The sequence below is a fragment of the Streptomyces hyaluromycini genome (genome assembly GCF_002217755.1).
Taxonomy (GTDB): Bacteria; Actinomycetota; Actinomycetes; order Streptomycetales; family Streptomycetaceae; genus Streptomyces; species Streptomyces hyaluromycini.
Map to the genome: position 1 here is coordinate 1 of NZ_BCFL01000036.1, position 57,528 is coordinate 57,528.

General features: G+C 70.4%; 47 protein-coding genes. 28 read left to right on the top strand and 19 right to left on the bottom strand.

All coding sequences use genetic code 11. The features are described 5' to 3' along the window. Positions 1-305 precede the first annotated feature (305 nt). The 3 genes from SSP29_RS46060 to SSP29_RS46070 all read right to left on the bottom strand — a co-directional run bounded on the left by SSP29_RS46060 (position 306) and on the right by SSP29_RS46070 (position 4,455). Positions 306-1,733 (bottom strand): alkaline phosphatase family protein, encoded by a 1,428-nt coding sequence (locus SSP29_RS46060; RefSeq protein ID WP_089106976.1) that lies wholly within the window; start codon positions 1,731-1,733, stop codon positions 306-308. Between the two features lie 431 nt (positions 1,734-2,164). After that, the gene (locus SSP29_RS46065; protein WP_089106977.1) at positions 2,165-3,031 is read right to left on the bottom strand and encodes a TetR/AcrR family transcriptional regulator; all 867 of its coding nucleotides are present in this window, start codon (positions 3,029-3,031) and stop codon (positions 2,165-2,167) included. A 29-nt stretch (positions 3,032-3,060) separates the two neighbouring features. Further along, complete coding sequence (locus SSP29_RS46070) at positions 3,061-4,455, bottom strand: flavin monoamine oxidase family protein (protein WP_245883552.1); 1,395 nt, start codon at positions 4,453-4,455, stop codon at positions 3,061-3,063. A 158-nt stretch (positions 4,456-4,613) separates the two neighbouring features. Between SSP29_RS46070 and SSP29_RS46075 the strand changes: the two genes are divergently transcribed. From SSP29_RS46075 to SSP29_RS46095, 5 genes are all read left to right on the top strand, one after another. Beyond that, positions 4,614-6,215, top strand: a complete 1,602-nt coding sequence (locus tag SSP29_RS46075) for an APC family permease (RefSeq protein WP_150136238.1) — start codon at positions 4,614-4,616, stop codon at positions 6,213-6,215. 218 nt (positions 6,216-6,433) lie between these two features. Beyond that, positions 6,434-8,590 (top strand): acetate--CoA ligase family protein, encoded by a 2,157-nt coding sequence (locus tag SSP29_RS46080; protein ID WP_089106979.1) that lies wholly within the window; start codon positions 6,434-6,436, stop codon positions 8,588-8,590. Beyond that, entirely contained in the window at positions 8,580-9,728 is a 1,149-nt protein-coding gene (locus SSP29_RS46085) for an acyl-CoA dehydrogenase family protein (protein ID WP_150136240.1), read from the top strand. The genes SSP29_RS46080 and SSP29_RS46085 overlap by 11 nt, the downstream gene beginning before the upstream one ends. A 45-nt stretch (positions 9,729-9,773) precedes the next feature. Beyond that, positions 9,774-10,787, top strand: coding sequence for an NAD(P)H-dependent flavin oxidoreductase (locus tag SSP29_RS46090; protein WP_089106981.1), 1,014 nt, complete (start codon positions 9,774-9,776; stop codon positions 10,785-10,787). Positions 10,788-11,065: 278 nt separating this feature from the next. Beyond that, complete coding sequence (locus tag SSP29_RS46095) at positions 11,066-12,004, top strand: L,D-transpeptidase (RefSeq protein WP_245883559.1); 939 nt, start codon at positions 11,066-11,068, stop codon at positions 12,002-12,004. Here SSP29_RS46095 and SSP29_RS46100 read toward each other — a convergent pair. Beyond that, on the bottom strand, positions 11,975-12,895 hold the full coding sequence (locus SSP29_RS46100; protein ID WP_089106983.1) for an EamA family transporter: 921 nt from the start codon (positions 12,893-12,895) through the stop codon (positions 11,975-11,977). The two genes, SSP29_RS46095 and SSP29_RS46100, sit on opposite strands and share 30 nt — an antisense overlap. 48 nt (positions 12,896-12,943) lie before the next feature. Between SSP29_RS46100 and SSP29_RS46105 the strand changes: the two genes are divergently transcribed. Together SSP29_RS46105 and SSP29_RS57785 are read left to right on the top strand one after the other, a co-directional pair. Further along, on the top strand, positions 12,944-13,468 hold the full coding sequence (locus tag SSP29_RS46105) for a MarR family winged helix-turn-helix transcriptional regulator (protein WP_089106984.1): 525 nt from the start codon (positions 12,944-12,946) through the stop codon (positions 13,466-13,468). Between the two features lie 311 nt (positions 13,469-13,779). Continuing rightward, a complete protein-coding gene (locus tag SSP29_RS57785) occupies positions 13,780-14,313 on the top strand; it encodes an AAA family ATPase (protein WP_174856066.1) in 534 nt (177 codons plus the stop codon). A gap of 190 nt (positions 14,314-14,503) precedes the next feature. Here SSP29_RS57785 and SSP29_RS46115 read toward each other — a convergent pair whose 3' ends face one another. After that, a complete protein-coding gene (locus SSP29_RS46115; protein ID WP_089106985.1) occupies positions 14,504-15,964 on the bottom strand; it encodes a catalase in 1,461 nt (486 codons plus the stop codon). Between the two features lie 392 nt (positions 15,965-16,356). On the opposite strand from SSP29_RS46115, the gene SSP29_RS46120 reads away from it, so the two are divergent. After that, entirely contained in the window at positions 16,357-16,563 is a 207-nt protein-coding gene (locus tag SSP29_RS46120; RefSeq protein WP_089106986.1) for a hypothetical protein, read from the top strand. A 147-nt stretch (positions 16,564-16,710) separates the two neighbouring features. On the opposite strand, the gene SSP29_RS46125 is transcribed toward SSP29_RS46120, so the two are convergent. After that, positions 16,711-18,327, bottom strand: a complete 1,617-nt coding sequence (locus SSP29_RS46125; RefSeq protein ID WP_089106987.1) for a sodium/solute symporter — start codon at positions 18,325-18,327, stop codon at positions 16,711-16,713. Then, on the bottom strand, positions 18,324-18,743 hold the full coding sequence (locus SSP29_RS57790; protein WP_089106988.1) for a DUF485 domain-containing protein: 420 nt from the start codon (positions 18,741-18,743) through the stop codon (positions 18,324-18,326). The genes SSP29_RS46125 and SSP29_RS57790 overlap by 4 nt, the downstream gene beginning before the upstream one ends. Before the next feature lie 672 nt (positions 18,744-19,415). Between SSP29_RS57790 and SSP29_RS46135 the strand changes: the two genes are divergently transcribed. After that, a complete protein-coding gene (locus tag SSP29_RS46135) occupies positions 19,416-20,600 on the top strand; it encodes a beta-ketoacyl-[acyl-carrier-protein] synthase family protein (RefSeq protein ID WP_089106989.1) in 1,185 nt (394 codons plus the stop codon). Between the two features lie 184 nt (positions 20,601-20,784). On the opposite strand, the gene SSP29_RS46140 is transcribed toward SSP29_RS46135, so the two are convergent. Further along, positions 20,785-22,935, bottom strand: a complete 2,151-nt coding sequence (locus tag SSP29_RS46140) for an ATP-binding SpoIIE family protein phosphatase (protein WP_089106990.1) — start codon at positions 22,933-22,935, stop codon at positions 20,785-20,787. A 564-nt stretch (positions 22,936-23,499) separates the two neighbouring features. Here SSP29_RS46140 and SSP29_RS46145 point away from each other — a divergent pair. The 3 genes from SSP29_RS46145 to SSP29_RS46155 all read left to right on the top strand — a co-directional run bounded on the left by SSP29_RS46145 (position 23,500) and on the right by SSP29_RS46155 (position 29,104). Beyond that, positions 23,500-24,003 (top strand): DUF1203 domain-containing protein, encoded by a 504-nt coding sequence (locus SSP29_RS46145; protein WP_089107082.1) that lies wholly within the window; start codon positions 23,500-23,502, stop codon positions 24,001-24,003. 107 nt (positions 24,004-24,110) lie between these two features. Then, positions 24,111-24,326 (top strand): DUF4177 domain-containing protein, encoded by a 216-nt coding sequence (locus SSP29_RS46150; protein ID WP_089106991.1) that lies wholly within the window; start codon positions 24,111-24,113, stop codon positions 24,324-24,326. Between the two features lie 503 nt (positions 24,327-24,829). After that, on the top strand, positions 24,830-29,104 hold the full coding sequence (locus SSP29_RS46155; RefSeq protein ID WP_089106992.1) for a discoidin domain-containing protein: 4,275 nt from the start codon (positions 24,830-24,832) through the stop codon (positions 29,102-29,104). A 232-nt stretch (positions 29,105-29,336) separates the two neighbouring features. On the opposite strand, the gene SSP29_RS46160 is transcribed toward SSP29_RS46155, so the two are convergent. The 3 genes from SSP29_RS46160 to SSP29_RS46170 are packed head-to-tail and all read right to left on the bottom strand — an operon-like array spanning position 29,337 to position 31,887. Beyond that, on the bottom strand, positions 29,337-30,020 hold the full coding sequence (locus SSP29_RS46160) for a 3-oxoacid CoA-transferase subunit B (protein ID WP_089106993.1): 684 nt from the start codon (positions 30,018-30,020) through the stop codon (positions 29,337-29,339). Beyond that, a complete protein-coding gene (locus SSP29_RS46165; RefSeq protein WP_089106994.1) occupies positions 30,017-30,688 on the bottom strand; it encodes a 3-oxoacid CoA-transferase subunit A in 672 nt (223 codons plus the stop codon). Before SSP29_RS46165 ends, SSP29_RS46160 begins: the two co-directional genes overlap by 4 nt. Further along, complete coding sequence (locus tag SSP29_RS46170) at positions 30,685-31,887, bottom strand: thiolase family protein (RefSeq protein WP_089106995.1); 1,203 nt, start codon at positions 31,885-31,887, stop codon at positions 30,685-30,687. Before SSP29_RS46170 ends, SSP29_RS46165 begins: the two co-directional genes overlap by 4 nt. An 83-nt stretch (positions 31,888-31,970) precedes the next feature. Here SSP29_RS46170 and SSP29_RS46175 point away from each other — a divergent pair, with 83 nt between their 5' ends. Together SSP29_RS46175 and SSP29_RS46180 are read left to right on the top strand one after the other, a co-directional pair. Further along, positions 31,971-32,888 (top strand): LysR substrate-binding domain-containing protein, encoded by a 918-nt coding sequence (locus SSP29_RS46175; protein WP_089106996.1) that lies wholly within the window; start codon positions 31,971-31,973, stop codon positions 32,886-32,888. Then, positions 32,885-33,829 (top strand): helix-turn-helix transcriptional regulator, encoded by a 945-nt coding sequence (locus tag SSP29_RS46180; RefSeq protein WP_089106997.1) that lies wholly within the window; start codon positions 32,885-32,887, stop codon positions 33,827-33,829. The genes SSP29_RS46175 and SSP29_RS46180 overlap by 4 nt, the downstream gene beginning before the upstream one ends. Positions 33,830-33,885: 56 nt before the next feature. Here SSP29_RS46180 and SSP29_RS46185 read toward each other — a convergent pair whose 3' ends face one another. From SSP29_RS46185 to SSP29_RS46195, 3 genes are read right to left on the bottom strand one after another with little or no spacing between them, the layout of a single operon-like run. Then, the gene (locus SSP29_RS46185) at positions 33,886-34,794 is read right to left on the bottom strand and encodes an intradiol ring-cleavage dioxygenase (protein WP_089106998.1); all 909 of its coding nucleotides are present in this window, start codon (positions 34,792-34,794) and stop codon (positions 33,886-33,888) included. Continuing rightward, positions 34,791-35,837 carry a maleylacetate reductase gene (locus tag SSP29_RS46190; RefSeq protein ID WP_089106999.1) on the bottom strand — a complete coding sequence of 349 codons (1,047 nt, stop codon included), beginning with the start codon at positions 35,835-35,837 and terminating at the stop codon, positions 34,791-34,793. Before SSP29_RS46190 ends, SSP29_RS46185 begins: the two co-directional genes overlap by 4 nt. 3 nt (positions 35,838-35,840) lie before the next feature. Next, a complete protein-coding gene (locus tag SSP29_RS46195) occupies positions 35,841-37,634 on the bottom strand; it encodes an FAD-dependent oxidoreductase (RefSeq protein ID WP_089107000.1) in 1,794 nt (597 codons plus the stop codon). Between the two features lie 223 nt (positions 37,635-37,857). Here SSP29_RS46195 and SSP29_RS61645 point away from each other — a divergent pair, with 223 nt between their 5' ends. From SSP29_RS61645 to SSP29_RS46210, 3 genes are all read left to right on the top strand, one after another. After that, entirely contained in the window at positions 37,858-38,151 is a 294-nt protein-coding gene (locus SSP29_RS61645; protein ID WP_438363849.1) for a sugar phosphate nucleotidyltransferase, read from the top strand. Between the two features lie 70 nt (positions 38,152-38,221). Then, positions 38,222-38,821, top strand: a complete 600-nt coding sequence (locus tag SSP29_RS46205; RefSeq protein ID WP_089107001.1) for an isochorismatase family protein — start codon at positions 38,222-38,224, stop codon at positions 38,819-38,821. 10 nt (positions 38,822-38,831) lie between these two features. Next, positions 38,832-39,743 (top strand): GlxA family transcriptional regulator, encoded by a 912-nt coding sequence (locus SSP29_RS46210; RefSeq protein ID WP_089107002.1) that lies wholly within the window; start codon positions 38,832-38,834, stop codon positions 39,741-39,743. A 696-nt stretch (positions 39,744-40,439) separates the two neighbouring features. Here SSP29_RS46210 and pdxR read toward each other — a convergent pair. Beyond that, complete coding sequence (pdxR, locus tag SSP29_RS46220; protein ID WP_089107004.1) at positions 40,440-41,879, bottom strand: MocR-like pyridoxine biosynthesis transcription factor PdxR; 1,440 nt, start codon at positions 41,877-41,879, stop codon at positions 40,440-40,442. Between the two features lie 116 nt (positions 41,880-41,995). Between pdxR and SSP29_RS46225 the strand changes: the two genes are divergently transcribed. Then, positions 41,996-42,589, top strand: a complete 594-nt coding sequence (locus SSP29_RS46225; RefSeq protein WP_089107005.1) for a TIGR03086 family metal-binding protein — start codon at positions 41,996-41,998, stop codon at positions 42,587-42,589. 397 nt (positions 42,590-42,986) lie between these two features. Here the strand turns inward: SSP29_RS46225 and SSP29_RS46230 are convergent, their stop codons facing one another. Beyond that, positions 42,987-44,600 carry a preprotein translocase subunit SecA gene (locus tag SSP29_RS46230; RefSeq protein ID WP_089107006.1) on the bottom strand — a complete coding sequence of 538 codons (1,614 nt, stop codon included), beginning with the start codon at positions 44,598-44,600 and terminating at the stop codon, positions 42,987-42,989. Between the two features lie 178 nt (positions 44,601-44,778). Here SSP29_RS46230 and SSP29_RS60655 point away from each other — a divergent pair, with 178 nt between their 5' ends. Together SSP29_RS60655 and SSP29_RS46240 are read left to right on the top strand one after the other, a co-directional pair. After that, positions 44,779-45,150, top strand: a complete 372-nt coding sequence (locus SSP29_RS60655) for a hypothetical protein (RefSeq protein WP_150136251.1) — start codon at positions 44,779-44,781, stop codon at positions 45,148-45,150. A gap of 113 nt (positions 45,151-45,263) precedes the next feature. Beyond that, positions 45,264-45,563: a putative quinol monooxygenase gene (locus tag SSP29_RS46240; RefSeq protein ID WP_089107007.1), complete on the top strand. Its 300-nt coding sequence runs from the start codon at positions 45,264-45,266 to the stop codon at positions 45,561-45,563. A 3-nt stretch (positions 45,564-45,566) separates the two neighbouring features. Here SSP29_RS46240 and SSP29_RS46245 read toward each other — a convergent pair whose 3' ends face one another. Further along, a complete protein-coding gene (locus SSP29_RS46245) occupies positions 45,567-45,959 on the bottom strand; it encodes a hypothetical protein (protein WP_089107008.1) in 393 nt (130 codons plus the stop codon). Between the two features lie 441 nt (positions 45,960-46,400). On the opposite strand from SSP29_RS46245, the gene SSP29_RS58965 reads away from it, so the two are divergent. The 7 genes from SSP29_RS58965 to SSP29_RS46270 all read left to right on the top strand — a co-directional run bounded on the left by SSP29_RS58965 (position 46,401) and on the right by SSP29_RS46270 (position 52,844). Then, positions 46,401-46,574, top strand: a complete 174-nt coding sequence (locus SSP29_RS58965; protein WP_167450173.1) for a hypothetical protein — start codon at positions 46,401-46,403, stop codon at positions 46,572-46,574. Between the two features lie 64 nt (positions 46,575-46,638). Next, positions 46,639-47,508: a hypothetical protein gene (locus tag SSP29_RS46250; RefSeq protein WP_089107009.1), complete on the top strand. Its 870-nt coding sequence runs from the start codon at positions 46,639-46,641 to the stop codon at positions 47,506-47,508. Between the two features lie 54 nt (positions 47,509-47,562). Further along, positions 47,563-47,787, top strand: a complete 225-nt coding sequence (locus SSP29_RS46255; protein ID WP_089107010.1) for a hypothetical protein — start codon at positions 47,563-47,565, stop codon at positions 47,785-47,787. Positions 47,788-47,942: 155 nt separating this feature from the next. Further along, complete coding sequence (locus SSP29_RS46260) at positions 47,943-50,888, top strand: hypothetical protein (RefSeq protein WP_089107011.1); 2,946 nt, start codon at positions 47,943-47,945, stop codon at positions 50,886-50,888. 326 nt (positions 50,889-51,214) lie between these two features. Next, positions 51,215-51,715, top strand: coding sequence for a cytochrome P450 family protein (locus SSP29_RS60660; protein WP_150136252.1), 501 nt, complete (start codon positions 51,215-51,217; stop codon positions 51,713-51,715). 138 nt (positions 51,716-51,853) lie between these two features. Next, positions 51,854-52,390, top strand: a complete 537-nt coding sequence (locus tag SSP29_RS60665; RefSeq protein ID WP_150136253.1) for a cytochrome P450 — start codon at positions 51,854-51,856, stop codon at positions 52,388-52,390. A gap of 52 nt (positions 52,391-52,442) precedes the next feature. After that, a complete protein-coding gene (locus SSP29_RS46270) occupies positions 52,443-52,844 on the top strand; it encodes an excalibur calcium-binding domain-containing protein (RefSeq protein ID WP_089107083.1) in 402 nt (133 codons plus the stop codon). Between the two features lie 57 nt (positions 52,845-52,901). Here the strand turns inward: SSP29_RS46270 and SSP29_RS46275 are convergent, their stop codons facing one another. Beyond that, positions 52,902-54,236, bottom strand: coding sequence for an NAD-dependent succinate-semialdehyde dehydrogenase (locus SSP29_RS46275; RefSeq protein WP_089107012.1), 1,335 nt, complete (start codon positions 54,234-54,236; stop codon positions 52,902-52,904). 634 nt (positions 54,237-54,870) lie between these two features. Here SSP29_RS46275 and SSP29_RS46280 point away from each other — a divergent pair. Continuing rightward, the gene (locus SSP29_RS46280; RefSeq protein WP_089107013.1) at positions 54,871-55,494 is read left to right on the top strand and encodes a TetR/AcrR family transcriptional regulator; all 624 of its coding nucleotides are present in this window, start codon (positions 54,871-54,873) and stop codon (positions 55,492-55,494) included. A 102-nt stretch (positions 55,495-55,596) separates the two neighbouring features. Here the strand turns inward: SSP29_RS46280 and SSP29_RS46285 are convergent, their stop codons facing one another. After that, positions 55,597-57,303, bottom strand: coding sequence for an MFS transporter (locus tag SSP29_RS46285; protein WP_089107014.1), 1,707 nt, complete (start codon positions 57,301-57,303; stop codon positions 55,597-55,599). Between the last annotated feature and the right edge of the window lie 225 nt (positions 57,304-57,528).

Consider the following 57,528-nt stretch of genomic DNA (forward strand, 5'->3'; position numbering starts at 1 on the left):
GGGGCTGTCCGGCGGATCATGCCGCAGACGCGGGGTCTGGCACGCCCACCTGCGGCGTTGTCGTCGGTCCCCGACGTCCCCCAGCCTTCGGCCGGGAGGTGCCCCCACCGCGTCGACTCCCTCCTTCGCCTTGCAGTTGGACGCACCAGACCCCGCTCACCTCGGCCGATCAGTCACCGCTGCTTCCCTGCGACTTGATCCGCCGGACAGCCCCTAGTGCGCCGGGTACCCGACACCCCGCCCGCCGGACTGCTCCTGCCGGCGGGCGGAGTCGGCCTGCTGGCCTTGTCGTTCCGCACAGGCGGTCAGGTGTGCGGGCGGTGGCCCTTCTCCTGACGGGGGTAGGTCTGGTCGTTCTGCGGGAGCGTGGGCTTGGGGAGGGTGGCGACCTCCTCCTTCGCCTTCTCCAGCTGCTCGGCGGTGTCGTGGGGGAGGCGGGGCGGGCGCGGCCGGGTGCTGCGGAAGCGGAAGGCGGTGGTGAGGTCGCCGAAGGTCTGCCGGCGCCAGTCGCTGACGTTGGGCTCCTCGACGCCGGTGAACCGCTCCAGGAACTGCAGCGCCGACGTGTGGTCGAAAGCCTCCGAGGCGACCCAGCCGCCCACCGTCCAGGGCGAGACGATGATGGCCGGCACCCGGAACCCGCCGCCGATCGGCAGTCCCCGGATGAACTCGTCCTTCGTGCCTGCCGGCGGGGTCGGCGGCGCCACGTGGTCGAACAGGCCGTCGTTCTCGTCGTAGTTGAGGATGAAGGCGGTCTTGCGCCACACCTTGGGGTTCGACGCGATGGCCTCGATCTTCGACGCCACGTAGTCGGCACCCGCGGCCGGCAGGTAGTCCGGGTGCTCGGACTGGTAGCTGGTGGGGCAGATCCACGACACCCTCGGGAGCCGGTCGCTGCGGGCGTCGTCCTCGAAGGTGCCGTGGGGCTGCGGGCGTACGCCCCGCTCGTACAGGTCGGAGCCGGGCTGTGCGTTCCTGAAGGTCGCGAACTGCTCCAGCATGTTGGTGCCGTAGTCGTCCTCCTCCTGGTACACCTTCCAGCTGACGCCGGCGGCCTGGAGGCGCTCGGCGTACGTGGTCCAGCGGTACGGCGTGGGCGCCACGTTGCTGATGATGGGGCCGCCCCGGGTGCCGCCGGGATCGATGGTCCCGGTCATCCACATCAGGCGGTTGGGCCAGGTGGGGCCGAAGACCGAGCAGAAGTAGTTGTCGCAGATGGTGAAGGTCTCCGCGAGGGCGAACTGGAAGGGGATGTCCTTGCGGGTGTAGTAGCCCATCACGTACGGGCCGTTGACGCCGTCGGCCCTGCGGTGGGCGGGCAGCCACTGGTCCATCCTGCCGTTGTTCCAGGCCTGGTGCTGCACGGACCAGGCGTGGCTGGTGGAGGGGATGGCCTGGGCACTCGACTTGTGCGTGTCGAGGTGGAAGGGCAGCAGATAGCCCTTGGGGTTGACGGCGTCGGGCTGGTAGAAGACGGACCGTCCGGAGTCCAGCTTCAGCGCGTGCGGGTCGGCGAAACCGCGGACACCGGACAGGGTGCCGAAGTAGTGGTCGAAGGACCGGTTCTCCTGCATCAGCATGACGACATGCTCGATGTCGTGCAGGGAGCCGTACTTCGGCGGTCCGGCGGCGACGGCCTTCTGGACGCTGGGCGGCAGCAGGGAAAGGGCCGCGGCACCGCCGATCGCGCCGACGGCGGAGCCCAGGAGTCTGCGGCGGGTCGGTCCAGCCATGGGTGCTCCTTCCTCGGGCTCCCCGACAGGAGAACCTTTGCGGGAGTGACGGCAGGCCCGGACACGCGGACGGGCCGCCGTTCACAGTGGGCCCCGGGCGGTGCGGTGCGTCAGGTGCGACCGGTGAACTCCGGGCCAACGCACGGAAGGACTTGGGCAAGCCGTTACGTGCAACACCCGCTTGTTGCACGGGTGTTGCCGAGCGTTGAGGAACGGTGTCCGTTACATGAATCTGGCGCGACCGGCATGCCACTCCTGGCGCCGGACCACTCTCCCGAACCCCATGCGAATGTGAAGCCGCGTCACGCGTCCAGCTGACGTTTCCCCCGGCTCCCTCTGCCGCCGGCCCGTCGCGTGTGGTCGGCCTCGGTGAGACCGCCGGCACGTCGGCGGCCCGGCACCGGGAGCGTCAAGGGGACGGCGAAGGCCGGTCAGGTCAGGTCGAGGTGTGGTTCGAAGGCCCGCAGCAGGAGCGAGCGCATACGGTCCGGCTGCATCTCGGTCGAGCTGGCGAGGATCTGGATCGCCAGGCCGTCGACCATCGCGGTGAACCGGTCGGCGAGTGCCTCGACGTCCGCCTCCGGTGCCAGGCCCTCGGACCGGCACTCGTGCAGCAGTTCCACCACGACCCCGTACCAGCCCGAGTAGATCCGGCGCTGTGCGGGCCGCAGCCGGGGTTCGAGCATCGCCTGGTTCCAGAACTGGATCCACACCGACCATTCGTCGATGTCGTCGGAGGCGACCGGCAGTTGCACCTCGATCAGGCGGCGCAGCTTGTCACGCGCGGAACTCGCCCGGCCGAACTCCTCGTCGAGCCGGTCGCGGAACCGCTGGGCGTAGTACTCGAGCGCGGCGTGCAACGCGGCTTCCTTGCTCGGGAAGTGGTAGTGCACCGTCGCGGTACTGGTCCCGCAGTACCGGGCGATGTCCGAGACGCGCACGTTGTGATAGCCGCGGCGGGCGATGAGCACGGTCGCGGCCTCCAGGATCTGGTCCCGCCGCTCCTGCGCCGTCACCGGCTGCGCCCGGTCCCGTCCGTTCTCGGGCGGGAGCACGGGCTCCGGACCGGTGCCCTCGACCAGATAGGCCGTGGAGACTCCGCAGGCCTTCGCGATGGCGGCGACCTCCTCGTCGCGCAGGCGCCGGGTCCCGCGCAGCGCCTTGGACAGGGCGGTGGGGTCCATTCCGATCCGGTGGGCGAGTTCGCGCTGGGAGACGGCGGCCGCCCGGATCGCCGTCCGTACCCGTCCCGGCAGATCGGCGGCCGCCGCAGCCGGCCGGTCCTCGATGCTGGTCATAACCCGGCCAGTATGTCAGGCAAGGCGGTTCACCCCGGTTGCCGGACAGCCGCCAGTGCGCCGATCACCTCGGCCGCGACGCGCTCACCAGAGGAGATCGCCCCGTCGATGTAGCCGTTCCACACCGAGGCGGTCTCGGTCCCCGCCCAGTGGACGAGTCCGGACGGCTCCCGCCACCCGTCCCTCCCGTACCGGGTCCAGCCCCCCGGGGTCACGAAGCACGCGTAGCCCCCGATGGTCCAGCCCGCCCGCGGCCAGATCTTCTCGACGTAGTCGACCGGCCGGTCCGCCCGGGTGCCGGCCACCGCGGACAGCGCGGCCAACACCTCGCGGCGCCGCTCGCTGTCGGTCGCGGTGGCCCAGCGGTCGAGCCGGTCGCCGTAGACGAACGCGACGAGCACACCGCGCGAGGCGTCCTCGGGAGAGTTGTCGAAGACCACGCTGACCGGGCTGTCGCCGTAGAGCGTCGCGATCCCGGAGCGGCCCGCCGCGCGCCAGAAGGGCTCCTCGTAGACGGCGTGCACCTTCGCGACCCGTCCCATCGGCGAGTGGCGCACCCAGCCGCGCCGTCCAGCGGGCAGCACCGGGTCGAACACGATCCGCTCGACCGCCGCCGGGGGCACCGCGACCACGGCCCGCCGTGCGCGGACGACGGTGTGGCCGGTGGTCACCGCCACGCCGTGCGCGGTCTGCCGGATCGACAGCACCGGATCGCCCAGCCGGATCCTTCCGTCCAGCGACTTCGCGAGCGCGTGGGCGACCGCGTCCGCCCCGTCGGAGAACCGGGCGTCCTGGGCGCAGCCGCGGGTCTCCATCAGCTGTTCGTACCCGCCGCCCGAGGCCAGGTAGAACAGCACGTGGAAGAAGGAGATCTCGCGCGGTTCGGCGCACCAGACGCCCTGCACCGCGAGCGCCAGCCGCAGCAGGGCGTCCTCGTCTTGGGTCTCCGCGCGGAAGAAGTCCTCGGCCGACAGGGCGTCGAACTCCGCGAACCGCGGGGTGGACCACGGCCGTTCGAGGTCGACGGTACGGGCGAGTCCGTCCAGCAGAGCGGTGACGCGTTCGTACTCCTCGATGCCCGGTCCGGCGTCGGGTGCGGCGCCCGCGTAGTCCACGCGGGTGCCGTCGGCGCGGATCTCGACGTGCCGCCCGGTCTCCCAGGTCGGGAACGTCCGGCAGCCGAACCGGGCCGCCAGCGCATGGAACCGTCGCTGGCTCGGCCCGATCCACTGACCTCCGAGGTCGAGGCGCACCCCCGACGGGCTCACCTGGCTGAACACGCGGCCGCCCACCCGGTCGGCGGCCTCCAGGACGACCACGTCGACCCCGGCGTCGGCGAGCCGCCACGCGGTGGTCAGCCCCGCGTATCCGGCGCCCACGACCACGACCTCGGTGTCGACGGCAGAAGCTTCTCGTGTTGTCACGCCGGTCACCGTGTCGCAATATTGACTCGCGAGTCAAGATGCCTCGCAAAATTGCGATCGAGGTCTTGACAGCAACTCCGGCCGCAGCCAGTCTGACTCGCCAATCAGTCATTGCGTTTTCTTGTCAGTACCCGTAAACCACTAGATCGGGAGTGGCAATGGCCTCGGATTCGCAACATCAACAGGACGGTCGGCCGGGCCGGGCGTCTGCACCCGCGCAGGAGCTCCACCGCGCCGCCGAGACGATCGACGTCGAGTCCTCGGACAAGGGCCTGCGCACCGGCGCGCTCGGCATGGCAACCAGCCTGATCCTCGCCGTGGCCTCCGCGGCGCCTGCCTACAGCCTCACCGCGACGCTGGCCTTCGTCGTGGGCTACGTCGGCTTCCAGGCCCCGGCCGTGGTGGTGCTGGCCTTCGTCCCGATCCTGTTCGTCTCCTTCGGCTATGCCGCGCTCAACCGGCGTGATCCGGACTGCGGCACGATCTTCACCTGGGCCACGCGGGCGCTGAATCCGAACCTCGGTTTCCTGGGCGGCTGGGCGATCATCGCCTCCTTCGTCCTCGTGATCGGCAGCCTCGCGCAGGTCGCCGGGCAGTACGTGTTCCTGCTGGCGGGCGCCGAAGGCATCGGTTCCGCACCGGCGGACTGGCGCGTGCTGCTGGCCGGGCTCGGCTGGCTCGCACTGATGACCCTCGTCTGCTACCGCGGTATCGAGATCGCGGCCGCCGTACAACGGGCCCTGCTGTTCCTGGAGTTCGGCATGCTCATGGTGCTGTCCGTCGTCGCCCTCGTCCGGGTGTACGCCGGCAACGCGCCGGCCGGGACCCGGCGGCCGAGCCTGTCCTGGCTCAACCCGTTCGAGGGCGCGTCCATGAGCGCGTTCGTCAGCGGGCTGGTACTGATGCTGTTCATCTACTGGGGATGGGAGACGGCGCTCACCGTCAACGAGGAGACCACCGACCGGCACCGCACCCCCGGACGTGCCGCGACCTACTCCACGATGCTGCTGGTCGCGCTGTACCTCGTCGCCACGTTCGCCGCGATCTCCTTCGCCGGCATCGGCGACACCGGGATCGGCCTGAACAACCCGGACAACTCGGGGGACGTCCTCTATGCCTTCGGCACCGCGGTGTTCGGGGCCGGTGGTTTCGGCTCGGTGCTGTGGCACCTGCTGATCCTCATGGTCCTCACCTCGGCGGCCGCCTCGACGGAGACGACCGTCCTCACCCTGAGCCGCACCATGCTGTCGATGGGGGACCAGGGCGCGCTGCCCCGCGCACTGGCCCGGGTGCACCCGCGCTACCGCATCCCGCACGTGGGCACGATCGCGGTCGGGGTCGTCGGCGCGGTGGTGTACGTCGCGATGAACTTCCTCGGCCACGGTCTCGTCATCGGCGACGCGGTGTCCGCCTGCGGGGTCCTGATCGCGTTCTACTACGGCCTCACCGGACTCACCTCGGCCTGGGTGCACCGCACCGAGCGGCGCCCCGGAGCGGCGGATCTCTGGATGGGCGTCGTCCTCCCCGCGATCGGCGGGGTGGTCCTGCTCGCCGCGGGAGCCTGGAGCCTGGTCCAGGCGTGGGATCCCGCCAACAGCGGTACGAGCTGGTCACTCCCGTTCTCCTCGGGCGCCCGCGTCGGCGGCACGTTCGCGATCGGCACCGGGACGATCCTGCTGGGGCTGCTCGCCCTGCTGATCTGCCGGAGCCGGTACCCCGGCTTCTTCGACCGTCGGCCGACCGCCGCGGCCCACACCTGAGTCCGGGACTGCCTTCGCTCGATTTTCGCCGAACTTCCTCTCGACACCGTGAGGTTGGTTGCTCATGCTCCTGCCAGGCGCGAGGCGGCCCGCCTGTCGGGTCGTCGATCCCGCCACCGGTGAACCGGTCCGCTCCCTGTCCGTCCGGCGGCACAGCTCACCCCTCCGGCCGGCCCGGGACCTCCGCACCCACGCCCCCCGAATCCGGGAGACCACCCGTGTCCTTTCCCCAGGCCTTCGTCGACCCCTCGTCCGTCGCCGTCGTCGGTGCCACCGAGGACCGCGCCAAATGGGGCTACTGGCTCGCCACCGGTGCCCTCGCGGGAGCCGGCCGACGGGAGGTGCGGCTGGTCAACCGCCGCGCCGCACAGGTCCTCGGCCGGCCCTGCCGTGCGACGGTGGGCGACCTGCCGGAGACCCCCGACCTCGTCGTCCTGTGCGTGCCGTCCGAACACGTTCTCCCGGTCGTCCGGGACGCCCTCGCCAAGGGATGCCGCGCCTTCCTCTCGATCACCGCGGGACTCGGCTCCGACGAGGCCGAACTCGCCGCGATGCTGCGCCGGGCCGGCGCACGGATGATCGGGCCGAACAGCCTCGGGTTGTTCAACGCCGCCACGAACCTCCGGCTCGCCTGGGGGAACTTCGCGCCCGGGAGCCTGGCGATCGTCTCGCAGAGCGGTCAGCTCGGCTCCGAGATCGCCGGCCTCGGAGCACGGGCCGATCTCGGCGTGTCGCGGTTCTACTCGGTCGGCAACCAGCTCGACGTGGGAGCCGCCGACGTACTCGAATCCCTCGTCGCCGACGAGCACACCACCACGGTGGCGCTCTATCTGGAGAGCTTCGCCGACGGCACCCGGATCGTCACGGCCCTCGGAGCCCTCCGCCGGGCCGGCAAGCACGTGCTGGTGCTCGCCACCGGTGCCAGCGAGGGCAGCCGTCGGCTCGCGCGGTCCCACACCGGGTCGATGACCTCGGCGCTCGACGTCGTCGACGCGGCGTGCCGCGCCGCCGGAGCCCTCCGGGTGGCGACGCCGCGCGAACTCGTCGATGTGGCCCGGGTGCTGGACGTGACCGCTCCGCCGGGCGGCCGCCGGGTCGCGATCATCAGCGACAGCGGCGGTCAGGGAGGGATCGCCGCCGACCTCGCCGCCGCCCACGGGCTCCGCGCGCAGGTCTTCACCGACGGGCTCCAAGCCGCCCTGCGGGCCGTGCTCCCCGCCGCCGCGGCGGTGTCCAACCCGGTGGACCTCGCGGGCGCGGGAGAGGCGGATCTCCAGGTCTACGCGAAGGTCGCCGAGCTGGTGGCCGCCTCCGGCGAGGTCGACTCGGTCGTCCTGTCGGGATATCTCGGTTGCTACGGCGAGGACGCACCGAGCCTCGTGGGCGCCGAGTCCGCCGTGATCGACCGCCTCGGCCGGCTCCACCGGGCGGACGCGGCGCGCGTGCCCCTGATCGTGCACAGCATGAGCGCCGCTTCGCCCGCGGTCAGTCGGCTACGGGAGCACCGCGTCCCGGTCTTCGACACCATCGACGCGGCCCTGGGCGCGCTGGACCGTGCGACCCGTCTGGGCGGCCGGCCCCGCCGCGCCCCGGCGACCGAGCGGAGCGGACCGGGCGCCCCGGCGGTCGAGCCGATCGGAGCGGCCGTCCCGGAGCCCGGATACTGGGCGGCTCGCGCGTTCCTGACGGCACTCGGCATCGCGATGCCCGAGGCGAGACGGGTCACCGACGCGACCGGGTTCGCGGCGGCCTGCGCGTCCCTGCGGCCGCCCCTGGTCCTCAAGGCCGGCTGGATCGAGCACAAGAGCGAACACCAGGCCGTCAGAACCGGACTGGGCCCGGACACCGCCGCGGCGGCGTTCCGCGAGATGCACGAGCGGCTCGGCCCGGGCGAGTACGTCGTGGAGGAGCAGGACACCCGGCCGGGCGTCGTCGAGATGCTGATCGGCGCCCGCCGGGACCGTGACTTCGGTCCGACCGTGGCCGTGGGCCATGGCGGGGTCCACGCCGAACTCTGGCGGGACGTGTCCGTCGAGCTGGCACCGGTCGACCGGCACACGGCGGCCGGGATGCTCGACCGCCTGCGCTCGCGCCGGCTGCTGGACGGCTGGCGGGGACAGCCGGCGGTCGACGTCGAGGCGCTGATCGACGCGATCGTCGCCGTGTCCGGGGCGATCGCGGCCACCACCGGCGTGGCGGACATCGAGGTGAACCCGATCCGGGTCGGGCCCGAGGGCGCCCTGGCCGTGGACGCACTCGTCCTCTCCCGTTCCGCACCAGAAGCCGCACCGGAAGCCGCACCGGAAGTCTCCGGGGTGAACGGCCACCGGGAAACCACCGAGAAGCAGGAGAAATCGCGTGAGCATGTCCACTGAACCCTGGCCGCTGACCGATGAGCAGCGAGCGATCGTCGAGCTGTGCCGGGAGTTCGCCGCGAACGAGATCCGGCCCCGTGGACGCGAGGTCGACGAGCGTGACATCGAGTCGCCGCTGGACATCTTCCGGGCCGCGGCCAAGGTCGGCATCACCGACTTCATGCTGCCCGAGGAGTACGGCGGGGGCGGCTTCACCGATGTCGTGACCCAGTGCCTGGTCCAGGAGCAGATGTGCTGGGGCGACCCGGGCATCGGCAACTTCGTCTGCTCCAACGGGTTCTTCGCCGACCCGCTGCTCGCACTGGGCACCGACCGGCAGAAGTCGGAGTGGCTGCGTCCGCTCGCCGGCCCGAACCCGCTCTACACCGCGCTGGCGACGACCGAACCGGGCGCGGGTTCCGACGCCGCGTCCATCGCCACCACCGCCGTCCGGGTCGACGGCGGCTACTCGATCAGCGGCCAGAAGGCGTGGATCTCCAACGCCGGCCTCGCCGACCAGTACGTGGTCTTCGCCAAGACCGACCCCACCCGGGGCTCCTCGGGGGTCACCGCCTTCCTGCTGCGCAAGGGTGCCGAGGGGATGACGTTCGGCGAGCCCATGCGCAAGATGGGCCAGCGCGCCATCGTCTGCCGCGAGATCTTCTGCGACTCGGTCTTCGTACCCGAGTCCGACCGTCTCGGCGACGAGGGGCAGGGCTTCCGCGGCCTGATGAGGACGTTCGACATCTCGCGCATCGTGCTGGCCGCCGCGGCGACCGGAGCGGCGCGCGCGGCCTACGAGTACGCGCTCCAGTACGCCAGGGAGCGCAACCAGTTCGGCAAGCCGATCATCGAGCACCAGGCCGTCGCGTTCCGGCTGGCCGACATGGCGACCCGCATCGAGTCCGCCTGGCTGCTCACCCTGCACGCGGCACGCCGGATGGACGCCGGAGCCGACGCCACCAAGCTCGCCGCCATGGCCAAACTGCAGGCCTCGGAGACCGCGATGGCCGTGACCTGGGGCGCCGTCCAGACCCTCGGCGGATGGGGCTACTCGCGCGAGTTCCCGGTCGAGCAGTGGATGCGCGACGCCAAGCTGGAGGAGATCGAGGAGGGCACCTCGGACATCATGCGGCTGATCATCTCGCGACGACTCTGACGCCCCCGAAGCCTGTGACGTCTCTGCCCCTGCAACAGGAGTGACATGACCTTCCACAACGAGTTCACGGAGATGTTCGGGGTCGAACACCCCATCGTGTGCGGCGGAATGCTCGCGGTGGGCACCGCGGAGCTGATCTCGGCCGTCGCGAACGCCGGCGCGCTCGGGTTCCTGAGCGCGCTGACCCAGCCCAGCCCGGAGGCGCTCGCCCGGGAGATCGCGCGCTGCCGTGAACTGACCGACAGGCCGTTCGGCGTCAACCTCACCATCCTGCCTACCATCGAACCGGTGCCGTACGACGACTACCGGGCGGTCATCATCGACTCGGGCGTGAAGGTCGTGGAGACGGCCGGCAGCAACCCCGCACCGCACCTGCCGGCGTTCAGACAGGCCGGGGTGAAGGTCGTGCACAAGGCCGTCGCCGTCCGGCACGCCCTGAAGGCCGAGGCGCTCGGCGTCGACGCCGTGAGCATCGACGGATTCGAGTGTGCCGGGCATCCCGGCCAGGACGACGTCCCCGGCCTCGTCCTGATCCCGGCCGCAGCCCGCAGGCTGCGCATCCCGGTCATCGCGTCGGGCGGGTTCGCCACCGGCGCCGGCCTCGTCGCGGCCCTCGCGCTCGGGGCGTGCGCGATCAACATGGGAACCCGGTTCGAGGCGACCGAGGAGGCGCCCGTCCACCCCAACGTGAAGGCGCGGATCGTCGCGAACGACGAGCGCGGGACCCAGATCGTGTTCCGGGAGTTCGGCAACACCGCCCGGGTGGCGCGGAACTCGGTCTCGCAGGACATCGCCCGCCTGGGCGCGCGCCCCGGGGCCGTCTTCACCGACGTCGCCGAGCTCGCCTCCGGGAGACGCGGCAGGCAGCGGGTGCTGCGCGAGGGCGATGTCGAGGGCGGAATGTGGTGGGCCGGTCAGGCACAAGGCCTCATCGACAGCGTGGAGAGCTGCGAGACGGTGGTCCGCACCATCGTGGCGGACGCCGAGGGCATCATCCGCGGCCGCCTCCACCGCCAGCTCGCACCGGCACCCGACATGACCCCGGCCGTGGCCGGCTGACCTGCCGCGGTTCCGGTTGCCACCCGGTACCCGGGCGACGGGACTCGCGCGACGCGAGACGGGCGGCGGGAGCGGCCGGCCCGCGTCGCGCTCCTCGCGGGTTCCCGTCCGGTGCCGCGTACCGCGTCTTGATCCAAGTTTTACGTCCCGTGCGGAACTGCATGGCCTGCTGCGGGTGTCTGACGGACAGTGGGGCCTGTCGAGGCCGCGGAGCGAGAGTGGGGCAGGGCGTGGGACGGCGCAAGGGCGGCATAGGCATCGCAGTCGGTACGGTCGCAATGCTGGTGGGCGTGACCGCCTGCGGCGGGGGCGGCACCGACAAGGCGAGCGGGAACGACGCAAAGGCGTCGGTGAAGCCGAGCGCGAGCGCCTCGCCGTCGCCGACGAAGCCCGCGGGTCCGCCGATGCTGCTGGACACGATCACCCCGCAGACGGGCGCCACGGTCGGCGTGGCCATGCCGATCTCGGTGATCTTCACGAACCCGGTGGCGGCCAAGGCCAAGGCCACGGTCGAGAAGCACATGAAGATCAGCACCTCGCAGCCGGTGGTCGGCGCCTGGCACTGGATGGGCGACCGGCGCGCCGACTGGCGGCCGAAGACGTACTGGCCCTCCGGCACCAAGGTGAAGATCGACGCCGACATGACGGGCGTCAGCAACGGCAACGGACGCTACGGCGTGCACGGTTACACCCACACCTTCACCATCGGCGACGACGTGCGGGCCGATGTCTCGGTGACCGGCCACACCATGAAGGTGACCCGCAACGGCCAGGCGGTGCGGACCCTGTCGATCAACGCGGGCAGCGCCCAGTACCCGACGTGGGACGGCACGATGGCCGTCATCGACAAGCAGGAGAAGGTCCACATGACCTCCTGCAGCGTCGGCATCAGCTGCGACAAGGGCAGCCCCAACTTCTACGACCTGACGCTGCCCTGGGACGTCCACCTGACCCAGTCCGGTACGTACGTCCACTACTCGACCGGTGACCCCAACCCGGGCAGCGGCAGCGCCCGCGGTTCGCACGGCTGCGTCCACCTGTCCCTGTCGGACGCCAAGTGGTTCTACGGAGTGGTCAAGCAGGGCGACCCCGTCACCATCACCGGCTCGCCCCGCGGCAAGGCCCCGGCCGACAACGGCTATGCCGACTTCAACCTGGGCTGGGACCAGTGGCTCACGGGCAGCGCGTCAGGACAGCAGACGACCACTGCGCTCTGACCCGTGGCGGGACGGATGCCGGATCCCTTCCTGGGGAGGCGGCCCGTCCCGCCTGGTCCTGCCCAGCACGACGCCGGCCAGGACCAGGACCAGTCCGCACAGCTGCTGAACGGTCAGCACCTCCCCGGCGGCCACCGTGCCGAGCAGTACGCCCGTGACGGGGTTGAGCAGGCCTATCAGCCCGACGGTTCCCGCGGACAGGTGCCGTAGACCGGTGAACCAGGCGACGAAGGCCAGCGCGGTGGCGACCAGGGAGACGTAGCCGAACGCGAGGAGGGCCGGCGCGGAGAGCGCGGGCGGAGCGCCCTCGACCAGCGCGGCGACCGGGAGCAGGAAGAGACCGCCGGCCGTGAGCTGCCAGGCGGTCGAGGCGAGCACGTCGGTGCCGACGCTCCACCTCTTGTTCAGGACGTGCCCGAAGGCCGACACCAGCATGGCGGCGGCCGAGGCCAGGACTCCCGGAACGCTCGTGCCGTCCACCCCCGTGAGCAGCATGAGACAGACCCCGCCGAGCCCGACCACGGCACAGGCCAGTTGGGCGGCCCGGGGCCGTTCGGACACCAGGGGCCAGGCCATGAGCATCATCGTCAGCGGGGACACGGCCATGACGGTCGAGGCGACGCTCGTCGGAAGCAGCTGGGAGGCCGCGTAGACGAGGACGAAGAACACGCTCATGTTGAGCAGCCCCAGCACCGCGGACCGCCACCACCACGCGCCGCGCGGCCGCCGCCTGCGCAGGGCCAGCAGGACGAGGCCGGCCGGCAGCGCCCGCAGGGCGGCCCCGTAGAGCGGCCGGTCGGCCGGCAGGAACTCGTGGGTCACGTAGTAGTTGGCCCCCCAGGCCACCGGCGCCACCGCGGTGAGCGTCACCCAGCGTGAATTAGCTTCCATGGAAGACAATATAGCTTCCCGGGAAGCTAAAATGGCTATCATGGGTGCATGAAGCACGGTGAACCGACCGACCGCGTGGCCCGCATCCAGGCCGACTGGCGCCGTGAGCGGCCCGACGTCGACATCACGCCGCAGGGGGTGATCGGCCGACTGCACCGCCTGGCCGGCCGACTCACCGAGGAACTCTGCCTCGTCTACGGCCGCTACGGCCTCAGCGAGGGGGAGTTCGACGTCCTGTGCGCCCTGCGCCGGGCGGGGGAGCCCTACGAGCGGGCGCCCGGCGAGCTCGCCGCGCACACCATGGTCACCACCGGCGCGATGACGAAGAGGATCGACCGCCTGGAACGCGCCGGGCTGGTCACCCGCCGCCGTTCCGACGACGACCAGCGCGGCCGCATCGTCGCCCTCACCGCACCGGGGCGCGAACTCATCGACCGGGCCTTCACCGACCACATGCGCAACGAACGCCGCCTGGTGGACCTGCTGACGCCCGCCGAGGCCGAATCGCTCGAAGCGGTGCTCACCGCCTGGCTCTCCCGCATGGAGGATCCGCGGACTCCCGGCGGCGAGTGACCGGCTCCTTCCCGGCAGCGCGGCAACGGCCGGGTCCCGGCCGAACCGAGGGGCTGGGGAGGGCCGCCTACCTGGACGGTCCGCTGCACCTGCTGGAAGGACGTCCCCTCGCCGCGGTCAACGGTGTCGAGACGACGGAACCCGGCACCACCGGCTCCGGCCGGCTGGACCGGGCCCGCCACGGGGCACTCGAACTCCGCGACCTCTGCGCGGCGTTGGACGAGCACCGGACCCGCTCCTGCGCGGAACACCGACTGGCCCTCACCGCCTTGCCGGTCGAACCGTTCGGAGCAGGTAGCGTGCTCGCCGTGATGGTGGGCACCGAGGAGACCCGGCTGGTCGTGTTGCGCGGCAACAGCGCGTCGGGCAAGTCGTCGGTCGCGGCCGGTCTGCGGGAGCGGTTCGGCCGGGGGCTGGCCCTGGTCGGCCAGGACAACCTGCGCCGGGTCGTCCTGCGCGAGCGGGACCGGCCGGGGGCCGCCAACATCGGGCTGATCGACCTGACCGCCCGCTACGCCCTCGACGCCGGGTACCACGTCGTCGTGGAGGGCATCCTGTACGCCGACCACTACGGTGCCATGCTCACCCGGCTGCGCGCCGACCACCGCGGCCCGACGCACGCCTACTACCTGGACGTGCCGTTCGAGGAGACCCTCATCCGGCACGCGTCCAAGCCCCAGGCGGACGAGTACGGCGAGGCGGAGATGCGCAGCTGGTACCGGGAACGCGATCTGCTGCCCGGCGGCTTCGAGACCGTCATCGGCGCCGGCAGCACGCTGCCCGGGACGGTCGGCCGCATCATGCGCGACACCGGCCTGGCAGCCCTCCCGGCCCTGGACCGCTGAAGTCCCCCGCCTTGATGATGCGCGCCGCGCTGATCGTCGTACCCGGCACCCTCGCCTTCCTCCTGCTGCTCTGCACGGCCTTGTGAACGCCCTGGTCCGCTCCACGGCACCGCACGGCCCGACCTCGGCGCTCGAACTCGACGACGATGCCGGGCGCCCAGCCGTGGAGCGGCCCGTCGGCCTCGGGGTGCTACTCGTCGGCCTTGGCCCGTACGCCGTCGGCGATGCGCTTGCCGATCGCCTCGTCGATGTTCGACCAGTAGGCGAAGGCGCGCTGCAGGACGGGGTCGGTGACGCCGTCGAGGAGATGGCCGACGACGTTGCCGACCAGCCGGTCCCGGGCGGCGTCGTCCAGGACCTCCCGCACCAGCGTGCCGGGCTGGCCCCAGTCGTCGTCCTCGGGATGGGAGACGTAGGCGGCGCGGACGATCTCGCCGTCCGCCTCCCAGGTGGGCGGCGGGCCGAAGGCGGACGGGTCGGCGGCGGGGCCGCCCTTGGAGTTCGGGGCGTACACCGGATCCGACGTCTTCCGGTAGGCCATCGCCCCGTCCTTCGAGTAGGTGTGGACGTCGACGATGGGCGCGTTCACCGGGAGCTGCTGGTAGTTGGCGCCGATCCGGTGCCGGTGGGCGTCCGCGTAGGAGAACAGCCGGGCCAGCAGCATCCGGTCCGGGCTGGGCCCGATCCCGGGAACGAAGTTGTTGGGCTGGAACGCCGCCTGTTCGATCTCGGCGTGGTTGTCCGTCGGATTGCGGTCCAGAGTCATCCGGCCGACCGGGACGAGCGGATAGTCGCCGTGCGGCCACACCTTGGTGAGGTCGAACGGGTTGAAGCGGTAACCCGCTGCCTCCGCGTACGGCATGAGCTGCACGTACAGGGTCCAGCTGGGGAACTGGCCGTCACGGATGTGCTCGAACAGGTCGCGCATGTGGTAGTCCGTGTCGACGGCGGCCATCTGGTCGGCGTCGTGCTGGGTGAAGAACTCGATGCCCTGGTCGGTCTTGAAGTGGTACTTCACCCAGAACCGCTCGCCCTTGGCGTTGATCCACATGTACGTGTGCGAAGTGTAGCCGTTCATGTGGCGCCAGGTCCGCGGGATGCCCCGGTCGCCCATCAGCCAGGTCACCTGGTGGGCGGACTCCGGGGAGAGCGTCCAGAAGTCCCACTGCATGTCGTGGTCGCGCAGGTTGCTGTCCGCACGGCGTTTCTGGGACCGGATGAAGTGCTGGAACTTCATCGGGTCCTTCACGAAGAAGACCGGCGTGTTGTTGCCGACCATGTCGTAGTTGCCCTGACTGGTGTAGAACTTCACCGCGAAGCCGCGGGGGTCGCGCCAGGTGTCGGGACTGCCGCGCTCACCGGCGACCGTCGAGAAGCGTATGACCAGGTCGGTGCGGGTGCCGGGCTGGAAGACGCCGGCCATGGTGTAGGCGCTGACGTCGTCGGTCACCTCGAAATGACCGAACGCGCCGCTTCCTTTGGCATGCGGCTGGCGCTCGGGTATCCGCTCCCGGTTGAACTGCGCCATCTGCTCGATCAGATAGGCGTCCTGCAGCAGGACCGGCCCCCCGGGCCCCACGGTCAGCGAGTGCTCGTCGCTCTCGACGGGGGCACCGGAGTCGGTCGTGGTCAGGGGTGGCTTCTGCGTCATGACTCTGCCTTTCTCCACAGGGAGCAGTGGGTGCCGGGCCTTGCGGGCCGCACGGGGCTTGCGGACTCTGCTGGTGTCCGAGGACCGGCAGGTTCACCCGTGGCCTCGTCCCGGCACGGCGCCGTACAGGTGCGCTGGCGTCCTTGCGGCCTTCCTGTCCGGAGCCCTCCGGCCCCGACGGAACGGGTGACCCCGCGGGAGCGAGGCAAACACCGTGCGAACGGCCCCCAGCGCCCGGGTCTCCTACCCGTGGCGACCCTGCCCGGGCCCGGCTCTCCGGCATCCAGCCTGGTCCCACCGGGCCGCAGCCGCCACTTGGGCGCCACGGGTGTATTTCCGAGGTGAGTGGCCGCCGGTCGTGTCCCCGGCCGGAGACGGTCGTTCCTCAGGGCATGAAGAGGATCATCACTGCCACCGCGCTCGCTCTGACGGGCCTGGCTCTCGCCGCCCCCGCCCACGCTGACGGATCCGCCTCCGGCCCGTCGCGTGACCTGGCCACCAAGGTCGCCGGGGCGCTGCCCAAGGCCGCGGTGGCGGGTCTCAACGCGGCTGCCACGTCCATGACCACCGGCCTGCAGGACCCGCCCCCGGCCAGGTAGGCCCCGGGCCAGGTGGACCCCTGGCCGTCCACGCCGTCCCCGACCCCGTCCCGACCGCGCCCTCGACGCGGAGCCGGCGCCATTCCGGCCGCCCGCCCCAGGTCGGGGGCGACCTCTCTCGTACGTACGTCCGCGCCTGGCCAGGCCCTACTGGGGCGAGTGCCGTGGCGGCGGCCCGGTGAGCAGACGGTGCTCGTGGGACGCGTAGCGACTGCGTTCGCGGTCGGTGGCCCGCCGGCCGGCCAGAACGGTGGTGAGCCAGCCGGCGAGAAAGCCCGCGGGCACGGAGACGAGCGCGGGCGTGTTGTAGGGGAACCAGGCGAAGTCAGCGTCCGGGAAGGCGGACAGCGGCGTCCCCGAGACCAGGGTGGTGCCGGGGGCCAGGGCGAGCACGCTCAGCGAGCCCACGACGAGGGTGGCCAGGAGCGCGGTGCGTGTGTACCGGCGCCAGAAGAGGGTGTAGAGGAGTGCGGGGGCGATGGCGGAGGCGCCGAGGGTGAAGGAGACCGTCGCCAGGGGCTGAAGGCTGTGCCCTTGGGCGAGGACGGCCAGGAGCACGGTGGGGACGCCGACGGCCAGGGCACTGCACCGGGCGAGCACGAGTTCCCGGGCCGGCGCCCACGGCGTGGCGCGGGACGCGGTCAGGTCGTGGGCGAGGGTGTTGGCGCAGGCCAGCGTCATGCTCGCGATGGAGGCGAGGAGGGTGAGGAAGACGGCGGTGGTGACGGTGGCGAAGAGCAGGCTCTCCGGCCTGGACAGACCCGTTCCGAACGCGGCGCGGGCGCCGAGCAGGTAGGCCGTCGTGCCGTGCGCGTCGGCGGCGGCGATGCGGTCGTGCCCGACCAGCGCGGTCGCGCCGGTGCAGACCAGGGTGAGCATGAGGATGAACAGGGTCACCGAGGAGACCGCCCAGGACATCGCACGGCGGACCTGGCGCGGCGTGCCCGCCGTGTACATCCGCATGGTGACGTGCGGCAGGCAGGCGCCGCCCAGCACGATGGCGCACTGGGTGCTGGCCATGTCCAGGGCCGGATGCGGGCTGCTGGAGTACTGCAGTCCCCAGGTCAGATAGGCGTTCCCCGCCCCGCTCCGCCGGGCCGCCGCGTGGAACAGCGCCTGGGGCTGCCAGTCGAACGCGCGCAGGATCAGCACGCTCACGACCAGCCCGGAGCCGAGCAGCGCCACGGTCTTGATGATCTGGACCAGCGCGGTGCCGGGCATCCCGCCCAGCGCCGCATAACTGATCATGAGGACTCCGGCCCCGGCAATGCACCCGCTCTTCATACCGGGGTCGGTGAACCCGAGGACGTAGGCCAGGAGTTCACCGACCCCGGCGAGCTGGACGACCATCATCGGGACGAGGGCGGCCAGGGTGACCAGGCAGGCCGTGACGCGTACCGACCGGGCCGGATGGCGGCGGGCCAGTGCGTCGCCCATGGTGTAGCGGCCGGTGTTGTGGAGGGGTTCGGCCAGCAGGAACATCAGCAACAGCAGGGACAGCAGGGCGCTGAGAGCCAGGACGATGCCGTCGAAGCCGCACAGGGCGATGATCCCCCCGATGGTGAGCACGGTGGCGGCGGAGATGTAGTCACCGGCGACGGCCAGCCCGTTGCGCAACGGTGAGAGGGACCGGTAACCGGTGTAGAACTCGGCGAGGTCGTCCGCCTCCGGACCGGTGAGCACGCACAGCAGCAGGGTGAGGGCGACGACCGAGCAGAACGCGACGAGGGACCAGGACTGGGCGGTGCCGCCGAACCCGGTCACGGCGTCTGCTCCCGGTCCGCGACGGACACGTGCGTCTGACGGCGGGCGCGGCGCGCCAGGGGATCCACGAAGCGGTGCGCGGCGGCTTCGTGGACGAGGACCGCCAGCCAGGTGACGGGAATCTGGGCGAGGGCCAGGAGCAGCCCGGTGGGCAGGCCGCCCGGGCCGGGGCGGGCCATCAGGGAAGGCGCCTTGACGGTCAGGGTGAGGAAGGCGGCGAAGTAGCCGAGGGCGGTGACGGTCGCCACACGCCGGTGCCAGCGGTACGCCCGCCGCAGCAGGCGGAGGGTGCGATGGGCGCCGGAGCGAGGGCCCGTCGGGCGGGCGCCATGCGGCTCCTCGCCGGTCGACCAGGTCGGGGACGGGCGGTCGTACGGGGGCCACGTCGAGGGTAATTCAGGGACATCATCGGACATTTCGGCGGCTCCTCGGTGGGGACCGGGCCCGGCCGTGGCGGGCTGTGAGGCGGGAGAGCGGTTCGGGCGGCCGCACGCCGTGCGGCCGGGAGGTCGTGGGAAGCCGTGTGCGCCGGTCGTTGAGGACGCCGTCTCGCGGGGGAGCGGTCGGGTGAGCAGGGCGCCATGGTCTCCGGCGCGGGCGCGGCGCGCCAGAGGTGCGGCCGGAGTCGCCGGGGGCGGTCCGCGGTGCGTGGGGCTGACGTTGGGATCTCTGGCGGGAGCGGAAGAAGCATGGGCGGAGTGCGAGGTGGCGCGATCGCTTCGAGAAGCGCGCCGTCGCACACCCCATGAGCCGGGGTCCGCCCGCCGGTTGGCCCACCCGTGAGGGGCGCGGCTGTGACGCACTTCATGGGTGGCGTGAGTCTCGGCCGACGGCTCGGCCCGCACGCTGCCCAACTTCCTGAAGGTGTAAGGGGTTTGCTCGGCAACGATCTGGGCCGGGTGGTCGCGCACCCCTGCCGTGCCAACGCGGAACGGAACCTTCAGGGCTTCCTTGGTACATGAGACAGGCCAGGAGTTGTCGAATGCGAAGTACATTGCAATGGCAGCGTCTTGACCCCGCTCGGCAAAAATAGGGCAGGTTTCGGACACTTCACCTCATTCATGAGCTTTCTGCGAAAGATGCGTGTTATGGGCGCCTATCTGTGTCCTCCAGTCGTGGTGCAAGGCGAACATGTCGTGAAGACCGACGAGATCCTCGCGGAGGTGCGCAGCCGGCAACCGCAGGCGCCGTGGCTGCCCCGGATCGACGGCATCGCCGCGAGTACGGGGATCGAATCCCGCGGGTGGATGCTGCCGCTGGACGCGGCTGCCGCCCCCGGCAGCGGGACGGGCCTGCGAACTTTGAGCGCCGGTACGGCCCGTACGGCACTGGCCCGCAACGGATTCACCGACGACGAGGTGAACCGCGCGATCGCCGCACTGGAGGCGATACCGGCGCCGCAGACCATCCAGGAGCGCACCGCGCCGGCCTGGGCGGCCGTCCAGACGTACGGGGAGCGCGCTGCCCGCGAAGCCCTGACAACCGCCGGACTGGACACCGCCGACGTCGACTCCCTGATCACCAGTCACTCCACCACCCCGGCCCTGCCGGGGCTGGACCTGTCGCTGCTCAACCGCCTTGGGCTGCGCAGCGACGTACTGCTGCTGCCGGCCACCCAGTGGGCCTGCATCGCCGGCACCCGGTCGCTGGCACTGGCGGCCGACCTGGTCGCCGCGGACCCCGACCGGGTCGTGCTGGTCGTGATATCGGAGGCGCTGAGCACCACCTACCAGCCCGCCGACGACACCCTGGAATCGCTCATCGTCCGGCTGCTGTTCGCGGACACCGCCGTCGCCGTGGTGGTCACGGGCCGCCCCAGGGCAGAATCGATCCTGCGCCTGGACGCGGTCTGGCACCACACCCTGCCCGGCACCACGGACCTGCACCGGCTGGAGACGCGGGACGACGGCACGCACTTCGTGATGGACCGCCGGGGGCCGCGCGCCGTACAGGAGACGGTGGCCGAGATGTGGAAGTGGTTGCACAGGCGCCACCAGGCCGACGGCCACTCCTGGCATCCCGATCTGCTGCTCGCGCATCCCGGTGGCACGCGGGTGCTGGAGTACATGGAACAGACCATGCCCGACGAGTGGCCGGAGGGGCTGCTGGCCTACAGCCGGGACAGCTACACCACGGGCAACCGCGGCGGTGCCGCCGTACTCGACATCCTGCGCCGCGCGCACGATGCCGGCCAGAAGTCGGGCAGCCGAACCGTGCTCTACGCGGCCGCGCCCGGACTGACGGCCACGGCCGCTGAGGGAGAGTGGCTGTAGCCGAAGCCCGCCCCTCTCATCGCGGCCGGGTAAGCGGGTCCGTCGAAGTCCGCTGCGGTTGGGCAGCGCCCGGTAAGGGGCGTTGGGGGTACCCCGGCCGAAGGCCGGGGGAGGAACTGCGCGACCAGCCACGACGGCGCCGCAGTCGGCAGACGGCACATCGCGGCTACTTCCAGCGGAGCGCTTAGGCCTCCAGTTCCGCCCAGACGGCCTTGCCGGTGTCGGTCCAGCGCACCCCCCAGCGCGTGGTCAGTTTGTGCACGACGTGCAGACCCCGCCCGGTGTCGTCGAGCAGGTCGCCGCGGTGCAGGCGCGGCCGGCCGTTGCCGGTGTCGCCGACCTCGCAGGTGAGGAGGCTCCCGGCCCGCACCAGCCGCACCGTGACGGGTCCGGTGCCGAACCGGACGGCGTTGGTGACCAGTTCGCTGATCACCAGCAGTGTGCTGTCCCGGGCCTGCTCGCCGGTGTGCCAGCGGCGCAGGAGGGGAGCGGCCAGGGACCGGGCGCGGGCGGGGGTGTCGGCGCGGGCGGGCAGGTGCCACGTGGCGGTGTCCCGGCTGCGGCGGCCGGCCATCCGGGCGAGCAGCAGCGTGACGTCGTCGCGCAGGGGCTCCTTCGGGGCCAGTCTGGCGACCACGCGCCGTGCCGCCTGCTGCAGATCGTCCCAGGGGTGCACCTCGCGGACCACGTCCGTCAGCCGGCCGATGCCCTCGTCGATCGACGCCGCCGGATCCTCCACCAGGCCGTCGGTGTAGAGGACGAGCAGCGAGCCGGGCGGCACGGTGAACTCGTGCACCTCGAACGGCTCCCGCACGACGAACTCGGCGCCCAGGGCCGGGTGCGGCTGCGCCCCGACGGTCTCCGCGGAGCCGTCGGGATGGACGAGGACAGGGGGCAGGTGGCCGGCGTTGGAGATCAGCACCCGGTGGTCGACCGGATCGTAGACCGCGATGCAGCAGGTCGAGCCCAGCGCGCTGTAGCCGGCCGCCAGCCCGGCGTCCGTGTCGTCCAGGAGCGTGACCGTCTCGTCCAGCCGCTCCAGCACCTCCCCGGGGCCCAGGCCCGCCGACAGCAGCGCCCGGGCCTCCATGCTCAGCTGGCCCATGGCCGCCGCGGCCCCCAGGCCGTGCCCCACGACATCACCGACCACCAGCGCGGTACGGTCACCGGGCAGCGGAAAGCTGTTCACCCAGTCACCGCCGACGCCCGCGCTGTCGGGGGTGGTGGGCTCGTAGACGCTGGCGACCTCGATGGTGTCGCTGCCGGCCCGCGGCAGCAGCCGGCGCTGCAGGGCCAGCACCTGGGCGTGCTCACGCTGATGCTGGCGGGCCAGGTCCACGTGCCGGGCGGTCTTGGCCACGAGTTCCTGCAGATCGAGCAGCTCACCTTCGCGGAAGAGGCACTCCGGCCGCCGCCACACCTCCGTCACGCCCAGGACGATGGGCCCTGACGCGCCTTCAGGTCCCTCGACGACCAGCGGTATGCAGGCGACACTCACCGGCCGGCTGCCGGGCACCAGGGCGCGCACCAGTTGCGGATCGTCGAGTGCCCGCTCGATCGACTCACGGTCGGGAATGACGATGGCCCGCGCAACGTCGTCACGCATGACCGCACCGGCCAGCAGACGGCTCGCCTCACGGGGCAGGTTGTCCCCGGGAGTCAGGTACCCCTCGGGCCAGGCCCGGTCCGGCACCAGGGCCGCCCGCCGCAGCCGGATGCGGTCCTGTGCCTGCTCGGTGACCGCCTCGCCCGTCCACACGGCGTAATCCAGGTTGACGGCGGCCACGTCCCCCCAGGCCAGCAAGGACTGGGCCAGGGACTGCGCGGTCTCCCCGATGTCCAGGGACGTCCCGATCGCGGCGGCGGAAGCGTACAGGTGCAGCCGCTTGGCCATGGCGATCAGGGAGACCGTCAGGCCCTCCTGCGGTGGTGCGGCCGGCAGGATGCTCATCGAGACCACCATCTCCGTCCCGTCGTCCCGCCGAAGACGCTGGACCCGGGCGACGTGCGCCTCACGCGTGTCGAGGACCCGCTGCAGCCGCTGCGTGACCGTCGGTACGTCTCCTGGCGGCAGCAGATCGGCGAAGGCGGTACCCGGTGCGGCACTCACCCCCGCGAACGGTGCGGCGTCCAGATTGGAACCGCTGATCCGCAGATCCTGGCCGAGACTGACCACCCCGAGAATCTGTTCCCCGCCTTCGGCCTCCCCGCCGGCTCCTGAAGGCCGATGCAGAGGCCGCTCGCCCGCCGCTCTTGCTCCGCCCTTCGGGATGTAGTCCCCCAGGGCGCCGCTGACCATGTCGAACGGCGAAGCAGAGGAGGGTGTGGGGTCCATGCAGCTCACACAGCTCGCTGACTCCGGCGCGTACCGGCAGATCTTCCCGAGTCCCTGCGGTCGAGCCCCGAGAACCCACGACCGCACATCTCATGAGTAACACAAATACCCTGCCCACCGAAGGGGCAAAAGTGATCAAAAGAACACAAACCGTAAGTGACGCCTCACGGACCGGCCACAGCTCACCGACCCGCGCGTCCTGCGGGCGTCCGCCCACCCGTTTCGCCTGACCCTCGTCGGGCCGCTGCGCAGGGAAAGGCGCGGTCACGGCCACCAGGGCCGCGGAGCCGACGGGGGAGTCGGTGGCTGACTGCTCCCATCGCCAGGCCCGGCCACACGGCAGACCCCGAGGTGCGGGAAGCCGCCACCGCGCTCGGCCTCGCGATCGTCGAGCGGTACTTCACCGAGGCGACCCGCCGGCTGGAGCGCCGAGAAGCCGTCAACCGGCCGAGCGGACACGCGATGCGCGCAAGCAGGACGGTCGGCAAGGCGGACAACCCGGACCGGACAACGGAGTCCGATTCCCGCCAGCGACCCGAGCCGCCCCGCGGCACGCTGAACGCCATGACCACCGCCTTCCCTCCCCTCGCCATCCCCTCCGCGGTCCTGAAGGAACTCCGCGTCCGTGACGACGCCGGCCATCCGCCACGCCCGTACCCGGACGACGAGGGCGACGCGCCACTGCGCTGCTGTCTGCGGTCCAGTACCGCGGGAGAGCGGATCGCCCTGATCTCCTACGCCCCGCTGCGCCGTTGGGCGGCACAGACCGGCGCCGACCCCGGGGCCTACGACGAGCAGGGGCCGGTCTTCGTCCACGCCGACGACTGCGGCGGTCCGGCCGGCGGGAACCTCGGCTACCCATGGGCCCGCCCGGGCGCCCTGCGCGTCCTGCGCCGCTACGACAGGCGAGGGCACATCACCGGCGGCCGCATGCTGGAGCTTCCCGACGACGCCCAGGCGGCTTTCGCACATGCGCTGGCCGAGGCCTTCGCCGAGCCCGAGACCGCCCAGGTGCACGTGCGGGCCGTCGAATACGGCTGCTACCACTTCCGCGTCGACCGCCCCTGAACCAGGAAAACGGAGGCCCGCGGTGCGCCATGGCAGCCGGGGATGATTGTCTGGCCCTGGCCAATCCCATCCCGACCCGGCTCTGCCGGCAGGAGGACCCCGCAGTCATGAGCAGTGCCTACGCCTACGAATACAAGGTCGTCACCTTCCGGGAGTCGCTGATCGGCGACGCGCTGGACAGCGACAAGCTGGAGAAGGTCCTCAACAAGCACGCCGAGGACGGCTGGGCCCTCAAGGCCATCACGTCCGCCGACGTCAAGGGCCGTATAGGCCCCGGAGCCGTCGAGGGCCTGCTCCTGACCTTCGAGCGGCCGCGCGGCTGACCGGAGCGCGACCTACGGTAAACCGAACGCCCCCCGACCCACCGAGGTCGGGGGGCGTTCGGCGTTCTCTCCGACCTGGATCCGTGCATGCCCAGGAACGTGAAGGCAGCGCAGGATCGCGTAAGAAATTGCGTAGCTTGCGTTCGCTTGCGACTCGGGGCGCAAGCGTAGCGTGCGACCTGCGTGAGGATCCGAGCCGCGCGCGCTCGCATGAAGTGCCCCTTGTTGCCCGCTCCTTGAGTGCCTCTTTGCCTCGGGGTGATGCGCATACCGTCCCCGCCGCTTAGGCGTGGACGTTTCTGTTGAAATTTGTCTAGTCCTGGCAGTAGACGGACTCACATCACTCTGCAATATTTCGATGAAACAATGCAAGATTCTGCGCGTGACGTCTTTCTTGAGCCCTCGCGCCACCGCTCCGCACGCACCTTTCTGCACCACTCCGTCAGGAACGAGCCGCCCTCGCCGCCCCACCGGCGCGCGAGCCCCGCAGGAAGTGACCCCGCATGACTCGACACAAGCCGAGATCCCGGAGACGGCGCGCAGCGACCGCTGTGCTCGCCTCCGCCGTCATGGCTCTGGGCCTGCCGGCCGTCGGCGCACACGCGGCCGGCGGCCCCAACGCCGCCGCGGACGCCAAGACCACGGCAGGCAGCGCCCGCGCCGCACACGCGGCCGCCAACGTCACTGACGGCGACACCGACACCTACTGGCAGGCCGGAAAGAAGTCGGCCCAGTGGGTCCAGACCGACCTCGGGCGGACCAAGCGCGTCCGCGAGGTCGTGCTGCGGCTGCCCGAGCACTGGCAGACCCGCAAGCAGACGCTGGCGCTCCAGGGCAGTGCCGACGGCAAGAGCTTCGCCACGCTCAAGTCGTCGGCGCAGTACGTCTTCAGCCCCGGCAACGACAACACCGTGAAGGTCTCCGTCCCCGCGACCCTTGCCCGGTACGTACGGGCCGACTTCAGCGCCAACTCGGTCGCCGGTACTGCCCAGCTCGCCGAGCTGCAGGTCCTCACGACCGCCGCCTCGACCCCCAACCTCGCGCTGGGCAAGCCCTTCAGCGAGAGCGGACACGCCGACGTCTACGGTGCGGCCAACGCCGGTGACGGCAACCGCAACACCTACTGGGAGAGCACCAACAACGCCTTCCCGCAGTGGCTCAAGGTCGACCTCGGCTCCTCGGTCCAGGTGAACCAGGTGACGCTGCGGCTGCCCAGCGGCTGGCCGAGCCGCAACCAGACGCTGAAGATCCAGGGCTCCACCGACAACCAGAACTTCACCGACCTGACGGCTTCCCAGGCGTACGCCTTCAACAGCTCCAACGACCAGACGGCGACGATCTCCTTCGACGCGACCACGACGCGGTACGTGCGGGCGCTGTTCACCGCCAACGACGGCTGGCCCGCCGGGCAGGCGTCCGAGCTGGAGGTCTACGGACCGGCCACCGGCGACACCCAGGCGCCCACCGCGCCGGCCAACCTGGCCTACACCGAGCCGGCCACCGGGCAGATCAAGCTGACCTGGAACGCGGCCACCGACGACACAGGCGTGACCGGCTACGACATCTACGCCAACGGCCAGTTGCGGGCGAGCGTCGCCGGGAACGTCCTGACCTACACCGACACCCAGCCGGCCGGCACCGACATCACGTACTTCGTGCGGGCCAAGGACGCGGCGGGCAACGTCTCCGCCAACAGCAACAGCGTCACCCGCAAGGGAGCGAGCGGCGACACCCAGGCTCCCACGGCGCCCGGCAACCTCGCCTACACGCAGTCCGGCAACGACGTGAAGCTCACCTGGCAGGCGTCGAGCGACAACGTGGCGGTCACCGGGTACGACGTCTACGCCAACGACCAGCTCGTCAAGACCGTGGCGGGCGACGTGACGACGTACACCGACACCCCGTCGGCGACGGCCACGGTCACCTACTACGTGAAGGCGAAGGACGCCGCGGGGAACGTGTCGGTGGCGAGCAACAGCGTCACCCGGCCCGGATCCGGCGGCGGCTCCGACCTCGCCCAGGGCAAGCCCATCGAGGCCTCCTCGTACACCTTCACCTATGTCGCCGCGAACGCCAACGACGGTCAGATAGGCACCTATTGGGAGAGCGGGGGCGGCGCCTACCCGGCCACCCTCACCACCAAGCTGGGTGCCAACGCCGACCTCAGCCAGGTCGTCGTCAAACTCAACCCGGACCCGGCCTGGTCCACCCGCACCCAGAACATCCAGGTACTCGGCCGCGACCAGGACGCGACGTCCTTCACGAGCCTTGTCGCGGCGAAGGACTACACGTTCAACCCGGCCACCGGCAACACCGTGACCATCCCGGTCTCCGGCGCCGCCGCCGACATCCAGCTCAAGTTCGCCTCCAACACCGGCGCCCCGGGCGGGCAGGTCGGCGAGCTCCAGGTGATCGGCACCCCGGCCGCCAACCCGGACCTCAAGGTCACCGGCATCACCAACACCCCGGCGGCCCCCGTCGAGTCGGACGCCATCAGCCTCTCCGCGACCGTCACCAACAGCGGCAGCAAGGCGTCCAAGGCCACCGACCTGAACTTCACCCTCGGCGGCACCAAGGCCGCCACGGCCGACGTCCCCGCCCTCGCGGCCGGCGACTCGGCGACGGTCACCGCGAGCATCGGCACCCGGGACGCGGGCAGTTACCCGCTCGGCGCCGAGGTCGACCCGTCCAACAAGGTCATCGAGCAGAACGAGGGGAACAACACCTTCACCCGCTCCGACGCCCTGGTCGTCAAGCCCGTCTCCAGCTCCGACCTGGTCGCCGCACCGGTCGCCTGGACACCCTCCAGCGCCTCGGCCGGCGACAACGTCGCCTTCACCGTCGCCCTGAAGAACCAGGGGACGGTGGACTCCGCCGCCGGCGCCCACGGCGTCACGCTGACGGTCCAGGACGCGAACGGCGCCACCGTCAAGACCCTCACCGGCTCCTACAACGGCACCATCGCCTCCGGCCAGACGACCGCACCGATCAGCCTCGGCTCCTGGACGGCCGTCAACGGCAAGTACACCGTGAAGACGGTCATCGCCGACGACACCAACGAACTGCCGGTCAAGCGCACCAACAACACCACCACACAGAACCTGTTCGTCGGCCGCGGCGCGGACATGCCGTACGACATGTACGAGGCCGAGGACGGCACGGTCGGCGGCGGCGCCAAGGTCGTCGGACCCAACCGCACCATCGGCGACTTCGCGGGCGAGGCGAGCGGCCGCAAGGCGGTCACCCTCGACGCCACCGGCGAGTACGTCGAGTGGACGACCCGCGCCGCGACCAACACGCTGGTCACCCGCTTCGCGATCCCGGACGGCACCGACGCCACCCTCGACGTCTACGTGGACGGCCAGTTCCTCAAGGCGATCGACCTCACCTCCAAGTACGCCTGGCTCTACGGCAGCGAGACCGCGCCCGGCAACTCACCCAGCGCCGGAGCCCACCGCCACATCTACGACGAGGCGAACCTGCTGCTCGGCAGGACCGTCCCGGCCGGCTCGAAGATCCGCCTCCAGAAGGACGCGGCCAACACCTCCTCCTACTACGCCATCGACTTCATCAACACCGAACAGGCCACGGCGATCCCGAACCCGGACCCGGCCGCCTACACGGTCCCGGCCGGCTTCACGCAGCAGGACGTGCAGAACGCCCTCGACAAGGTCCGCATGGACACCACGGGCAAGCTCGTCGGCGTCTACCTGCCCGCCGGTGACTACGACACCTCCAGCAAGTTCCAGGTCTACGGCAAGGCGGTCAAGGTCGTCGGAGCCGGACCCTGGTTCACCCGCTTCCATGCCCCCGCCTCGCAGGAGAACACCGACATCGGCTTCCGCGCCGAGTCCACGGCCAACGGCTCGACGTTCGCCGGCTTCGCCTACTTCGGCAACTACACATCCCGGATCGACGGCCCCGGCAAGGTGTTCGACTTCTCCAACGTCTCGAACATCACCATCGACGACATCTGGGCCGAGCACATGGTGTGCCTCTACTGGGGCGCCAACACCGACAACATGACCATCTCGAACTCCCGCATCCGTGACACGTTCGCCGACGGCATCAACATGACGAACGGCTCCACGGACAACCACGTCGTCAACAACGACGCCCGCGCCACGGGCGACGACAGCTTCGCCCTCTTCTCGGCCATCGACGCCGGCGGCGCCGACGAGAAGAACAACCTCTACGAGAACCTGACCTCCACCCTCACCTGGCGCGCGGCCGGCATCGCCGTCTACGGCGGCTACGCCAACACCTTCCGCAACATCCGCGTCGCCGACACCCTCGTCTACTCCGGCATCACGATCTCCTCGCTGGACTTCGGCTACCCGATGAACGGCTTCGGCACCGATCCCACGACGATCGAGAACGTCTCGCTGGACCGGACGGGCGGCCACTTCTGGGGCTCCCAGGTCTTCCCCGCCATCTGGGCGTTCTCCGCCTCGAAGGTCTTCCAGGGCATCAGGGTCAACGACGTCGACATCGACGACTCCACCTACGGAGGCGTCATGTTCCAGACCAACTACGTCGGCGGCCAACCCCAGTTCCCGGTCAAGGACACCATCTTCACCGACATCTCCATCACCAACTCCAAGAAGAGCGGAGACGCCTTCGACGCCAAGTCCGGCTTCGGCATCTGGGCCAACGAACTCCCGGAACCCGGCCAGGGCCCCGCAGTCGGCGAAGCCACCTTCCGCAACCTGCGCATGAGCGGCAACGCCCAGGACATCCGCAACACGACCAGCACATTCAAGATCAACGTCGAGTAGGTTCCGAAGGGCGGTGAAGGGAAGGGGCGTCCCCGGCGGGGCGCCCCTTCCCGCCGTGTCCGGCGGGCCCGGCACTACTGGGAGAGGACGAGGCTTTCCGTGCCCTCCGTCGTGCCTGCGCAGACCGTGGAGGGGGAGGGCGGGTGTCGTCGGTGCGGGTGCAGACGCTCGGTCAGGACCGGGCCGCCGCCTGCGGTCTCGAATTGACGGCGGTACGGGCAGGGGCGCTGTCTCAAGCGGGGTGTTCAGGGGCGCCGGTCTGCAACGGCAGGCCCAGGCGGGCGGCGAGTTCGGGTACGTCGATGCCGAAGGTCTGCCGCACACGGACCCCGTCCGGGGTGATGTCGAAGACGGCCAGATCCGTGTAGACGCGGTCCACGCAGGCCAGGCCGGTGAGCGGATAGCCGCACTCGGAGACCAGCTTGGGTGCTCCGTCCCGGGTGAAGAGGGTCATCATCACGAAGACCTTCTTCGCCCCGATGGCCAGGTCCATGGCTCCGCCGACCGCGGGAATGGCGTCGGCCGCGCCGGTGTGCCAGTTGGCCAGGTCGCCGCGTGCGGAGACCTGGAAGGCGCCGAGGACGCAGATGTCGAGGTGACCGCCGCGCATCATCGCGAAGGAGTCCGCGTGGTGGAAGTAGGCGGCGCCCGGCAGTTCGGTGACGGGAACCTTGCCCGCGTTGGTGAGGTCCGGATCGATCTGGTCCGCCGAAGCGGCCGGGCCCATGTTGAGCATGCCGTTCTCGGTGTGCAGAACCACGCCGGAACCGGGGGAGAGGTGGTCGGCCACGAGGGTCGGCTGGCCGATGCCCAGGTTGACGAAGGCACCGTGCGGGATGTCACGGGCGATCAGGGCGGCGATGTCGTGCTTGCCCAGCGGGCCCTGACCGCCGGTCGTCGGGGAAGTCTGTGTCATGAGTGATCAGCCACCTGTACCACGCGGTCGACGAAGATACTGGGCGTCACGACGGTCTCGGGATCGATCTCGCCGGTCTCGACGACCTCGCGGACCTGGGCGACCACGGTGGTGGCCGCGGTGGCCATGACGGGACCGAAGTTCCGCGCGGTCTTGCGGTAGACGAGATTGCCCATCCGGTCCGCGCGATGAGCGCCGATCAGCGCGACGTCCCCGCCGATGGGGTACTCCAGCACATGGAGGCGGCCGTCGATCTCGCGCACCTCCTTGCCCTCCGCGAGCAGCGTGCCGGCACCGGTGGGGCAGAAGAAGGCCCCGATACCGGCTCCGGCCGCCCTCAGCCGTTCCGCCAGGGTGCCCTGGGGGACCACTTCGAGTTCGATGCGGCCCGCCCGGTAGAGGCCGTCGAACACCCAGGAGTCGGCCTGGCGGGGGAAGGAACAGATCACCTTGCGGACCCGTCCCTTGGCCAGCAGCGCGGCCAGACCGGTGTCGCCGTTGCCGGCGTTGTTGGAGACGACCGTGAGGTCGGTGGCCCCCTGCCGGATCAGCGCGTCGATCAGCGCCACCGGCATGCCCGCCATGCCGAAGCCTCCGACGAGCACCGTGGCACCGTCCTGGACGTCGGCGACCGCCTCGTCCGCATGAGCACACAGCCGCGTGGTCACCTGCTGCCCCCGGCGACGTTCTCCAGGACCACGGCGAGGGCCTGGCCGACACCTATACAGATCGCCGCGACGCCCCACCGCTTCCCGGACTCCTGCAGACGGCGGCAGAGGGTGCCCAGCAGGCGGCCGCCGGACGCACCGAGGGGATGGCCGAGCGCGATGGCCCCGCCCTTGGCGTTGACGATCTGCGGGTCGACATCCCACGCGTCCACGCACGCCAGCGCCTGGACGGCGAACGCCTCGTTCAGCTCTACGGCGTCGACGTCGGTCCAGGAGATGCCCGCGCGCTTCAGGGCCCTGTTCACGGCCTCGACGGGCGCGTATCCGAACATCTGCGGATCCAGCGCGGCCACGCCGCGGCCCGCGACGCGGGCGAGGGGATCCACGCCGATGCGGTCGGCGGCCGCGGCCGAACCGAGCAGCACCGCGGAGGCGCCGTCGTTCAGCGGCGAGGCGTTCCCGGCCGTGATGCGGCCGTCGGCCCGGTAGGCGGGCTTGAGCGTGGCGAGCTTCTCCATGGTGGACCCGGGACGGATGCCCTCGTCGCGATCCAGGACGGTGTGCTCGCCGTCCGAGACGGGGACGACCAGCCCGTCGTAGAAGCCCGCGTTCCAGGCGTCGTCGGCGAGACGGTGGGAGCGGAGGGCGAACGCGTCCTGACGCTCGCGGGAGATGGCGAAGCGGTCGGCGAGCTGCTCGTTCGCCTCGCCCAGGGACACCGTCCACTCCTTGGGCATGCGCTCGTTGACCAGGCGCCAGCCGAGCGTGGTGGACACGGCGGTGACGTCCCCCGCGGGGAAGCCGCGCCCGGGCTTGGGCAGCACCCACGGGGCGCGGGTCATCGACTCGACTCCGCCGGTGAGGACGATGTCCGCGTCGCCGCTCTCGATGTGGCGCGAGGCGATGAGGGCGGCGTCGAGGGACGATCCGCACAGGCGGTTGACGGTGGTCGCGGGCACCGAGGTGGGCAGCCCCGCCAGCAGGACGGCCATCCTGCCGACGTTGCGGTTGTCCTCGCCGGCGCCGTTGGCGTTGCCCCAGACGACGTCGTCGATGCATCCGGGATCCAGTGCGGGGGTCTTGGCGAGGACCCCGCCGATGACCTGTGCCGCGAGGTCGTCGGGCCGGACCTCGGAGAGGGCGCCCCGGAAGCGGCCGAAGGGCGTTCGCACCGCCGAGTAGAGATAGCTGTCGCTCATACCGTCACGGTAGGAGCGCGGACTTCCACGCGTCCAAGACTCAATCCGTATCGATTGATAAGTGGATCTTATAGAATCAAGGTATGGAGCTGCGGCAGATCCGGTACTTCCTGGTGCTGGCCGAGGAATGCCACTTCGGGCGGGCGGCCACTCGCCTGCACGTGGCTCAGCCGGCCCTCTCCCAGCAGATCAAACAGCTGGAGAAGGAGCTCAGGACCACGTTGTTCACCCGCTCCACCCGGCACGTCGCCCTGACCGAGGCCGGACACCACCTCGTGGAGCACGCCCGCACCCTGGTCGCGGAGGAGGAGCGCGCCCGCCGGCACATGACAGAGCTGGCCACCGGCCACGCCGGACGGGTCTCGACCGGCTTCATCGGCACCGCCACCTACGACCTTCTGCCGCAGGTCGCACGCACCGTACGCGCCCGGCTGCCCGGGATCACCATGGACCTGCGCGGCGAGCTCCTCACGCCCGACCTGGTCGACGGACTGCTGGCCGGCACCTACGACCTGGCGGTCCTGCGCGGCCCCGCCGACCACGAGGACATCCGCACCACACCCCTGCGCTCCGAGTCCCTGATGGCGGTCCTCCCCTCGCACCATCCCCTCGCGGCCCGGCGACGCATCTCGCTCAAGGCCCTGGCCGACGAGCCGTTCGTCGTCCACCCCTCGCGATCCTCCATGTACGCCCGGGTCCTGGCCGCATGCCGGCGCGCCGGATTCCAGCCCACCTCACTGATGGAGGTCGGAGAGACGGCCACCCTGGTCGTCTTCGTGGCCGCCGGACACGGCGTCGCCCTCGTTCCCGCACCGGTACAGAGCCTCCGCCTCGCCAGCGTCGCCTACGTGCCCCTCACCCGGACGGAATCCGTCGACCTGGTCCTCGCGAGCCATGCCCGGCGCACCACCCCCGCCACCGACCAGGTCGCCTCTGTGATCAAAGAGTGTGTGGAAGGCCTTGAACACAGGGAAGCCCCGCCCTCTACGCTGGAGGGATGACGAGCGGCACAACCGGTGCTCCGGTGCGCTTCAGCACGATCGGTCTCCCCGAGGCGGAACGCATCGCCCTGTGGGAAGAGCACAACGCCGAGGCCCTGATCGGGCTGCGCTGCCGTTCCCTGCACGACACCGCCCTCGATGCGACGGAGATCAACCTCCAGCTTCCCCGAGCACATCTCGCCCGGGTCCTCGGCAGCCCCCACGTCGTCGAACGACCCGACGCCGAGATCCGCCGCGTGCCCTCGGACGCCGTGGCCTGCTATCTGACCCTGGCCGGTGACGCCTTCTTCTACTACGACGACGGCGTACGGCTGCTGCGTCCGGGACAGCTGCTGGTCTGCGACGCCGACCAGCCCTTCATCCGGGGCTTCTCGCACGGCCTGGAGGAACTCGCGGTCAAGATCCCCCACACGGTGTGGCGCGACCTCGGCGGGCCGCCCTCCCTGCCGCAGCCGCTGGTCATCGACGCCGGCGCCGTCCACACCCGGACTCTCGCCGCCCTCGTCGCCCGGGCGCTGCCCCCGGATTCCTCCGTCGCCGCGACCGTGGACGAGGACGCCGTGCTGGACCTGCTCGTATCCGCCGCGAGCGGTCGCGCCCCCTCCCTCTCCACCGTCCACCTGACCGTCGCGAAGACCTACATCGACGACCACCTGGCCGACCCGGGGCTCTCGGCGGCCCGCATCGCCCGCGGCATCGGGATCAGCGAGCGCCATCTGTCCCGGGTGTTCGCCGCGGGTGGCACGAGCCTGCCGAGGTACCTGCTGCACCGCCGCCTCGAACGAGCCCGCACGCTGCTGGGCACCGGGGGAGAGGCGACCGTGGCCGAGGTGGCCGCGCGCTGCGGGTTCGCGTCGGCCGCCCACTTCTCCCACCGGTTCAAGGATCGCTACGGCCTGCGCGCCACCGACGTCCTGCGCGAGGCACGCGCACGGCCGTAGCGGAGTGCGTGCACGGCCGTAGCGGGGTGCGTGCCCGCTCGAAGCGGAGGGCGGGATCACGTGCCGTCGGGTGCCAGCACGATGTCGAAGCGGACCCGGGACCAGGACCGCCCGCCGAGGTCGCGCCCGTCCGGCGTGGGCGTACCCGCCGGCTGCGCCACGAAGTCCTTGACGAGCGACTCCTTCACCCCGAACACGGAGTCCCGGTCCAGCAGTTCGTCACCGCGGACGAAGATGTGCGTGACCAGCGTGCGCAACGCGGGAGCGCTCACCATGAAGTGCAGGTGGGAGGCGCGCATGGGCGAACGGCCGGTCGCCGCCAGCAGTGCTCCCACCGGCCCGTCGTGCGGAATCGGATACGGCGTCGGGGTGAGCCCCCAGAACCGGTAGCGGCCGTCGGCTTCGCTGAACAGGTGCGCCCGCGCCGCCATCCGGTCATCCCCGTACTGCGTGTCGTAGAAGCCGTCCTCGTCGGCCTCCCACACCTCGATCCGCGCTCCGGCCACGGGTTTTCCGGCGGAGTCGGTGACAGTGCCCTCCACCCAGCAGGGTTCTCCGGCGGCCCCGAAGGCGAGATCGCCGCCCTGGGCGATCTCGGGGCTGTCGTCGACGAAGAACGGGCCGAAGACGGTGGCCTCGGTGGCGTCGCCGTACGCCTCGTTGTTGACGGCGACCGTCTGCATGGAGGCTCCGAGCACGTCCGACAGGAGGATGAACTCCTGGCGGCGGTCGTCGGTGATGTGGCCGGTGCGGGTGAGGAACTCGATCCCCTTGCTCCACTCGCCCTCGGTGAGCCGGACCTCTCGGACGAACGCGTGCAGGTGGTGGACCAGTGACCGCATGATCTCGCGCAGTCGAGGGTCGGTGCAGCCGTCGAAGGACGCCAGCACCTGGCGGGTGATCTGCTCCTCACGCTCCTGCTGCTCGGCCGGGACGGGGGTACGGGGAGTGGGGGTGTCGTTCATCGGGCTTCCCAGGCGTTCCGGACCAGGTCGGTGATCGCGTCGAGGGTGACGGGCCGCGGGTTGCCCGCGGGCGCGGCGGCCACGACGGGCTCGGCCACGGCCGCCACACCGTCCCGGGGCATGCCGAGGTCGCGCAGCGAGCGCGGCGCACCGAGCCGGTCACGGAGCGTGGCGAGCCCCTCGACCGCGGTAGGGGAGCCGAAGGCCGCGGCCAGGCGCTGTTCGGCGTCAGGGGCGAAGGGGGCGTTGAAGGCGAGGACATGGGGGAGGACCACCGCGTGGGTCTGGGCGTGCGGAAGGTTGAACATGCCGCCCAGCACATGGCAGATCTTGTGGTGCAGTCCGGACCCGGCGGAGGCGAACGCCACGGCGGCCAAGTAGGCGCCGTACAAGGTCTGTTCCCGGCCGTCCAGCGCCTGCGGGTCCTTCACGACCAGCGGCAGTCCCGTCCGCAGCGCCCGCACGCCTTCGGCGGCGAGGGCCTGGTCGATGGGATCCGTCCGAGGTGCCCACATGGAGTCCACGCAGTGGGCGAGCGCGTTGAGCCCCGAAGCGACACTCAGGCCGACCGGAAGGGAGAGCGTCAGCGAGGCGTCGTAGACGACGGCACGCGGCAGGACCTTCGGGTCCGTACCGGTGGTCTTCACGGAGTCCTCGGTCAGCCCCCATACGGCGGTGGCCTCCGAGCCGGCGTACGTGGTCGGGACGGCGACGATCGGCAGCCCCGTGGTCAGCGCGACCGCCTTGGCCAGGCCCGTGGTGGAGCCGCCGCCGACACTGACCAGGGCGTCGACGTCCCGTTCGGCGGCCGCCGCCCGAGCCCGCAGGGCGACCTCGACGGGAACGTGCATGACGACGTCGTCGTGCCGGTGGACGACGGGCAGGCCGGCGGTGACGCGATCGGCGAACTCCCGCTCGGCCGCCCCCGCGATGACCATCACCCGCCGGGCGCCGAGCGCGGCGACCTCCGCGGCCAGGCCCTCCTCGGCGGCGCCGGAGGCGAACCGCACCCGCTGCGGCAGCGTGTCGTGGACGAACCGCATGAGCTAGTCCCTTCCCAGGACGGAGAGCAGAGCAGCACGCAGCTGGTCTTCAGGGTTCTCGGGCAGCTCCATGGCCCGCCATGCGATGTGCTTGTCGGGCCGCACCAGCAGCACACCGCTCTCGTCGATCTCGCGCAGCTTGGCCCAGTCGTAGTAGAGGTCGGTCACCTCGCGGCCCGGGCCGATGACGACGGTCCTGAGCGGGACGCCCAACTCCTCGCCGACCTTCTCGGCCGCCTGCTCCCACGCCTCACCCGCGATGCCGGTCAGCAGCGTCCAACGGTCGTACGGCGCCAGGTCCATCAGCGCGTGACGGTGTGCGCTGTCCCCGACCCAGGCGTGCGGAAGATGCGCGCCGGGGACGGTCGACGTCTCGTAGTACAGATCGGCATCGCGTGCGGGCGCGGGCAGTTCACTGCCGTCGGAGACGACGGCCGTCGAGGTGTAGTGCTGACCCAGCTCCACACCGTGCGCGTTGAACTCGTAGTTCTTCAGCTCCATCGCGCGCACCAGCGCGGCCCGCTTGGCGGCCCCGGCAGGGGTGTTGGCCTTGCGTTCCTCGATGGCGGCCGTCATCGAGGCCTCGTCCGGCGCCCCGAGAACGCCCAGTGCCTCGAAGATGTCGACGAACTCGCGGCTGGACTTGTTGGCGCGCTTGACGATGCGCTCGGCGACGGGAGCCCGCTCGGCCGTGTAGGTCTCCAACAGCCCTGGCCCAGCATGCCCCTTGAGCACGGCCGCGATCTTCCACGCGAGGTTGTACGCGTCCTGGACGGAGGTGTTGGAGCCCAGGCCGTTGCTCGGCGGGTGCCGGTGGACGGCGTCGCCCGCACAGAACACACGGCCCTGCTGGAGCCGGGTCGCGTACATCTCGTTGTTGCCCCACAGGCTGGTGCCGGTGATCTCCACCTCCAGTTCGGGTGCGCCGAGGAGGTTGCGGACGATCTGCACGGCAGCGGCCTCGTCGACGACCGGGGGTTCCCCGGAGATGTCGTAGCCCCACACGATCAGCCACTCGTTCCACGGGCGCACCATGCGCACCAGCCCGGCGCCGATGCCGCCGACGTTCGAGCCGGGCTGGACGACCCAGTACAGGACGGACGGCCGGTGGGCGACGTAGCGGCTGATGTCGGCCTTGAACGTGATGTTCATCGAGCCGGCGATGTCCATCGCGCCCTCGTAGGGCAGACCGATGTCCGCGGCGACCTTGGAGCGGGCACCGTCCGCGCCGATCAGGTACTTCGCGCGGATGCTGTACTCGTGCCCGGTGAGCCGGTCCAGCACCCGCACGGTGACTCCGTCGGCGTCCTGGGTGTGTGACAGGTACTCACTGGAGAACCGCGTCTGCGCGCCGCGCTGCGCGGCGTTGCGGACCAGGATCGGTTCGAGATACGTCTGCGGGATGTCCACGGTGAGACAGGGGGACGCCAGCCGGTAGTCCGCCTCGCGGTCCGGCCGGGTCCCCCAGGTGTGGATACGGCCGATCTCCTCACCGGTGATGCTGGTGCAGAACACCGTGTCGCCGACGAGGGAGTGGTCCGTGGCGTCGGCCAGCACCTGCGGTTCGATGCCCAGATCGCGGAAGACCTCCATCGCGCGCTGGTTGGTGATGTGCGCGCGGGGGGTGTTCGCCGTCCACCGGTACTTCGTGATCATGATGGTGCCGACGCCCAGCGTCGCCAGCAGCAGCGCCGCGGAGGCGCCCGCAGGGCCGGAACCGACGACCACGACGTCGGTCGTGACGGCCGAGTCGCCCGGCAGCTCGGTCTCGGACATCCCGTCGTTGAACATGGGCATCGTGCTGACCTTTCATCGATCCGGCGACGTTGCCGGCAGCGCCAGTGTGAGACGGACCCGGACGGGACGGAACAGCGCGGCGGCGAGGTCGGCGGATACACCAAGAAGTGGCGGATCCACGAAGGACCGGCCACACCGCGAGGCCTGACCGCGCGACTGCCGCGAGCCGGATTTCGCCGAGCAGGTCACGCGAGGGACGCCGGCTGACGACGGTCCTGACCTCGTGGAGCCGTCCCTTGCCGAACAGCTCCGCGATCTCGCGAGGAAGGCCGGCGCACCCCCGAGGCCGCGCGTCCCGGGCACCCGGTATGCCCTGAACGGTGACGTCTGGGCGAGGTTCTCCCTGCGGGAGATGGCACGTTTCCATCAGGAGCGAGCTGCGGTGGCCACGTTGGCGCTGGCCCGGACACGGCTGCCCTGGGGCATGGTGAAGACGGATGGCTTCGGGCGTGTCGTCGGCTTCGTCGAGGCACCGCCGTCCCCGTACGACAGGGAGTGGTCACGGCTCCGGCTGTGACCGGATCGGTCCGCCCCCGGACCCGATGAGGTCTGTCGCCGCTCCAGCCCCGCCGGTCAAGCTTGGGGGCATGAACCGAGCGCTGATCGTCATCGATGTCCAGGAATCCTTCCGCGCCCGCCCGCTGTGGGAGACCATTTCCAACCCGAAGATCGCCGACCAGGTGGACCGACTGGTCCGGCTCGCCCGCCAGGCCGGGGACCTGGTGGTGTGGGTGCTGCATTCCGATCCCGGCAGCGGCGATGTCTTCGACCCCGCCCTCGGCCATGTCCGCCTGATGGATGAGTTGCAGCGCCGGGACACGGAACCGCTGATCCACAAGACCTCGCACAACGCGTTCACCACCACCAACCTGCAGCAACTCCTCACCGAGCGCGGCATCCACGAGCTCACCGTCTGCGGCATCCGGACCGAGCAGTGCGTGGAGACCACCACCCGCGTCGCGAGCGACTTCGGCTACCAGGTCACGTTCGTCATCGACGCCACCGCGACCAACCCCATCCCGCACCGTGACGCTCCCGCCGACCAGAGCGTCGCCGAACTGCTGTCGGACCCCCGCACCCTGAGCGCCGAGGAGATCATCAGGCGCACGGAGTACGCCCTTGCCGGACGCTTTGCCACCATCGCCACGGTTGGGGAACTGGAAGCCGCGGCGGAGTCTCGGGCATGATGACCGGATCGTGAGCCACATCGCCTTTCTCCTGGTGCCCGGAGTCCATCTGCTGGACCTGGCAGGCCCCGCGCAGGTCTTTTCCACGGCCTCCGACTTCGGGCGCCCTTACACCCTCAGCTACGTCGCCGAGCAGCCGCTGGTCACCACCGCTCAGGGCCTGCCCTTGGTGGCCCAGCCGGACTGGCCCGAGCTCGGCCCCGAGGACTTGATCGTGGTGCCCGGCTGGCGGGCGCCCACCCTGGCAGGCAGTCCCGCCATCGGCGCGGATTTCCTGCAGTCCCTCCGGGACCACCACGCCAGGGGCGGCACCGTTGCCAGCGTCTGCGCCGGAGCCGAGGCGCTCGGCCGGGCCGGCCTGCTCGACGGCCGCCGGTGCACCACGCACCATGATGTGCAGGACGAGCTCGCACGCCGCTACCCCAGAGCGACGGTCGTTCGCGATGTTCTTCATACCGCCGACGACCGGGTGGTCACCTCGGCCGGCATCGCCAGCGGCATCGACCTGGCCCTGCACCTGGTCGCCACCCGGCACGGCCCCGCCGTCGCCGCACAGACGGCCCGGGACATGGTCGTCTACGCGCGGCGCAACGGCCATGAACCGCAGGCCAGCGCAATGCTCAGATTCCGATCCCACCTCGACGACACCGTGCACCACGCCCAGGACCTGCTCGATGCCCGCTACGACCAACCACTGCCCCTGTCCGCCCTGGCCGCGACCGTGGGCGTGAGCGAACGTACCCTCACCCGCCTCTTCACCCGCGCCACCGGCGGCCTCACCCCGCTGCGCTACCAGCAAACCCTCCGTCTCGAACGCGCCGAGCACCTCATCAGCCATGGCGCCACGGTCGATGCCGCCGCCCGCGCGGTCGGCTTCGAGGACCCCCGCATGCTGCGCCGCCTACGAGCTCGCAACCACTGACCAGCAGCAGCGCACGCCAAAACGACACACCAACCACTCGACGCTCTGATCTCCCATCTCGACAAGACCAAGCTGTCGCAGGTACGGATACCAGTGGCCGACGACGAGACCTATGGCGCGGTACAAGTCGGGGTGCGGCAGGCCACACCCCAAGTGGATGGCGGACCGCAGTGACCGGGTGAGCACCGGCGCGAAATGGTCGTCCGCATGACAACAACGTCACGACCCACCAGCACGCACGGACAATCCCGATCCGCAGGTGTCCCTGGTCGGGCATTCGCGGTGCTCGTCGTTCTTGCCGCGGCCCTCGTCCCGGCTTTCGTCTTCGTCCCCGGCCCGTTGGCGGCGAGCATGTCCGGCGGCGGCTTCGGCGACCGGCGTCACCTCGTCGACAAGCTCTCCCGGTCGTTCGTCGGCTACTGGGGTTCCGGCGAACGGAGCCTTTCCCCGGGCTTGGAGAGGGTTGTCGACTACTGGCTCCGCTACCACGTGGTCAAGGCCGTGATCGCCCCGACCCTGCTGGCCGTGCTGACAATGCTCGGCGTTCTGCTCTGGAAAGCCTTTCTGCGGACCGACGGGCTTGGAGGCGGACGCAGGGCCGCTCTCGCGACGGCCGGAATCGGCGTCACGGCGCTCGCGCTGGTCTCGTTGGCGGCGGTCATGGCCGACATCCAGGGTGCGACAGCGCCGCTCTCCTCACTGCTGTCGATGCTGCCCATGCACCCGTCGCACGGAGAACTCGCCGATACGCTCGACCAGGTCAGGCAGCACCTGGCCGACTATCCGAGCTCCGGTGACCGAACTCCGCCTGCCATCGAGGTGATGGTCGGTGACTTCTCCCGGTACCACGTGGTGACAGCCGTGGCCGCCCCGATGGTCGCGCCGGGTGAACGCGGTCACGTGCAGGCCCGCGGCGGACGGCACCGGCTCCGCCAGGTCCGCGAAGCGGCCGGTGAGCGCACCGACGACGACCCGGTGCCGGGCGGCGTACGTGTGCTGCATCCGGCGGATGTGCCGGGCGAACAGCCCGTCGTCGACGAAACGCGCGAGTGCCGCCTGCGTGGCGACCGCCGTATGCCAGTCGGCGGCGTACTTGGCGGTGCGCAACGCCGTGCGCAGCGCAGCGGGCGCCACCAGGAAACCGACACGCAAAGAGGGCATCATCACCTTGGAGAACGACCCCACATAGATGACATGGCCGCCCCGGTCCAGACTCTGCAGCGTCTCGACCGGCCGCCCGCCGAACCGGAACTCGCTGTCGTAGTCGTCCTCGATCACCGCCGCGCTGTGCCGCCAAGCCCACCGCAACAGCGCCGTTCTGCGCCGCAACGACATCGGCATGCCGAGCGGGAACTGATGGGCAGGGGTGACGTACACCGCACGGGTGTCCGGCGGGATGGCGTCCACCAGCAGGCCCTCGGCGTCCACCGCCACGCCCGTGACCACGGCACCCTGCGCCAAGAACGGCAGCCGGGCCGGCGGGTAGCCGGGCTCTTCGACCACCACCCGGTCACCCGGCTCCAGCAGCACCCGCCCGATGAGGTCCAGGGCCTGCTGCGTGCCGGTGGTCACCAGCAGGTCGTCCGGACCGGCCCGCACACCGCGGGAGAGCCCGATGTGCCGGGCGAGCGCGGCCCGCAGCCCGGCATGGCCGGCAGGATCGCCGTATCCGACCGCCCCGGCCCCCGACAGCCGCAGTTCCCGGGCGATCAGGGGACGCCAGACGTCGTAGGGGAAGAGCCGGGCGTCCGGCAGACCGACCCTGAAGTCATAGGCCGCCGTAACGGGCCCCGTGACCTCCGGAGCCGCCCAGGGGGACAGACCCGCCCACAGGGCACGCGGGCGCAGTCCCGGGCCGGTGGCGTCGGTGGCGGGCGCGGCTCCGCGCGCGGGCAGGCCCGCCGTCCGCACATAGGTCCCGGAGCCGACCCTGCTGTCCGCGTAGCCCTCGGCGACGAGCCGTTCATAGGCGACACCGACGGTGTTGCGGGCCACCGCGAGACGGCGGCTCAGCTCCCGGGTCGCAGGCAGCGGATCGCCGGGCCGAAGCAGCCCGTCGTGGATCGCGGTGCGCAACTGGCGGTAGATCTGGCCCGACAGATCGCTCTGCCCGTCGAGCCTGACGTACACATCCATCTCGGCCTTCCGCCCTCGGCTCGGCTGCTGTCGGCCTTCAGCACGGCAATTGGCTCAATCATCCGACACCTTATTGGACCTGGAGCCGGACCGCTGCGCGATCCTACGCTCGGGCCATGGACATGCGACAACTCGACCGCCAGGCGCTGCTGTTGACCGGGCAACTCGTCTCCCGGGTGAAACCCGGCCACTTGACGCGGGCGACACCGTGCGCGGACTGGACCCTGTACGGCCTGCTCCGCCATCTGGTCACCCAGAACCAGGGGTTCACCGCCTCCGCCCACGGTGCGGGTCAGCCGTGGGCCGTATGGCGGGACGGCGATCTCGGCGACGACCCGGCCGGGGCATACGAGGCGTCGGCGGACGAGGTCACCGCCGCGTTCGCCGAAGACGGCGTACTCGCACGGCAGTTCGCACTGCCGGAAGTGGGCGAAGGCTTCGCCGTCCCCGGAAAGACCGCGATCGGCTTCCACCTGCTCGACTACGTGGTGCACGCCTGGGACATCGCGGTGACGATAGGCGCCCCATGGGAACCGGCCGCCGAACTCACCACCGCCGCACTGCGTGTCGCCGCCCTGGTCCCGGACGCAGGCCGCGGGCCCGGTGCCCCCTTCCGCCGACGGCTCACCGTCCCCGACGACGCCCCGCCGAGCGACCGGCTGCTCGCCCTGCTCGGCCGCGACCCCTCCTGGACACCCGAGCCGTACTGACCCTGCTCCATACGGTCAGAACAGGGTTCGGGGTCATGTCTCAGAGCAGTGCTGTCAGCCAACTGTCTCCGGGCGGGGGAACGGAGAAGTACCCCCGCCGGCGGTGCGGGTGAAGTTGGCCATGCCCTCGCCCTGCAGTCGGCGCTGTGTTGGTAGTTGTAGCCGCGCCAGACCAGGGGAGGGAGGACGGCGCCGGTCGGGGGCGGGCTGCTCGGTGCTCGGCTACCGTCCAGCCATCGGCCGTCCCTTCGGCGGCCGGCCTTCCCCGGTCAGCCGTGACCACTGCTCGCTCAGTGATCCCTGCGGAGGTGTCCGGGTTGCCGGAGCCCTCGGTGAAGTGGAACGGATTGCGGGCTGGCCCTCTGCCGCTTTCGACATCCGCGTCTGCCTGTCGTCATCACGTCCTTCCATCGCGGTGCAGGACATGGCGTGCCACCGCGCGCTCGAACTGTGTGCGGAGGCTGTCGTGCACTGCGGTCAGCTCTTCCTCGAACGTCGCGAGTTCGTCGGGCCAGTAGCGGTCGCGGTAGTACATCTCGGCCTGGGCCTGGTAGACGGCGACCTGATCCAGCACAGACTGAACGGCCCGCCGCTGAGCATCCGGGTCTGTCGCCAGGAAGTCGTCGCAGACGGTGCGCGCCCTCGTCAGCATGGTGTCGGACGGCTGCTCGAGCGGAAGTTCAGAGGCCGGCCCGCCGAACTGCCGTTGCAGTTTCCGGAGATCACCATCGCCGCGCCGGATGTGATCCCTCACCGCAGTCTCGACCAGACGATGCAGCAGGGCCCGCAGTTCGAGTGGCTCCCAGATGCGGTCGCGTACGTCGTAGAGCTCGGTGCGCTGCTGTGCGCCCGGCCGGCCCCATTGGGCGATCTGACGGTTCAGCGCCAGGTATGCGGCCATCTGCTGTGCGTGCTGCTGCTCGGTCTTCAGCTCTTGGGGTCCTCGGCGGTCCTGCACCTTCAGCCCGAAGAGCTCTTCGAGTTCGGTTGTGAACATAAGTTCCGCCGAGGATGTGCCACCCACTCGGGAGTAGCGCTGGAAGAACTCGAAGACCGAGACCGTCGCCGTGATCCACTGGGTGTCACTGACCGGCAGACCTTCCTTGGTCTCAATCGCCTGGAGCAGCCCTCCGCGCAAACGCACCCCGGCAGGCATGGCGCCGGCGGCCAGGGGCACCACGGTGCCGTCGGCGATGTCGTAATCCCGGCCCTGGGCGTAGCAATTTGCTGCCGCGACCGCCTCCATGACGCGCTTTTCCAGCAGCAGGGTCTCCATGCTGGCGGGATCGGTGACGCCGAAGGCGTCGTGCAACCGTTTCCGGCCTTGGGCCGTCAGCCGTACGACGCCTCGTTCCGTATCGATGGAGTAGTCCTGTTCACCGCGCAAAGTGGCTGCCATCCGGGCCGTCTTCTGGAGCTCCTCCGCGGGGGAGGCGTCGTCCTCCAGCAGCATCAGCGGTTCGAAGATCGGGGCGATCAGGACGTGCCCCGGGTCCTTCACCACAGCTGCAGACACACCCTGGCGCGCATCGTCCCGCGGTGTCAGGGCCTGCCGGTCATGGAGCAGGTCCAGGCCGAACCTGCGATAGGCCCCTACCGTGACATCGGCGTCGTAGACCGCGTTGCGTCCTTCCGCGTCCATGCCCTCCCGCAGAACGCCGACCCTCACGCCCAGCGGGCCGTACACCGCCGCGGCCAGCTCTCCTTCTTCCAACGCCTGCCGCTCATCGGGCGTGATCAGATGGACCCCGCCATGGGACAGCGTGTGTAGGTACCCGGCCAGGAACCGGGCCCCGCGCAGATGCTCTTCCCCGGCCATCCGGCCGCCGTGGATCATCGTGCCGTCCGCCATGCGTACGGCCATCTGCCGGACATCCTCATCGAAGGACACCCCGCTGATCGTGGCGGACGATCGGCTGAGGAGAGCGAGCGCTGGCCGGGAGAGGGCCTCCAGCGGCTGGCCGCCTTCGGCCTGACGCTTCAATTCCCGCGCTGTGGCCCGCGCATCCATCCAAGCCCTCCACTCTCGCACTCAGCCGCCGCCCGGGCAGGTGCATGTCGGGCAGCTTGTCAACGGAACACGTGATGGCCTCTGTTGCCTTGCTCGTACGTGTCTGCGGATTCTTCCTCGGATCGAAGTCGATCCTGCCCTCGCATCTTCCCGACCCGACTCTGTTCTTTCCCGGCGGATGGCGGCAACCCGCGCAGGGGCCCTGGGCGTTGCAGAGTTCCTCGCCGGAATCGGCGTGCTGCTGTTCGACGTCAACCTCAACTCCCTGCACAGCACGGTGAACTACGGCATACGCCCCATCGGCGCCATCGTCGGAGGCACGCTCGCCACCCTCATCGGACCCAGGCCCACCCTGATCACGGCCGCCGTCGGAGGAACACTGTCGTTGCTCTGGCTGCTCCCCTCGTCCATACCGCGCATCCGCTCCCTGGCTCCGCACGATCCACTCACCGCCGACGGCGCCACCGAGGCAGACGGCCGACCGGCCCCTCAAGGACGCATAGGGCAGCTACTAGGGTCCGTCTTCAAAGGATGCTGGTGGACGGATTAGAGGCAGCCACTCGGGGCTGAACCCGACGTCCGTTGAGTTCGTGGGCTGCCGAAGGCAGGGTGCTGCCGTGGGCCGGCGCCCGGCCTCGTCCGAGGAGAGAGGAAGGCCCCTGTATGACCTACGGCTGCATGGCATCGATGAAGACCCGACCTGGTTTTCGCGACGAAGTCGTCTCCATACTTCTGAGCGCTGTCGACGGCCTTCGTGAGGCAGGATGCGCCATTTACATCGTCGGCTTGGCAGACGGGGACGACACGACGATCTGGGTGACCGAGGTCTGGAAGACCAAGGGACATCACGATGCTTCACTGGAACTGCCCGAGGCGAAGGCGGCCATCAGTAAGGCCATGCCGATGCTCACGGGAGAGTTCACCAAGCAGGAAGTGTTGGTCGCGGGAGGCCTCGGGCTCTGACGATCACCCGTCAAAGAGATCGTGCCCAGACCAGGAGCGACGCGAGATTGACCGCTCGGGGCCGGGGAGGACGCCGCGGACGCGCAGCTCCTTCACGATCGGTGCCTGCGTGTAGAGGATCAGGTGGCCAGTCACGTCGGCCTGTGCCACAGCCACTTCCCACGGCGTCATCGCGGGTGTCTCCCTGTTCAGCGTTTCAACTCGGCGGCGGACTGGTTCGTCCAGTCGGGGCACTTTGCTTCCGGCGTCGTACCGTTTGTCCTGGGCGCGGCGGGTGACCTGCACCTTGACGATGATCATCACTTGGGGGTACATGCCGTCAAAGGCGTAACCCGGGTTGTAGAGGCCCCCTTTGCCGTCGTTCTTGTCCTCCTTGCCGTTCAGGGGAGCTGACACCTCTTGGTCTTGTTCCAGTGGGGGCGTCGGCGTGTGCTGGGCCTTGCCGGTAGAAGCCGCCTCCTGCTCCGGGTTGAGACGCCTCGGTGGTCCCCAATGGCGCCGCCGTAGCCACGCGCTGCAGCATGCCCTTTGGGCAAGGCCGCTGGTGTCTGCGACCGGATACCGCCGGCATCACCCGCTGCCGGCATCCAGGTAGTCGCTGGCAAGCTCGCTCAGCTCCCGAGGGCCGCTGCCTGCGGCGTCTGCAGTCGCCAACGAGGCTGGCGTAGGGGGCTTCGGCGTAGCCGGGGTCGAATGGATGCATGCCGAGTTGCTACTCCACGCGAGCGATCCTTGATGACTCACAGTAGTCACTGGGTGACTTTACGGCATGTACCCTGTTAGGTGGCGTTCACCGGTCGATGAACCTTCGAAGAGGTCGGGCGAAGGGGACGCCACATGCCGCGTGCAGAACACGAGCCGACGACACGCTTCGCCCTGCGGGGCCGCTTGGTCGCCCTGGACGGCCTGACCGTCGGCGCCGACGCCGACGCCACCTTCCTGTCCGTCCCCGACCATGAAAACGACCTGCCCGCCGGCTACCCCACGCACCTGTCCCAGCTGCTGACCTGAGACTTCACTCCTTCCCGCCCGGCGCGCGGCACCGGGCATCCCTCCCTCGGAACAGGAGTCCGGCATGCTCATCCACAACCTCGCCCTGGTGTCCCAGACCCGGCACATCACCCCCTCGCAGCTCACCCGGGTGGCCGCCGCCCTGCAGAAACAGGCGCTGCGGGACTTCGCGCCCATCTGGAACATCCACGCCACCGTCGACGCCTTCGACACCCTCCACGACGTGCCACCCGGCTACTGGCCCATGATCGTCAAGGACGACATTCAGCAGCCCGGTGCCGCCGGCGTCCACCTTGATCACAACGGGCAGCCACTCTCCCTGATCGAGTACAGCGACAGCTGGTCACTGACCACCAGCCACGAAATGCTCGAGATGCTCGGTGACCCGAGCGGTAGCCGACTCGTCGCGGGTCAGTCCCCCGACCCGGACCAGGGGGTGGTGGAGTTCCTGGTCGAGGTCGCCGACCCCTCGGAGGCCCCGGAGAACGGCTACACCATCAACGGCCTGCTGGTGTCGGACTTCTTCACCCCGCACTTCTACGACCCCGTCGCCGCCTCGGGGGTGCGCTACAGCTTCACCGGCAAGCTGGACGGCCCCCGCAAGATCCTTCCCGGCGGTTACATCAGCTGGCACGACCCGGTGAGCGACCACTGGTTCCAGCAGGTCTGGTTCGACACCGCCCAGCCCGAGTTCCGTGACCTGGGCCGCCTGACCGCTGTGGCCGGCAACCTGCGCTCGGCCATCGACTCCCGCACCCAGACCATCGCGCGTATCGCCGCGAGCGGCCCGCAGTCGGACCGCTTCGCCGCCGCCCGCGCGCTGACGGCGGTGGTGAAGGAAACCACCGCAGCCCGGGCCGACAGGTGGAGCAGCCGCATCGAAGAGCTGCAGTCCCAGCCCGTCGTCGAGGGCACCTGGGAAGACGGCGAGTAGGACAATGAACAACAGCCCCACCACCAGCCGCCCGCCTGAGACGGAGGGGGCACCATGGCCAATGATGAGAAACCCGGCAAGGACCGCGCAGACGAGCTGCAGGAACTGATCGACCAGCTCACCTCCGATGCCGCGTCCGGCACCGGCGCGCCGACCGGGCCGCGCAGCGAGAGCCTGCGCGAGGCGGTTCACCGTCGGATGCGCGAGCTTGACGACGCATCCCAGGCCGACGAGGAAGCGACCGAGGAGGATCCCAGGCCGGACGACGAGTCCTCCTGACCACGAGATCACGGCGGTACGGGTTGTCGAGCCCGTATCACCGTGATCGCGCTCCGAGCAGCGCCTCGTCTCGTGAACACCTCGGACCGCCATCGTCCCGGGAACGGCAGCGCACCGCGTACCCCAGCACGACCCACATCCAAGGAGCGGTGCGTATGCCCTCGACGCAGAAGACACGCCGTCAGCTCAACGCCACCAACGCCTTCGCCTGGGCACTTGGTGCTCCACTGCCGGCGGCCCTTGGCCTGTGGTACTTCCTGGCCGGGGCGCCCCGGGGTCTGGCCCGGCTGCAACTGGCCGGATCAGCCGATCGGGCCTTCGCCATCTGCGCGGGGCGCTTGTCGACGTGCCAGCATGCGCTGACGACGTACTACACCCTCGTCGTGTGCTGCACGATCAGCCTCCTGTTGGTCTTCTGGCTGAGCTGCTTCGCCTTCCCCAGCAAGTGTGGACGGCACGTCGCCGAGCTGGCGATGATCGTGACGGGCGTCGGTGGACTGTGTGGTGTCCTGGAGAACTGGCTGATCAAGCACGGCTTGGGTCTTGGCCGGACACAGGCCGGGGACAGCTGGTTCGCCGTGGCAGCCGGCCTGGCGGCGCTCAAGTGGCTGATCGCCCTCCTGACGATCCTGGCCCTCTATCTGTGGCTGACTGCCCTTTCACGAGCCGGACGCCACGCCCTGCCGACCATGTGGCGACGGATGCGTCGCCGGCCGAAGGCAGATCCGGCTCTCAGGATCACCTGCGACAGGCACCACTCGGACGACACTCCGCAAGCCGTGCCGTCATGGCCGGTCTCCATGGGACCGGACGGACCGACGTGGCCGGACATCGCCCCCGAGAAGGACCTGTACGCGGCGGCGCAGGAGACGCCCTCGCATTGGCGCTACGAAGGCACGACGGCCCCCGGACGCGAAAACGCGGACATCGGCATCTGCGTCTCCGGCGGCGGCATCCGCTCCGCCTGCGTAACACTGGGCGCCTTCCAGACCCTGCGCCACACCCTCAACAAGGCCGGCTATCTCGTGTCGGTGTCCGGCGGCGGCTACACGGTCGGCGCCATGCAGCTGGCGCTCTCCGATGACCAGGGCAAGCCCGCCGGTCCGTCCGCGAAGACCGTATTCCAACCCGGCTCGGTCGAAGAAGACCATCTGCGCCGCCACTCCAAGTACGTTGCCGACGGCACCAGGGAGTGGCTGGTCGCGCTCGGCGTGCTGCTGCGCGGTCTGCTCGCCTCCCTCTTCCTGCTGGCGGCCACCACGACCATCCTGGGCCTGGCACTGAGCTGGGGCTATCACCTCGTCCCGGTCACCGACCTGAACCACCTGGCGGCCCCCGGCACACACGCCTGCCCACCCCACTGCAGCCGACCGTCCCGTCCGCCCTTCCGGCATCCGGCCGTGTGGGCCGTACTGACCCTGTTCGCCGCCGCCGCTTTCTCCTGGCTGGTCTGGCTGTTCTCCACGACCTGGTCGCGCCGGAGTAAACCCGGCCGCATCGCCGCCCGAGCCTTCCGTCTCCTGCTGGTGCTCGCCATGGCGCTGGCCACCACCGTCATCCTCGTGCCCCTGCTGGCCTGGGGCGCCGTCCAGCTCCAGCTTCAGCTCAAGATCAACCGCCCCCGCACCGGCGCCGGAATCGGCGCGACCGTCCTCATCACCTACGTCGCCGCACTGATCACCACCCTGTGGCGGCGGCGCCAGACCCTGCGCAGCGGCCTGTCCAAGATCACGGACCTGCTGCGCGGCAAACCGGGCCTTGCCCGCGCCGTCCCCAACGGCTTCACCCAGTACCTACTGGTCTGGGCCGTCCTCGCCCTGCTGACCGCCGGCTTCCTGCTCCTGCTGGGATGGTCGACGGCCACCGGATGGTCCTGGCCGAACTGGGCGCAGGTGACCGCCCCCGCGATCCTGCTGGTCCTCGGCTCCAGTCTCGACCAGACCTGGATGAGCCTGCATCCCTTCTACCGCCGGCGCCTCGCCTCCTGCTTCGCTGTCCGCCGCGCCGACGTCGACGGACGCGAGGGCGTTCAGATCGCCCAGCCGTACAACTTCGACACCGAGACCACCAGGCTCAGCACCTACGGCGGTAGACGTGACAGGTTTCCCCAGGTCATCTTCGCCGCCGCAGCCAACCTCTCCGGCGCCAGCCGTACGCCACCCGGCCGCAGGGCCGTGTCATTCACCTTCTCCTGCGACTACGTCGGCAGCCCCGACACCGGCTACGCCTGCACCGCCTGTCTGGAGGAGCGGACCAAGCGGAACATCGCCCGGGACCTGACCGTCCAATCCGCCATCGCCATCTCCGGTGCCGCGTTCGCCTCCGCCATGGGAGCGCAGGCGCGCGCTTTCCAGACCTTCTTCGCCCTCTCCAACGCCCGCCTCGGCAGCTGGCTGCCCAACCCGTCCGTGCTGGCGCGACAGTGGGAACCCGACGCCCCCTGGCAGTTGCCGCGCGCGCCGGCGATCCGCCGACTGCCCTACCTGCTGCGCGAGGTCTTCGGCCGCTACCCGATGGACGACCGCCTGCTGCTTGTCACCGACGGCGGTCACTACGAAAACCTCGGTCTGGTCGAACTCCTGCGCCAGGGAGTCCGCACGGCGATCTGCATCGACGCCAGCGGGGACACACCGCCCTTCGCCACAACCCTGGCCCAGGCGATCGCCCTGGCTCAGGAAGAACTCGGTATCACCATCACCCTGGACGATCCCGGGGCACTCATCCCCGGCAGCGGGGAACCGCTCTCGCCCCCCAGCATCCTGTCGCCCATCAACGCACGGCTGTCCAAGACAGCCGTCATCACCGGGAAAATCACCTACCCCAGGAATTTGCGGATCAAGGACGAAGACGGCCGGACCGCATGGAGCGGGACGGAAGGAACCCTGATCGTGGCCCGCGCCACACTGACCGCGGCTCTGCCGTACCAACTGCTCTCCTATGCGGCAGCCCACCCGGTCTTCCCTCGCGACAGCACGAGTGACCAGTGGTTCGACCACGAGCAGTTCGATGCCTACCAGACCCTCGGACGCTGCCTCGGCACACAGGTCCAGAACCTGCTGGAGCCGCCCTCCCCACAGGTCACCCCAACTGCGAAACCATGATTCTGCTCATGATCGGCAACGGCCCGAGCGGAGGCATGGCCTACGGTTTCGGCGCCGATCCGGGCCTGGACCCTTCCGTACGGGTTCGAGTGGTGCCGGCCAGGAGGCCGGGGTGACCTTGCGGTGCTCCTCGTGCATCGTGCCCATGCGACACCCCTTCGTCTCCGTGCCCGCGTGTCCGTCCCGCGGCGCACCCATGTCCTCCCGAGGACGCACCCTGCTCAACTCCGTGGGCGTCCGCGCGCCAGGGCCGGTGAACGGGCGGACAGGGCGCCGTGGTTACGATGCCCCGTGAACCGTTTTCCTCCTCCCGGCCGGACAGCCCGATGAGCACCGCCGTCTCGTTCCCCCTCGGAGCCTCGACCACGCTCGCCGAACTCGCCCGGGATCCGCACCCGCGCCTGGCACTGCTCCGCGCCCACGAGCCGGTGTCGTGGCTGCCCGAGCTGAACGGCTGGCTGGTCACCCGCCGCGACCTCGGGCTGGACGTGATGAGGGACTCCGCCACCTTCACCGTCGACGACCCACGCTTCACCACCGCCCGGGTCGTCGGACCGAGCATGCTGTCCCTGGACGGCGCCGCGCACACCCGCCACCGCGAGCCCTTCGCGGCACCCTTCCGGCCCCGAAGGGTGCACGACAACTTCGCCGCGTTCATAGAACGGGAGACCGACCGCCTCATCACCGCCCTGGAACCGGCGGGCGCCACCGAACTGCGCCGTGCCTTCGCCGGACCGCTCGCGGTGGCCGTCGTCACCGACGCCCTCGGGCTGGTCGGGACGACCACCGACACGGTGCTCTCCTGGTACGACGCCATCGTACGGTAGGTCTCGGACATCACCGAGGGCCTGGAGGCGGGCTCGGCGGGTCCCGCCGCGTACGGACAGCTACGGGCCGCCGTCGAGGCAACCGTCGCCGACCCGCAGGCCTCTTCGCTCCTCGTCTCCGCCGCCGGGCAACTGGACGTGCCCGAAGTGGCCTCCAACGCGGCGGTGCTGATGTTCGGCGGCATCGAGACGACCGAAGCGATGATCACCAACGCACTGCTCCACCTGCTGCAGAACCCCGCCCAACTCGCCTTGGTGGAGGCCGATTCCGGCCTGCTGGACGGAGCCGTCGAGGAGTCCCTGCGGCTGGAGCCCGGCGCGGCGGTGGTGGACCGCTACGCCACCCGCGACACCGTGCTCGGCCAGGTCGCCATCCGCCGCGGCGACCTGGTCAGCGTCTCTCTGACAGGCGCCAACCGTGACCCGGCCGTCTTCGCGGACCCGGACCGATTCGACGTCCGGCGTGCCGAAGCCCGCCTTCAACTGGCCTTCGCCCACGGCCCGCACCACTGCCTCGCCGCCCACCTGGCCCGCCTGGAAACCCGCATCGCTCTCCAGCGCCTGCTCGAACGCCTCCCCGGACTCCGTCTCGACCCGCAGCGGCCCGCCACCCCGTACGGTCTGGTCTTCCGCAAACCGGCCGCACTCCACGTGCTCTGGGACGTTCCGGCCTGATGACCCTCGACGGCCGACCGGCGCTTCAGCAGCCGAGGTGAAACTCGGGCAGATGCCCCGGCGCAAGGCGCGGCGGGCCCTCGCCGCGGCCTTCATCGTCGGCATAGCCGCCGGCGGCAACGGCAACGACGACAAGAAGGCCGTCGCGGACGACAAGCCTCGGCCCACTGCGACCGCCACGGTGACGGCGACGGCAACCGCCACGGAGACCGCCGCACCCGAGCCGGCGCCCACCGTCACCGAGACGAAGACGGTCAAGGTCAAGGTGACCGTCACCGCGGACTCGGCCGGCGGAGACTCCGTGAGCTCCGACGACGACGGCGGTGGCGGCGGCAGTACCTACTACGCCAACTGCACCGCCGCGCGCGCCGCCGGGGTCACCCCCCTCTACCGGGGCGACCCCGGATACGACTCGCATCTCGACCGGGACGGGGACGGCGTCGCCTGGGAATGACAGCGGCAGGCCCGCCCGGGGGAGGGGGATACGAGCAGGGCCTGCCACCGGAGCGGCTCAGGCCACCGTGCGGATCAGCTTCTTGTTGGTGAACTCCTCGATGCCGAGTCGGCCGAGTTCCCGGCCGAAACCGGAGCGCTTCACCCCGCCGAAGGGGAGCTCGGCACCCTCCGCGCCCACGCCGTTCACGAAGACCATGCCGGCCTCGATGCGGTCGGCGACCCGCGCGGCCTGCTCGGGGTCGGTGGTGAAGACGTAGGAACCGAGGCCGTACGGGGTGTCGTTGGCGATCCGTACGGCGTCGTCCTCGTCGGTGGCCGGGAAGACCATCGCGACCGGTCCGAACAGCTCCTGGCGGGCCGCCGCGTGCTCGGTGGTCAGCCCGGTGAGCACGCCTGCCGGGAAGAACGCGCCCTGCCGCTCACCGGTGCCGTGCAGGGTGGCGCCCTCCGCCACGGCCTCGCCGACCTGCCGGGCCAGGGTCTCGGCGGCGGCCGCCGAGGAGAGCGGCGCCCCGGTGGCGGAGTCGAGCAGCCGGGCCGTGAACCGCTCCACGAACGCGTCGTACAGGTCCGCCACGACCACGAACCGCTTGGCGGCGTTGCACGCCTGGCCGGTGTTGTCGAGTCGGGCGGCCACTGCGGAGTCGACCACCGCGTCCAGGTCGTCGGTGGACAGCACCACGAACGGGTCCGAGCCGCCGAGTTCCAGGACGACCTTCTTCAGGTGCCGTCCGGCGATCTCGGCGACGGCGGCCCCGGCCCGCTCGGAGCCGGTGAGCGAGACCCCGTGCACCCGGGGGTCGGCGATCACGTCGGCGATCTGCTCGTTGGTGGCGTACACGTTGACGTACGCGCCCGCCGGGAAGCCCGCCTCGGCGAACAGCCGCTCCAGCAGCGCCGCCGTACCGGGACACTGCGGGGCGTGCTTGAGGACGATGGTGTTGCCGACGGCCAGGTTGGGGGCCGCGAACCGGGCGACCTGGTAGGCCGGGAAGTTCCACGGCATGATGCCGAGCAGGACGCCCACGGGACCGCGCCGCACCACGGCGGTGCCGGCTCCGGAGGTGACGTGGAGGGGCTCGTCGGCGAGGAACTCCTCGGCGTGGTCGGCGTAGTAGTGGTAGATGTCGACGCAGAAACCGATCTCGCCCTCCGCCTCGGCGAGCGGCTTGCCCATCTCCCGCACGATGCTCGCGGCGAGTTCGGCGCTGCGCTCGGCGTGCAGGTCGCCCAGACGGCGCAGCAGCGCGGCGCGTTCGGCCACGGAGCTGGTCCGGCCCCAGGTGCCGGCGGCATGGGCGGCGTCGACGGCTGCGGTGACCTCGGCGTCGGTGGCGGTCGGGTAGGTCTCGACGACCTCGCCGGTGGTCGGGTCGGTGACGGCGTACATGGTGCCTCCAAAGGGCGGGGGACAAAGGGGAAGCCGGGGGTCGGGGTTCGAGCCGGCGGACCACACCGCGACCTCACGTATGTCCAGGCCCGTCCCGGGGTCGAGAACGACGGCCGGGGAGAGTTGCGACGACATCAGGAGGCCTTCCTTTCTTCAGTGTGGGGTGTCGGTGCCGGGTCGGCGAGCTTGGTGCGGGGCCGGAAGGGCTTGACCGGGTCGCCTTCGAGCAGGTTGATCCCCAGGTACGGCCGGTCGTCGTACCCACTGGCAGACGCCTCCGGTGACGGCGAACGGGGACGACAGCTCCGCGTGGACCACGGCGACGAGCAGCTGCCCGAGGAAGGCGACGGCCACCGCCCACGGCCCAGGTCGACACGGTCCGCCTCGGCGTCTTCCGACAGCCGTACTCGGCGAGCTCACCGACCTCGGCGGGGGAGTCGTTCACGTGGGTCTCCTGACGGTGCTGCGCCGACGGCCCGGCCCGAGGCGGCTCGGCCCGAGACGACCGCCAGGGCCCGACGCACACCGGCCGCTACCTCGCCGTACCGCTGTGAGCGGCGCTTTCCGGCCGATCCCGCTTATTGGGCGGTCGACCAATTGCTTTATTGGTCGCCCACTCAATAGCATTCGTCGTATGACGTCAAGAGCTCCGGGCAAGCGCGTCCGCAAGGCGCCTGCCGAACGCCGCAACGAGATCGTCGCCACGGCGGCGCGGATCGGGCTCACCGAAGGCCTGGAGTGCGTCACCCTGCGCCGGGTCGCCGACGAGCTGGGCGTCCAGCCCGGACTCGTGGGCCACTACTTCCCCGCCGCGGACGAGTTGGTCGCCGAGGCGTTCACCCACGCCACGATGGCGGAGCTCGACGGCCTGCTGCCGCCGGAGCCGGACGGCCCCCTGCGCACCTTCCGGAGATTCTTCGGCCTCACGTCGAGCGCCGACTTCGACGACGTCAGCAAGCTCTGGCTCAACGCGCGGCACCTGTCGCGCTACCGTCCGGTGCTGCGCGACCACGTCGTGAAGCAGGAACTGCTGTGGTGCCGGCGCCTGGAGGAGCTCATCACCGCCGGGACGGCGGCCGGGGTCTTCGCCTGCGCGGACCCCTGGGGCGCCGCCACCCGCATTCTCGTCGCGATCGACGGCGCCAGCGCCTACATCAACACCAGCGCCGACCAGCGCAGGACCCCTACGGCGGACATGCCGCGTACCGTGGCCGAGTCCGAACTGGGCCTGCGACGCGGCATGTTCCTCACCGACTGAGCTCCTCTCCCGCGCACGGGCGACCGACCGAGCGCGGTATGCCCCCCACCCGCCGACCGCCTTCGTGCCGCAGGCGGCCAGGTCCTGCGCCCGCTGCCCCGGTCACTCCTCGGCGGCGGCGAGGAGGGCCAGCTCGCGGTTGACCGCAACTTGGTGCGCCTCCGCGTCCATACGCGCCTTCTTCGGGCTCCAGCGACCCGCCATCACGAAGACGAAGGGCAGGAAGAGCGCCTGGCCGCCGACGCAGATCCACCACCAGTTGCGCCATTCGCCGAGCCCGTCCTTCGACGCCTTCTGGACCTTGGCGCCGTACTCCTGCAGCAGCTTCAGCTGCGGCGCCGCCTTCTGCACGACGGCGAGGTTCTCCGCGCCGACCTCCCGGACGGCACGGGCGTTCAGCGCGGGCGGCACGGTGGTCGGGGTGTACTTGTTCAGCTCGGCGAAGAGCTCCGGGTGCGCGTCGACGATGGCCACCGCGGGCGCCGCCTGCGCCGAGGCGGCCGTGACCTCGGCGCCGTGCTCCACGAGCGGGGTCACGGAGTTGACCAGTACCGGGATGAAGGCCGCGGAGACGGCGACCACGATGCGCACCGTCCAGCCCCACACGGCCAGGCCCGCCGCGGTCGCCGCCGGGTTGTGCTTCTCCACCGTCTCGGTGAAGCTCGCCATCCAGGGCGCGTAGGCGATGCCGCTGAAGACGCCGATGCCGACGAACAGCCAGGCGAAGGTGTAGTAGTCGGTGGTCGGGTGGGTGGCACGGGTGGCGAAGACCGCGGTCACCACGACGGAGCCGACCGCGCCGACGATCATGAAGGGCTTGCGCACCTTCAGCCGGTCCGAGAGCAGGCCGACCAGGACCAGGGCGATGGCGTTGGCCGCCCAGTACCAGTTGGCCAGCGCGTTGGTGCGCTGCTCGCTGTAGCCGAAGACGGTCGCGAAGTAGACGACGAAGTTGCCGACCGCCGCGTAGTACAGCAGCAGGAACACGGCGATGGCGAAGGCCGAGCCCAGCACGTCCAGGCGCATCATCTGCCGCCACTCGCCTCGGCGTACCGCCTCGGTGTCCAGCCCCTTGGCGCGAGCCTCGACCAGTGCCCGGTCCCGCAGCGTCACCATGATCTGATCGCGCAGCGCCGGGGACAGCTCGCGCAGCGCGAAGACCGCGACGATGAAGACGACGGCCCCGGCGATCGCCGAATAGCGCAGTTCGTCCTGCCAGGTCGCGCTGTCGAGGGTGTTGCTGGTGACGGTGGTGACGACCAGGGAGCCGATGACCGGGCCCATGGTCCAGTACCCCATCGCGGTGGCCCGGCCGAGTTGCGGGGAGAAGTCCCTGATCAGTGCGGGGGTGGCGACCAGCACGATGCCCTCGATGAAGCTGACGAGTGCGAAGAGCACCAGATAGGTGGTCTTGTCCGCCGCGTTCGGCAGCCCGAAGAAGACCAGCAGCGCGGCGATCAGCAGCCCGTAGACCACCAGATTCGCCCGGCCCCAGCGGTCCGCCAGACCGGCCACGAGCGAGGCGAAGGCCCCGATCGCGTTGCCGATCACCGAGACCCAGATGAAGTAGCGGTACGTCATGCCGAAGTGCGTGATGATCGACGTCGCCACCGCGTACTGGATGTACAGCATGTAGTACAGGACGACAGTAGTGACGACCACGATCGCGAGATACACCATGCGGCGACCGGTGGGCGGATAGTCCGCCAGTTCGCGGCGGTACAGCCGGGCCAGCGGGCCGCGGGCGCCTGTGGACGGTACATCGGGCGCGGGTCTGTCGGCGTCGAACGGCGTCGTAGCGGCGGACATACGGCTCCTCCCAGGGATACCCGGAAACCAGGTGCTCGCGTAGATGCGACGAGAGTGCGCGGCGGCCCGGCTCCGAGAGCGTGGCCAGAGGCTAGTACCGACTAGTCGGTACGCCTAGAGGGCTGCACGAGCCCATTCACCTGCTTCATCCCCGGCCGCTGATCCGCGAAGAATCTCGGCCGCCGGCTCGACCTTGATCGTCTCCAGGAAGACGCCGCTGTCACC

Excerpts from the sequence above, each read along its gene's own strand:
- SSP29_RS46075 (WP_150136238.1), top strand. The coding sequence starts at position 4,614 with ATGGCCTCGGATTCGCAACATCAACAGGACGGTCGGCCGGGCCGGGCG.
- SSP29_RS46205 (WP_089107001.1), top strand. The coding sequence starts at position 38,222 with ATGAACCGAGCGCTGATCGTCATCGATGTCCAGGAATCCTTCCGCGCC.
- SSP29_RS46255 (WP_089107010.1), top strand. The coding sequence starts at position 47,563 with ATGGCCAATGATGAGAAACCCGGCAAGGACCGCGCAGACGAGCTGCAG.
- SSP29_RS57790 (WP_089106988.1), bottom strand. The coding sequence starts at position 18,743 with ATGTCCGATGATGTCCCTGAATTACCCTCGACGTGGCCCCCGTACGAC.
- SSP29_RS46120 (WP_089106986.1), top strand. The coding sequence starts at position 16,357 with ATGAAGAGGATCATCACTGCCACCGCGCTCGCTCTGACGGGCCTGGCT.
- SSP29_RS46145 (WP_089107082.1), top strand. The coding sequence starts at position 23,500 with ATGACCACCGCCTTCCCTCCCCTCGCCATCCCCTCCGCGGTCCTGAAG.
- SSP29_RS46195 (WP_089107000.1), bottom strand. The coding sequence starts at position 37,634 with ATGCCCATGTTCAACGACGGGATGTCCGAGACCGAGCTGCCGGGCGAC.
- SSP29_RS46155 (WP_089106992.1), top strand. The coding sequence starts at position 24,830 with ATGACTCGACACAAGCCGAGATCCCGGAGACGGCGCGCAGCGACCGCT.
- SSP29_RS46090 (WP_089106981.1), top strand. The coding sequence starts at position 9,774 with ATGACCTTCCACAACGAGTTCACGGAGATGTTCGGGGTCGAACACCCC.
- SSP29_RS46185 (WP_089106998.1), bottom strand. The coding sequence starts at position 34,794 with ATGAACGACACCCCCACTCCCCGTACCCCCGTCCCGGCCGAGCAGCAG.
- SSP29_RS57785 (WP_174856066.1), top strand. The coding sequence starts at position 13,780 with ATGGTGGGCACCGAGGAGACCCGGCTGGTCGTGTTGCGCGGCAACAGC.
- SSP29_RS46285 (WP_089107014.1), bottom strand. The coding sequence starts at position 57,303 with ATGTCCGCCGCTACGACGCCGTTCGACGCCGACAGACCCGCGCCCGAT.
- SSP29_RS46135 (WP_089106989.1), top strand. The coding sequence starts at position 19,416 with ATGGGCGCCTATCTGTGTCCTCCAGTCGTGGTGCAAGGCGAACATGTC.
- SSP29_RS46105 (WP_089106984.1), top strand. The coding sequence starts at position 12,944 with ATGAAGCACGGTGAACCGACCGACCGCGTGGCCCGCATCCAGGCCGAC.
- SSP29_RS46115 (WP_089106985.1), bottom strand. The coding sequence starts at position 15,964 with ATGACGCAGAAGCCACCCCTGACCACGACCGACTCCGGTGCCCCCGTC.
- SSP29_RS46140 (WP_089106990.1), bottom strand. The coding sequence starts at position 22,935 with ATGGACCCCACACCCTCCTCTGCTTCGCCGTTCGACATGGTCAGCGGC.
- SSP29_RS46225 (WP_089107005.1), top strand. The coding sequence starts at position 41,996 with ATGGACATGCGACAACTCGACCGCCAGGCGCTGCTGTTGACCGGGCAA.
- SSP29_RS60660 (WP_150136252.1), top strand. The coding sequence starts at position 51,215 with ATGAGCACCGCCGTCTCGTTCCCCCTCGGAGCCTCGACCACGCTCGCC.
- SSP29_RS46060 (WP_089106976.1), bottom strand. The coding sequence starts at position 1,733 with ATGGCTGGACCGACCCGCCGCAGACTCCTGGGCTCCGCCGTCGGCGCG.
- SSP29_RS46270 (WP_089107083.1), top strand. The coding sequence starts at position 52,443 with ATGCCCCGGCGCAAGGCGCGGCGGGCCCTCGCCGCGGCCTTCATCGTC.
- SSP29_RS46230 (WP_089107006.1), bottom strand. The coding sequence starts at position 44,600 with ATGGATGCGCGGGCCACAGCGCGGGAATTGAAGCGTCAGGCCGAAGGC.
- SSP29_RS46250 (WP_089107009.1), top strand. The coding sequence starts at position 46,639 with ATGCTCATCCACAACCTCGCCCTGGTGTCCCAGACCCGGCACATCACC.
- SSP29_RS46085 (WP_150136240.1), top strand. The coding sequence starts at position 8,580 with ATGTCCACTGAACCCTGGCCGCTGACCGATGAGCAGCGAGCGATCGTC.
- SSP29_RS46190 (WP_089106999.1), bottom strand. The coding sequence starts at position 35,837 with ATGCGGTTCGTCCACGACACGCTGCCGCAGCGGGTGCGGTTCGCCTCC.
- SSP29_RS46160 (WP_089106993.1), bottom strand. The coding sequence starts at position 30,020 with ATGACACAGACTTCCCCGACGACCGGCGGTCAGGGCCCGCTGGGCAAG.
- SSP29_RS46065 (WP_089106977.1), bottom strand. The coding sequence starts at position 3,031 with ATGACCAGCATCGAGGACCGGCCGGCTGCGGCGGCCGCCGATCTGCCG.
- SSP29_RS58965 (WP_167450173.1), top strand. The coding sequence starts at position 46,401 with ATGCCGCGTGCAGAACACGAGCCGACGACACGCTTCGCCCTGCGGGGC.
- SSP29_RS46150 (WP_089106991.1), top strand. The coding sequence starts at position 24,111 with ATGAGCAGTGCCTACGCCTACGAATACAAGGTCGTCACCTTCCGGGAG.
- SSP29_RS46170 (WP_089106995.1), bottom strand. The coding sequence starts at position 31,887 with ATGAGCGACAGCTATCTCTACTCGGCGGTGCGAACGCCCTTCGGCCGC.
- SSP29_RS46280 (WP_089107013.1), top strand. The coding sequence starts at position 54,871 with ATGACGTCAAGAGCTCCGGGCAAGCGCGTCCGCAAGGCGCCTGCCGAA.
- SSP29_RS46260 (WP_089107011.1), top strand. The coding sequence starts at position 47,943 with ATGCCCTCGACGCAGAAGACACGCCGTCAGCTCAACGCCACCAACGCC.
- pdxR (WP_089107004.1), bottom strand. The coding sequence starts at position 41,879 with ATGGATGTGTACGTCAGGCTCGACGGGCAGAGCGATCTGTCGGGCCAG.
- SSP29_RS46175 (WP_089106996.1), top strand. The coding sequence starts at position 31,971 with ATGGAGCTGCGGCAGATCCGGTACTTCCTGGTGCTGGCCGAGGAATGC.
- SSP29_RS46100 (WP_089106983.1), bottom strand. The coding sequence starts at position 12,895 with ATGGAAGCTAATTCACGCTGGGTGACGCTCACCGCGGTGGCGCCGGTG.
- SSP29_RS46180 (WP_089106997.1), top strand. The coding sequence starts at position 32,885 with ATGACGAGCGGCACAACCGGTGCTCCGGTGCGCTTCAGCACGATCGGT.
- SSP29_RS46240 (WP_089107007.1), top strand. The coding sequence starts at position 45,264 with ATGACCTACGGCTGCATGGCATCGATGAAGACCCGACCTGGTTTTCGC.
- SSP29_RS46275 (WP_089107012.1), bottom strand. The coding sequence starts at position 54,236 with ATGTACGCCGTCACCGACCCGACCACCGGCGAGGTCGTCGAGACCTAC.
- SSP29_RS46095 (WP_245883559.1), top strand. The coding sequence starts at position 11,066 with ATGCTGGTGGGCGTGACCGCCTGCGGCGGGGGCGGCACCGACAAGGCG.
- SSP29_RS60655 (WP_150136251.1), top strand. The coding sequence starts at position 44,779 with ATGGCGGCAACCCGCGCAGGGGCCCTGGGCGTTGCAGAGTTCCTCGCC.